The organism is Roseovarius sp. (assembly GCF_040219995.1).
GTDB lineage: Bacteria > Pseudomonadota > Alphaproteobacteria > Rhodobacterales > Rhodobacteraceae > Roseovarius.
The window spans coordinates 57,672-113,785 of the sequence record NZ_JAVJUC010000017.1 but is presented as its reverse complement, the minus strand read 5'-3'; the positions used below and the strand labels follow the sequence as shown (position 1 = coordinate 113,785).

Genomic DNA, 56,114 nt, shown 5'->3' with positions numbered 1-56,114 from the left:
CATGTTCAAGCCGGTGCAGCGAACTGTTCATCACCTGCAGCATGACCTTGGACATGCCGGGAATATCAAGCCCGAGCGTATGCCGCATCACCATGCCGATCACGCCCCCCGAGGTGACGATCAGGACACGCCCCGGATGATGGCAGATATCGTCGATCAGGCCGGTGATCCGGGTGGTGAAATGCTCGAACGTCTCTGGCACATCCGCGAGATCCCCGCGTGCCCAATGCTCGATCACCTGCGGCAGGTAGCGGGCGAATTCGGTGGCCTCAGTGGGCGCGGGGATGCCGTGCTGTGCCTCGATGGCCTGCGCGAGGGCGAAATAACTCAGCTCATCAAGCCGCGGATCCTGTTCGGTAATCTCGTATCCCATGGCCCGCGCGGTGCCGGTCTGCCGATGCAGGGTGCCGGTGATCACATGGTCGAAATGCGGATTGGTGCCGCGCAGATGCGCACCCAGCCATTCCGCCTGCTGCACACCCAAAGGCGAGAGCCGGTCATAGCCCGCCTCGTCTGTGGCATGGCTGTTCGCCTGCCCGTGCCGCACCAGAATGAGTTCCGCCAAATCGCCGCCTCCCCGCTTGCCGCGCGACGTTAGCGCCGCAAGACAGAGGGTTAAAGGTCCGGCACGGGAAATTATTCACCGGCCCCTATCCGCCGCGTCTGACGCCTATACGAAACATAGCGCCCCGCTGTGGCGTAAAAATGCGGTGAGGGGTCGGGATTGGTGGACTCGGAAATACCTGCGCATGGTCTAAGATCGCCACGGACAAGGAGGCGCGCGCATGTCTGAGACGATCAAGATCACACTCGATGGCCAGGAGATCGAGACCGAAACCGGTCTGACGATCTGGGAGGTCGCCAATGGTCGCGGCCTGAAGATCCCGCATCTGTGCCACAAGCCTGCCCCAGGCTATCGTCCCGATGGCAACTGCCGCGCCTGCATGGTCGAGGTCGAGGGCGAACGCACGCTCGTGGCCTCCTGTATCCGCGAGGCCCGGGAGGGCATGGTCGTCACCACAAATTCGAACCGCGCCGAAACCGCGCGCAAGATGGTGGTCGAGATGCTGCTCGCCGATCAGCCCGAGCGCGACACCTCGCACGATGCCTCTAGCCATCTGTGGGACATGGCCGACGCCAACGGCGTGACCCATAGCCGCTTTCCCAAACTGGAAAAGCCGCGCGTGCCACTTCTGGATGACAGCCACGTCGCCATGCGCGTCAATCTCGACGCCTGCATTCAGTGCAACCTGTGCGTCCGCGCCTGCCGTGATGTACAGGTCAATGACGTGATCGGGATGGCGGGACGCGGTCACGATGCCTATCCGGTCTTCGATTTTGACGATCCGATGGGCGAGAGCACCTGTGTCGCCTGTGGCGAATGCGTGCAGGCCTGCCCGACCGGCGCGCTGATGCCCGCATCGGTGATGGACGACGCACAGCAGGGCGACAGCGCCGATTACGACGAAGAGGTGCAGAGCGTCTGCCCGTTCTGCGGTGTCGGCTGCCAGGTCTCGCTCAAGGTCAAGGACGGCAAGGTCAAATATGTCGAGGGGATCAATGGCCCGGCAAACGAGGGGCGGCTCTGCGTCAAGGGGCGGTTCGGCTATGATTATATCCACCATCCGCACCGCCTGACCAAGCCGCTCATCCGGCGCGAGGATGCACCGCCCAAGGGCCTCAATGTCGATCCCGGCAACTGGCACGAATTCTTCCGCGAGGCGGAGTGGGACGAGGCGCTCGACCTGACAGCGGGTGAGTTGAAGCGGCTCAAGGACGCCCATGGCGGCGCGACCGTTGCGGGATTTGGCAGCGCCAAATGCACCAATGAAGAGGCGTATCTCTTTCAGAAATTCATCCGGCAGGGCTTTGGCCATAACAACGTGGATCACTGCACGCGGCTGTGCCATGCCTCCTCGGTGGCTGCATTGATTGAGAATGTCGGCTCGGGGGCTGTGACCGCCACGTTCAACGAGATCGAGAATGCCGATGTGGCGATCATCATCGGGGCCAACCCGATCGAGAATCACCCCGTGGCGGCGACCTATTTCAAGCAGTTCACCAAGCGCGGCGGCAAGCTCATCGTGATGGACCCGCGCGGCGTGGGCATGCGCCGGTTTGCGACGCATATGTTGCAGTTCAAGCCCGGCGCGGATGTCTCGATGCTCAACGCGATCTGCCATGTGATCGTCGAGGAAGGGCTTTACGACCAGCAATATATCGAGGCCTTCACCGAAAACTGGGAGGCCGAAAAGGCGCACCTGGCACAGTTCCCGCCCGAGAAGATGGAGGCAATCTGCGGTATCCCCGCCGAGACGCTGCGCGCCGTTGCTCGCGAGTTTGCCACGGCAAAATCGGGCATGATCTTCTGGGGCATGGGGATTTCGCAGCATATCCACGGCACCGACAATTCGCGCTGCCTGATCTCTCTGGCGCTGATGTGCGGCCATGTCGGCCGCCCCGGCACCGGGCTGCACCCGCTTCGCGGGCAGAACAACGTGCAGGGTGCGTCGGATGCGGGTCTCGTGCCGATGTTCCTGCCGGATTACCAGACGGTGACCGATGACGGCGTGCGCAATGCCTTTACCGAGGTCTGGAAATCGGGCGATTTCTCGAACCAGAAGGGCCTCACCGTGACCGAGATCATGGATGCGGTCCACGAGGACAAGATCAAGGGCATGTATATCCTGGGTGAAAACCCGGCCATGTCCGACCCGGATGTGGAGCACGCCCGCGATGCGCTCGCCAAGCTGGAGCATCTGGTGGTGCAGGACATCTTCATCACCGAGACGGCGAACTATGCCGATGTGATCCTGCCCGCCTCGGCTTTCTACGAGAAATCGGGCACCGTCACCAATACCAATCGGCAGGTGCAGATGGGCCGCCGCGCCGTCACCCCGCCGGGCGAGGCGCGCGAGGATTGGCAGATCACCACGCAGCTTGCGAACCGGATGGGCCTGCAATGGCAGTATGACACACCTGCGGACGTGTTTGCCGAAATGAAGGTCAACATGCGCTCGCTCGACAATATCTCGTGGGAGCGGCTTGAGCGTGAAAACGCCGTGACCTATCCCTGCAAGACACCCGATGGCCCGGGCGAGGCTGTGGTCTTTGGCGACGGCTTCCCGCGGCCCGAAGGCCGGGCGCGCTTTACCCCCGCCTCGATCATCCCGCCCGACGACGTGCCCGATGCCGACTATCCGATGGTGCTGACCACCGGGCGGCAGCTGGAGCATTGGCATACCGGTTCGATGACCCGCCGCTCCAGCGTTCTCGACGCGGTGGAGCCCGAGGCCAACTGCTCGCTGCACCCGTCTACCTTGCGCAAACTCGGCGTGGAGCCGGGCGAGATGGTGCGGCTAAGCACAAAACGCGGCTCGATCAGCATCATGGCCCGCGCCGACCGGGCGGTGTCTCCGGACATGGTGTTCCTGCCCTTCGCCTATGTCGAGGCCGCTGCCAATATCCTGACCAACCCGGCGGTGGACCCTTACGGCAAGATCCCCGAGTTCAAATACTCGGCGGTGCGCGTCGAAGCGGCAGAAATCGCGGCGGAATAAACGGCAAAGGGGCGGCCCGATGGACCGCCCCTGACCTTATCATATGCGGGTTGCGCCGTGCTTCAGCGGTTCGGCAGGATTACGATTTCCACCCGGCGATTCTGCGCCTTGCCTTCGGCGGTGAGGTTCGACGCCACCGGCTGATCCTCGCCTCGACCAAAGGCATTGATCCGCGAGAACGGCACGCCACCATTCATCAGCACATCCGCCACAGCATTCGCGCGGCGCTCCGAGAGGCCCTGATTGTAGCTGGCGTCGCCGTCGCTGTCGGTATGTCCGACGACCTGAACCGTGGTGTCGGGATATTTCTGAAGGCTGTCCGCCACCTTGAACAGATCCGACCGCAGATCAGGCCGGATGTTGAAACTGTCGACCGGGAACAGGATGTCCTGCGGCATGGTCAGGATCAGGCGATCCCCGGTATTGGTGATCTGCACGTCGCTGTCGAGTTGCTGGCGCAGTTCGGCCTCCTGACGGTCGAGCGCATTGCCGATGGCCGCGCCGCCGAGGGCGCCGATTGCGCCGCCAAGCAAAGCCCCCTTGCCCTTGCTGTCACTGACGGCAGCGCCGGTGGCGGCCCCGACAAGCCCACCGATCACCGCGCCGGACTTGGTTTTCCGACGCGGATCATCACCACCGACATAGGCGGGATCGGTGCAGGCCGCGACCAGCAGAAGCGATGCGCCGGAAAGAATAAGAATGGGATTACGTGCTCGGATCATGGAATGTTGCCTTCATTGATTTCACAGCCCGATGGATCGGGTTTGATGTGATGATATGCAATAACAGCGCCTCGCCCAAGGCAAATCCACGGGGAAATACAAGACAGCGCGCGCAAAATTCCGCCTATCCTTCGGCACGCGCGCTTTCCCATGCGAGGATCGCACGCTTGACCGGCAGGCCCCAGTGATAGCCGCCCAGCCCGCCCGATTTGCGCAGGGCGCGGTGGCAGGGAATGAGAAAGCTGACCGGATTGCGTCCCACGGCGGTACCCACGGCGCGCACCGCGCGCGGGTTGCCGATGGCCTGCGCGATCTCGGAATAGGTGGTGACATGGCCCGACGGGATGGCGAGCAGCGCCTCCCAGACCTTGATCTGAAACGGCGCGCCGATCATGTGGAGCGCCGTCTCGCCGCGACCCTCAAAGGCCGCCTCGACCCAGGGTGTGATCCTCTCCGGGGCCTCGACATATGTCGCCTCCGGCCAACGCGCACGCATGTCGGTCATGGTCACATCACGCCCGAATTCCCCGGCAAAGGCCAGACCGCACAGTCCCCGCTCTGTGCCCATGGCCAGCGCGTCGCCGAACGGGCTGTCAAACCAGCCGTAATGGATGGTCAGCCCCGCCCCCTTGCGCGCGAACTCACCGGGGCTCATCGCCTCCCACCGCAGGAAAAGGTCATGCAGCCGCCCCGACCCCGACAGCCCCGCCGCATCTGCCGCCTCCAGCGTGGTGTGACGCTGTGCCAGCAGGTCCTTGGCATGGCCGAGCGTCAGATATTGCTGGTAGCGCTTGGGCGACACACCCACCCATTGCGAGAAAAGCCGCTGAAAATGCGCCGCACTCATGCCCATCTCGGCGGCCAGCGTCTCCAGCGGGAGCGCCTCGCCGCCTGCGTCGATCAGGTCGATGGCGCGCCGCATGACGTTGTAATGATAACTTTGTTCCAGATCGGTCATCGGCATATCCTGACAGCTTTGCCACAAGATAGGCCGCGCGCGCCCGCCCCGCGACCCGAATGTTGCGCATCCGGCCAAATGCCTGCATTAAGCGGCCATGGCGCACCAACTCGATTATCACACGATCCGCGAGATCTTTACCCGGTTTGAGGCCGCAGAGCCCGAACCCAAGGGCGAGTTGGAACATGTCAACGCCTACACGCTGGTGGTGGCCGTCGCGCTTTCGGCTCAGGCCACCGATGTAGGCGTGAACAAGGCCACGCGGGAGCTCTTCAAGATCGCCGACACGCCGCAGAAGATGCTGGATCTGGGCGAAGAGGGGCTGATCGGGCATATCAAGACCATCGGCCTTTATCGCAACAAGGCCAAGAACGTGATGAAACTCAGCCGCATCCTTGTCGAGGACTATGGTGGCGAGGTGCCCAACAGCCGCGCCGCCCTGCAATCTCTGCCCGGCGTCGGGCGCAAGACCGCCAATGTGGTGCTCAACATGTGGTGGCACTACCCGGCGCAGGCGGTGGATACCCATATCTTCCGTGTCGGCAACCGCAGCGGCATCTGCCCGGGAAAAAATGTCGACTTCGTCGAACGCGCCATCGAGGACAATATCCCGGTGGATTTCCAGCGCCACGCGCATCACTGGCTCATCCTGCATGGCCGCTATACCTGCAAGGCGCGCAAACCCGCCTGCGGCACCTGCCTTATTCGTGATCTCTGCTTATTCGAGGACAAAACCCTATGACAAAATATCAGGCCGTCGGCATCGGCAATGCCGTGGTGGACGTGATCAGCCAATGCGACGATGCCTTTCTGGCCCGGATGGGCATCGACAAGGGTGTCATGCAGTTGATCGAGACCGAGCGCGCCGAATTTCTCTACGAGAACATGACCGGCCGCTGGCAGGCGCCCGGCGGTTCGGTCGCCAATACCATCGCGGGGCTTGGCGCACTCGGCCTCTCGACAGGCTTCATCGGCCGGGTGAGCGATGACGACTTGGGCCATTATTACGCAGCGGCCATGGCCGAGGTCGGCACCGATTTCGTCAACGCCCCGCGCAGCGATGGCGCACTGCCCACCTCGCGCTCGATGATCTTCGTCTCGCCGGATGGCGAGCGGTCGATGAACACCTATCTGGGGATCTCCACGGAACTCGACGAGGGCGACGTGCCCGAAGCAGTGGCCGGGCAGGCGGGACTCCTGTTTCTCGAGGGGTATCTTTTTGACAAGCCCAAGGGCAAGGCGGCGTTTCAAGCGGCCGCGCGCGCCGCGCGGGCGGGGGGCGGCAAGGCCGGGATCACGCTGTCCGACCCGTTCTGCGTCGAACGCCACCGCGCCGATTTTCGCGGCCTGCTGCGCGAACTCGACTACGTGATCGGCAACGAACATGAATGGTGCGCGCTCTACGAGACCGAGGATCTGGGCGCGGCATTGGAGCAGGCGGCGCAGGAAAGTGGGCTGATCGTCTGCACACGCTCGGGCCATGACGTGGTTCTGGTCGAGGGCGAGGAGACGGTGACCGTGCCTGTGCATGCGGTGACGCCCGTGGATACCACCGGCGCGGGCGATCAATTCGCCACAGGGCTGCTTTACGGCCTTGCCACCGGGCAACCGCTGGCCGTCGCCGGGCGCATGGGCTGCATTGCGGCCGCCGAGGTGATCGGCCATTACGGCGCGCGGCCCGAGGCGGACGTCAGGGCGCTCTTTGCGGCGGAAGGGTTGATCTGAGCCAGCGGCGCGCCCCCGGCGGAGGTCGGATGATGGGTATTTTCGCCAAGAAGAATCAGCGATGCGCGCCCGCCTCCGGCGTCGGTCGAACCGCTGTCGATGCAGACCGGGGACGGCTTCTCCTTGGGCGGTCATCGGCTCCCCAGCCTGTACCGCAGCCATATCTTGGCATGGCTTGGTTAACAAAACCTTGCCTTCTTCTTGGTTCCAACACTCCGGGGTGAATTGGCCGCAGGCCAAGAGGGGCAGCGCCCCTCCCGCCCCGGTCAGCCGAACTTGCCCTCGATAAAGCGGCGCGCCTCCGGGCTCTGGGCGGCGGTGAAGACCTGCTCCGTCGCCCCGATCTCGAGCAACCGGCCGAGATGGAAATAGGCCACCCGGTCCGCCAGGCGCCGCGCCTCCATCATCGAATGGGTGACCACGACGATCGAATGATCAGGCTTGAGCGACAGCATCAAATCCTCGATTGCCGCCGTCGCGATCGGGTCGATCGAGCCGGTCGGCTCGTCCATCAGAAGCACCTCCGGCTTGGTCGAGAGAGCGCGCTCGACGCTGAGTCGCTGTTGCTGGCCACCGCTGAGATCGGTGCCCTGCGCCTTGTGCAGCTTGTCCTTGACCTCGTCCCAAGGATGCGCGCGGCGCAGACAGTCCTCGACATGCGCCGCGAGATCGGCGCGGTCGCGGATCAGCCCGTGGATTTGTGCGCCATACGCCACATTGTGCCAGATGGTGGTTGGGAACGGGTTGGGCTTTTGCGCCACCCAGCCGAACTTGCGGCGGTGCAGGGGCGGATCGACCTCCGGCGATTGAATATCCTGCCCGTGCATCGTGACCCGACCGGTCATGTGCAGGTCGCGGGTTCCGTCATGCATCCGGTTGAGACATTTAAGCGCTGTCGTCTTGCCGCAGCCCGAGGGGCCGATGAAGGCGAGGATTTCATTCTCGTAGAGGTCGAAATCAACGTCGATTAGCGCCTGTTTCTCGCCATACCACAGGTTGAGATCGCGAATCTCCATCACCGGCGGGTGGTTGGAGCGGGCGGATGCAAGCGGCTGCTGGCTGTGATCAGTGTCAAACATTGCGGTCTCCTCTGTCCTGAGCGTCTGGCCAGAGCGTGCCGCAGGGCCGGGGATCAGAATTTGATCTGACCCCGGCCCCCGTTTGATTTCATGAAAAATTCATGCAGCCGTTACATGGGGCGTCACTTGTCGCGGAACTGCGCCTCGCGCTTTTCGGCGAAGGCGGCCATGCCCTCTTTCTGGTCCTCGGTCGCAAACAGCGAGTGGAACACGCGCCGCTCGAACAACAGCCCTTCGCGCAGCGTCGTCTCGTAGGAGCGGTTGACCGCCTCCTTGGCCGCCATCACCGAGATTTGCGATTTCTCGGCGATCTTCTGGGCGGCCGACATCGCCTCTTCCATGAGCTTCTTGGCTGGCACGACGCGGCTTACCAGACCCACGCGCTCGGCCTCTTCGGCATCCATGAAGCGGCCTGTCAGGTTCATGTCCATCGCCTTGGACTTGCCCACGAACCGCGTCAGGCGCTGCGTGCCGCCCAGCCCTGCGATGACGCCGAGATTGATCTCGGGCTGGCCGAATTTGGCGGTGTCCGAACAGATGATGAAATCGCACATCATCGCCAATTCACAGCCACCCCCAAGGGCATAGCCAGAGACAGCGGCAATGATCGGCTTGCGCACGCGGCAAATCGCGTCGCTGTCATCGGTGAAGAGATCCTCGAGGAAGACATCCACGAATCCCTTGCCGCTCATCATCTTGATATCGGCCCCCGCCGCAAACGCCTTTTCCGAACCGGTGAGCAGGATGCAGCGCACCTTGTCGTTCTTCTGCGCCTCGCCAAGCGCCTGCGCCAGCTCTGACATGAGCTGATCGTTGAGCGCGTTGAGAGCATCGGGGCGGTTGAGTTTGATGAGGGCGACGTGGTCTTCTATTTCGACGATGATCGTCTCATAGGCCATGAAATCAGCTTTCATTTGTTTCCATCAGACCGATTCATTACCATTGTTGGCCGCGCGTTCAACCTATCTTTGACAGCGCGGGCAATAGAAGCTGGACCGCCCGGACTGCACGATGCGCCCAATGGTGCCCTCACATCCCTCCGTCCGGCAGGGTTCGCCCTCGCGCCCGTAGACGTCGAAACTGTGCTGAAAATAGCCCAATTCGCCATCCGCCTGCCGGAAATCCCGCAGTGAGGAGCCGCCTGCGGTGATCGCATCCTGCAACACGTCGCGGATTATCGGCACCAGCCCGCCCGTGCGCCGACCCGAGATGTTCCCGGCACGCCTGCGCGGCGAGATGCGTGCGCGAAAGAGCGTCTCGCAAACATAGATATTCCCGAGGCCTGCCACGATCCGCTGATCGAGCAGTGCGGATTTGACCGGCGTGTTGCGGCCCTTGAGCATCGCGGCGAGATAGGGCGCGTTGAAGTCATTGCCGAAGGGCTCCGGCCCCAGCTTTGCCAGTAGCGGATGCGCCTCAGCCCGATCCGTCGGCATCAGGTCCATTGCGCCAAACCGGCGCGGGTCGTTGAAGGTGATCCGCGCGCCATTTTCCATATCGAGCACCACGTGATCGTGCTTTTCTGGCGCGGGGTGGTCATGCACGAAACGCCCCAGCGGATCGCCCGAGACCAGCATGCGCCCCGACATCCCGAGATGAATGAGCAGCGTCTCACCCGAGGCAAGATCGGCAAGGATGTATTTCGACCGCCGCCGCAGCATCAGCACCCGCTGCCCGATCAGCCGCGCGGCCATGTCGGGCGGAAACGGCCAGCGCAGATCAGGGCGGTTGACGGCGGCGCGAGCGATCACCTGACCCTCCATCACCGGCGCAAGGCCGCGGCGGACTGTCTCAACCTCTGGCAATTCGGGCAATTGGCACCTCGCTCAGCGCAAGGGGCGCATTGTAACCCCCCGCTTGCGCCCTATAAGAAGGGCAAGACACAAGAGCGGCAAGGCCCATGAACGAGAAAACCACCCATTTCGGATTTCAGGATGTGCCCGAGTCGGAGAAGGCCGGGCGCGTGCGCGGGGTCTTTGGCAGCGTGGCCAGCAAATACGACGTGATGAACGATGCGATGAGCATGGGGATTCACCGCATCTGGAAGGATGCGATGATGGATTGGCTGGCGCCGCGCGCCGGTCAGCGTCTGCTCGATGTGGCGGGCGGCACCGGCGATATCAGCTTTCGCTTTCTCAAGCGGGCCGGTCATGGCCATGCCACCGTGCTCGACCTGACCGAACCGATGCTGATCGAGGGGCGCAAGCGCGCCGAGGCGGAGCAGATGGCCGACAGCCTCGATTGGGTGGTGGGCGATGCGATGGCGCTGCCGTTCGAGGATGCGAGCTTTGACGTCTACACGATCAGCTTCGGCATCCGCAACGTGACCCGCCCGCAAGAGGCGCTGAACGAGGCATTTCGCGTGCTCAGGCCCGGCGGTCGGCTGATGGTGCTCGAATTCAGCCAGATCCCCAATGAGTTGATGCAGAAGGTCTATGACCTCTACAGTTTCAACATCATCCCGCGTCTGGGTCAGATGATCGCCAATGATCGCGACAGCTATCAGTATCTGGTCGAATCGATCCGCAAGTTCCCCGATCAGGAGACGTTTCTGGGGATGGTGCGGCAGGCCGGGTTCGGACAAGCAAAATACCGCAATCTGAGCATGGGCATCGCCTGTCTGCATTCCGGCTGGAAGATCTGATGCGCGGGCCGCACAATATCCTGCGCCTGATCCGCACCGGCGCGACGCTGGAACGCACCGGGGCCATGGGCCTGATCATGGATGCGTTCGAGGCACCGCCGCTGGTGCGCGGCACGATGCGGTTTCTGGCCTGGCCGTTTCAGTGGATGGGTTACAAGGGTGACGAGACAACCCCGCCCGCGCCCCGCGCGCTGACCGCATTGGGCCCGGCCTATATCAAGTTCGGCCAGATTCTCAGCACCCGCCCCGATCTGGTGGGAGAGGAACTGGCCGGGCAATTGCGCGTCTTGCAGGACAAGCTGCCGCCGTTTTCGGCGGATGTGGCCAAGGCGAGCATCACCCATGAACTGGGACATCTTGTCGAAGAGATGTTCGATGATTTCAGCCCGCCCGTCGCCGCCGCTTCGATCGCGCAGGTGCACAAGGCGCGGTTGCGTGACACCGGCGAGGCGGTGGCCATCAAGGTGCTGCGCCCCGGGATCGAGAAGGCGTTTCGCCGCGACATAGACGCGTTTTACTTTGCCGCGCGCATGGTGGAATTGCTGGCCCCCGGCGCGCGCCGCCTGCGCCCCACCGACGTGATCGCGCATTTCGAGGGCGTGGTGATGGGCGAACTCGACCTGCGGCTCGAAGCCTCCTCGGCCTCCGAATTTGCTGCAAACACATCCGAGGATGCCGGTTTTCAACTGCCCTCCGTGCAATGGCACCTGTCATCGCGCCGGGTGATGACGATGGGCTGGGCCGATGGTGTACCGCTTGGCGACAATGCGGCGCTGGATGCGGCGGGCCATGACCGCGCCGAACTGGGCGAGCGGGTGCTGCAACTCTTTCTCAACCACGCGCTGCGCGACGGGTATTTTCACGCCGACATGCATCAGGGCAATCTCAAGGTGGCCAGTAATGGCGATATCATCGCCTATGATTTCGGCATCATGGGCCATATCGACGAATATACCCGCCGGGTCTATGCCGAGATCCTCTACGGGTTCATCAAGCGCGATTACCGCCGCGTCGCCGAGGTGCATTTTGAGGCGGGCTATGTGCCCGCCGACCGCGATGTCGACGCTTTCGCCCGAGCCCTGCGCGCGGTGGGTGAGCCGATCTTCGGCATGGATGCCAGCCGTATTTCGATGGGCAGCCTGCTCAGCTATCTCTTTGAGGTGACCGAGCGGTTCGGGATGGAAACGCGCACCGAACTCATCCTGTTGCAGCGCACGATGGTAGTGGTCGAAGGCGTCGCCCGGAGCCTCAATCCGCAGATCAATATCTGGCAGGTCGCGCGCCCGGTGGTCGAGGATTACATCAAGAAGACCATCGGCCCGCGCGCCGCATTGCGCGATTTCGGGCGTACCGCCACCGTGCTGTCGCGCTACGGCCCGCGCCTTCCCAGTCTAGTCGAGGCCGCGCTGATTCGCCAATCGTCGCCACACACGCCCTTGCCGCCGTCGCCCTGGCCGATGCGCATCGCCTTTGCCGGGATCGGCGCAACCCTGGGCGCGGGCGGCGCGGCTCTGGCTCTGGCGCTTATGTAACATCTCACGCTCCGGTGTCTGGTGGGCGCAGACCAAGCACTGCGCTCGCGGCGACGGTTTGCCCGTTCTCCAGCACAAGCCTTGTTTCTCCCCCCTCCTGCCGGGCTTCGATGATGCGGCTGTGAACATGTGCGTCGTGGCGCGCGATCACCTCACCCCCGGAAAGGGACTGCACCGAAACCTCGTAAACTCCGCTTTGCAGCGGCAGACCGGCGGAATCCTGCCCCGCCCATGTGATACGGCCACTTTGCGGGGCGATATCCTGCCGTTGCACGATAATGCCCGCTGCATTTGTGACCACCAGTTGCGCGGCATCTGCCAGCGGATCAACCGTCGCTGTCAGCGGCACCGGTGTCCCTTCAAAAGCGACCGGCGTTTTCGCCTCTGTGTCAAGCCCGATCCAGCCCGACAACTGACCGAGACCAAGCGCGCCCATCTGCGCCCCTAGCCCTGTCAGCAGGTCATTGGTCAGCACCTGCTGCTCGACGGTCGAGAAGGTCGCCAACTGCACGGCAAAATCGGACGACTCCACCGGATTGAGCGGGTCCTGATTGCGCATCTGCGTGGTCAGCATCTTCAGAAAGGTTTCGAAATCCGAACTGAGCGCGCTGCCGCTACGGGGGGCCGCAGCCGCCGTCTGGGCGGGCGATTGGGCCGAAGAGAGAACGTCCATGGTCAAACCTTTCTAAAGACGGATGTCCAGGCGATCACCGAGGTGAAGCGTGGAAGCGAGATAAGCCGTGTCGCCCTCGGCCTCCGACAGGGGGCTGGGCGAGGATACCGGGGCACGTGAGTGCTGGTGCGCTCCTGGCTGTTCTTGGCCAAAGGAAAACTCCGCCGACTGATAGCCGATATCCAGAAGCTCACGCGCCAGAAGGTCAATGTTGCGCCGAAGAAGGTCGAGCGTTTCAGGCCGCTCCGCCAGCACCGAAACCGAAAGCCCGGCGTCGGATTGGCTCAGACTCAGGCGCACCGAGCCCAGTTCTTCGGGATTGAGCGTGAGTTCGATCACCCGACTTGCCCCGGATGCACCACGCCCTATCGCTGCGGCGACCTGCATGATCACATGCTGCGGCGGAGGGGGCAGGGCAGACGCGCCGACCAAAGTGAAACCTTGCGCGGAAACAGCAGGCGCGCGCGGCCCCGAGAAGGCCGGAACATCATCCTCCACGAGTTGCGGGACGCCACGCAGCGCCGCGCCTTCTTGTATAAATGGCATCATCGGCAGGGCAGGTGCGGTGGCCTTTATACCATCGACGGCACGCAGCCCGCCGGATGTCTCGGGCATAACCCGCGTCATGTCACCAGCGCGCGTGCGGTCACCCGTGGCGCGTTCGGTCACCCGCCCCGCCACTGGAATGTCCGGTGCAGGCGGGGCCGTTGTCACCAGCGGCAACGCTGCCAAAGCCGCGCCGGATTGCTCCGGTTGCCCTTTTGTCAGAACAGAGGACGGGGCCGGATTGCGCGCGCCTGGCAAAACAGGCGCAATCGCTGCCATTACGGCCGGACTGCCCTGACCAACTGTTGCCGTGGCAAGCTGCGGCGCTCCGGCGGCCGGGTTCTTGGAGATCAAGGATGTCTCGGCGCGACCGGGGAAGACGTCATCAGCAAAGGTTCCTTGCGACACAGCACGTTCAGGCCCCTGAACCACGTCAAACGCTGCGGCATCACCATCCAAACGCACAGGGTTAATACCCGGAAGGCTCTCATGCCGCCCCCCGCTCATGCTGAGACGCGCTTTTGGTACGGACGAACGCCCCACATAAGCCGAAAGCACAGCACCATCCGGCAAGCGCTCCTCGGGCACCTCTTGCGGATCGGTCAGGGCCATTTCCGCCGAGGGGTCACGCAACACCCCGCCTGTCTCTTGATCATCCACGCCACCCGATGTGGGCCCGACACCTGTCTCATCCACAGTATCCTTGACGGATGACACATCGTCATTCTCCTGCAAGACGGGCGGTTTCCCCTGGCTCGTACGGGCGCTCCCCACATCGTGCTCATCCAGATCGCCATCGCGAAGATGGCTCTCGAACAAGGGCCGCTCCCGGTCAGCCGCATCCACAGCAAGGCGGTCTCTCTCCGCCTGTCCCGCGACGGCGCGCCGGACAGGTGGCTGACCTTCTCCCAACCCGACAAGTGCATGCATATCGGTCCTCCATACGGCATCCTCGTTGCCAGAACCCTGACAGATTTCGGTTACCGGTTCTTTACCGCTTTGCTGTCTCATGCGGCTTAGTTCCATCAATTGGAGGTAATCCGGTGACAGACTCTTTACCCGTATCGACACACCTGACAGGACTACGCCCGACAACGCCGAAGCCAGATATCCGCGTCGCCGCCGAACGACTCGAGGCAAGCTTTCTGGCCGAAATGCTCAAATCCGCCGGCGTCGGAGAACAAGAGAACTCGATGAGCGGCAGTATCGGCGAATCGCAGTTCGCCTCGTTCCACCGAGAGGCGCTCGCCCGCGAGATGGTCGCCCGAGGCGGTATCGGACTCGCCGATAGGTTCGAGGCAAGCCTGAGGGGCATAACCAATGAGTAAAGAAACCGATACCCGGATGATCGCGCAGCTCGACGCCCTGCTCGAGACCGAACGCGCGGCCCTCTTGTGCGGAGATCTGCAGGCGATCGCGGATACCGTGGCGCAAAAGGAGCAATTGATCGACACGCTCAACACAAGCGCTGCCCGACAAGAAGATCTGTCCGGATTGCACCACAAGCTGCAGCGCAATCAGGCACTTCTCGATGGGGCCCTGCAGGGTATACGCGCCGTTGCGGCGCGCATGGCAGCCTATCGGCGGATCCGGAAATCTTTGGACACCTATGACCGTCAGGGCCGCAAGCTGACCATCCCGGGCGACATCAGCCGAAATGTCGAGAAACGGGCTTGAGGATTTGTATCAAATGCATCGGACATGACGGGACGGCCTTAGCACTCCCTTAGGAAATCCCGGGCCATGGTGTCCCTGCATCCGAGAACGGATGGCGCTGTCGGGCAATGATGCCACGGCGGCACCTGTCAGAACGACATCAGCATCGCCTGTCTCTTGGCAGCGCACCACGAACCCGGCGCAAAGCGCCGCCTTCAAAAGGAAAAACCTATGTCCAGCATTCTGACGAACAACAGCGCCATGGTCGCCCTGCAAACCCTGCAATCGGTCAATTCCAACCTGGCAAAGACGCAGGATATGATCTCGACCGGCAAGGCCGTGGCCACGGCCAAGGACAACTCGGCGATCTTCGCCATTTCCAAGGTCATGGAATCCGATGTCAGCGGGTTCAAAGCCGTGTCGGATGCCCTTTCCCTGGGCGAATCCACCGTTGCCGTGGCCTCTGCCGGGGCCGAACAGATCACAAATATCCTCAATGACATCAAGGAAAAGGTCGTCGCCGCAACGGGCGAGAACGTGGACAACGCCAAGATCCAGAACGATGTTGACGAACTGGTCAACCAGGTCACATCGATCATCGGGGCGTCGCAGTTCAACGGGGCGAACCTGCTCAATACCGCAGGTGGTGACATCACCGTGCTGTCTTCGCTCGACCGCGCGGCGGATGGGTCCGTGACGGCCACCAATATCACGGTCGCCTCGGTCGATTTCGAAGCGGGTCTTGATCTCAGTGATATCGACGTGAGCACCTCAGCCGCAGCCGATACCTCGCTCGCCGCGATCGAAACCCATATCCAGACTGCGGTCGACGGCGCCGCCGCGCTCGGTGCGTCCGCCAGGCGGATTGGCGATCAGAACGAGTTCGTCAGCAAGGTGACGGACGCCATGAAGTCCGGCATCGGTGCCCTGGTCGATGCCGATATGGAAGAGGCCTCGGCCCGATTGCAGGCACTTCAGGTGCAACAGCAGTTGGCGACGCAATCCCTCTCGATCGCCAATCAGGCACCTCAGGCGATCCTGTCGCTGTTCAGGAACTAAGACCCTGTCAGGGGTGCCGCGACGGCCCCCCTGACACTCCGCTTGCCAGATGAACAAGGATCCGTGGAAAGGACATGACGTGAACGCGACCCTACTTGCACAGACCGCCTATCGCGCCCAGGCCCGGACCATCCGAACCACGCGCGGTTTGGAGTACGACACGATGGCGCGCGTGACGCACGGGCTGAAATCCGCAATCAAGGATAAAACGGCAGGCAGCACACGACAACTCGCGACGGCGCTCCACGACAATCGCAGGCTTTGGACGATCCTCGCCGCCGACGCCGCCGACCGCGACAATCCCCTGCCTGCCGAGCTACGGGCAAGGATCGTGTATCTGGCCGAATTCACCCACCAGCACAGCAGCAAGGTTCTGCGCGACGGGGCCGATATCACCCCCCTGATCGATATCAATATCGCCGTCATGCGCGGCTTGAGCGGCACCGGACATCAATCATGAGCGGCCTGGTGCTCAAACTCGGCCCGAAAGAGCGCGTGCTGATCAATGGCGCGGTGATCGAGAATGGGGATCGACGCTCGCGTTTGTCGATCATGACCCCGGATGCCAACATCCTGCGACTGCGCGATGCCATTCATCCCGAAGAGGCGACAACACCTGTGCGCCGGGCCTGCTACGCCGCACAGCTTGTGCTGTCCGGCGATTGCGACCCCGATACCGCGCGCCATCAGCTTTTGCGGAGGATCGAGGAATTGAGCCAGGTCTTGCGCGACGTGGACAGCCGGGCGCAGCTCACCTGTGCAACCGCGGCGCTGCTTGACGATCAGCATTACCAGTGTCTCAAGGCGCTTCGCGCGTTGCTCCCCCGCGAGGCGCGATTGCTGGCACATGGCCGCGCGACATGAATTTCGAGCCGGTTCTTCCGTTGGGCGGCTTACCGGGCTGGGCCCTCCTCAATCGCACGCTAGCGCGGCAGACGGATCTTTTCAACAAATCACCGCAAATCATCAGAGATACCGACTATTTCGAACAGACCATCGGCAGCATTCGCACAGCCGAGGATCTGGTCGCCGACCGGCGCCTCATGCGGGTCGCACTCGGGGCCTTCGGATTACAGGACGACATCAACAGCCGCGCCTTCATTCGCACAATTCTGGAAGAAGGCACGGTGCGCGACGACGCGCTCGCCAACCGCTTGGCGGATGACCGCTATCGACAACTCGCCGACGCTTTCGCCTTTGCCGACCGGCCGGTTCCGCGCACGCAACTCTCCGATTTCGGCAGCCAGATCACGGCCCAGTTTCGACAGCGTGCCTTCGAAGTGGCCGTGGGGGATCAGGACGAGGCCTTGCGCCTTGCCCTGAACGTGCGGCGGGAACTGAGCGATGTGGCTGGCGATGATGCGGCCGAGGATACCCGCTGGCTGCGCATTCTCGGCAACGCACCGCTCCGGCGTGTGTTCGAGGTGGCACTTGGCTTGCCGGAGAGTTTTGCCCAACTCGACCTCGACCGACAACTCGATGAGGTCAAAAACCGGGCATCCAGGCAACTCGACATCTCAAACCTGTCCGACCTCACGGATGATGACGCCCAAGAGGCCCTGATCCGTCGTTTCCTGTTGCGCGACCAGGTGGCTGACTTCACCGCGCAATCGTCCCAGTCCATCGCCCTGACACTCCTGCAAGCCGCCCCACGCGCATTCTGAGGCGCGCCCCAGTCACGGCACGGCAAAAGCACATCATTCCCCCATCTGACACGTCGATTGCTCGAAATACCAGCGGCCCTCATTGATCGGGCGGCCACCCCTCCCCTCCCTGAGAGGCCACCGCCTTACCCCGTGTGCCACCACCGGCGCGACGCAAGATCACGGCCAGCCGGGAAAAACTGTTGCGCGCAGATCCACGCTCCGGCTCGGCCAGGAATGCGTCCAGTTCCGGCCAGATACGAATCGCCTGATCCAGGTCCGGATCACTGCCCTCGGTGTAGAGACCCGCCCGGATCATTGTTTCCGATCGCGCGTAGCTGCCCAAAAGCCGTCGCGCCTGCGACAAGAGCGCATTCTCCTCATCACTCGCCGCTGCGGGCAGGCTCCGCGACACCGAGCGAAGCAGATCTATCGCCGGATAGCGACCGCGTTCGGCAATGGCACGGTCGAGCACGACATGCCCGTCAAGCACACCGCGCAGGATATCCGCCACCGGCTCTTCCATGTCGGACCCTGCCACCAGCACCGTCAGCAGCGCCGTGATGTCCCCGGCCCCCGCCTCGCCGGGGCCCGCGCGTTCGCACAGCGACATGATGGTATGCGCGGTCGATGCGGGAAACCCGCGCAACGCGGGCATCTCGCCGGCCGCCGTGGCGATCTCTCGATGTGCCTCGGCAAAGCGGGTCACCGAATCGGCGAGGAAAAGCACATGTCGTCCCTGATCGCGAAAATGCTCGGCCACCGCCATCGCGGTCCAGGCGCAGCGGCGGCGCACAAGGGGCGACCGATCTGACGTTGCCGCCACGATCACGGCACGCGCCATCCCCTCAGACCCCAGAACCTGCCGGACGAAATCACCCAATTCGCGCCCCCGCTCACCGATCAAAGCGACCACGACAACATCGGCTTGCATGTCGCGCGCAAGATGCCCCAGCAGCATGGATTTCCCGACCCCCGATCCGGCGAACAACCCGATGCGTTGCCCCTGAACGATGGGCAAGAACGTGTTGAACACCGCCATCCCGGTTTCCAGCCGCGCCCCCAGCGCACGGCGACGGGCCGCCGGCGGCGGGGCCGCCCGAATCGTGCGACCCTGCACACCGCGCAATAGCGGTCGCCCGTCCAGCGGCTCCCCGTACGGGTCGATCACGCGCCCGATCCAATCCGCCGAGGGCGCAATGGTCGCGGCCCCCAGCAGAATCACCCGATCGCCAAGCGCCACGCCCTCCACAGTTTCCTCGGGCAGCACCAGGATGGACGACTCGTCCAGTTGCAGCACCTCGCCCGTCAGAGCCGACCCGCTGCGCGTTTGGATGCGCACACGGTCACCGAGTCGCGCCAGCGTCGACAACCCGGCAACGCGCAGCGCCCCACCCTGAACCGCCGAAACACGCCCCACTGTGTGCACCGCCCTGAGGGCCGATATTTCGGCCCGCAGGCCATCTAGCTGAGTTCGGGTCATCCGTGCGCTCCAATCATGTTCTGAAAACAATTTCTAAAGGAATCAGGGTTAAGCCTTGATTGAAGCCAATCGAGGGAGAAGCCCCGTTGTTTGAAAATCTCGACATATTTCGCATGTCGCACGCGATGGCGACCCATGCCGGGGCCAGGCAGGCGCTGGTGGCGCAGAACATGGCGAATGCTGACACGCCGGGATATGCGGCCCGTGATCTCTCACCCTTCCAACAGCTTTATCGGCACGACGGTTCCCCGCTTCTGCCGCACGCGACCCGGGCCAGCCATCTCTTTGGACAGGGCAATCCCGTCGCGTTCGAGCCGCACCTCGACACCGGGGCACAAAGCGATCCGAACGGCAATTCCATATCCATCGAAACCGAAATGCTGCGCGCCGTCGATGTGAAGCGCCAGCACGACCGCGCCATCGCGATCTATCGGTCATCACTGACGGTTCTGCGCACTGCGCTTGGACGTGGATAAGGGGAAACACCGTGAACGATTTTTCCAATGCGCTCTCGGTTTCGGCCAGCGGGCTACGGGCCCAGGCACAAAGGCTCAGCCATGTCTCAGAGAACATCGCCAATGCCGACACACCCGGATATCGGCGCAAGGTCGTGGCCTTCGAGACCGAACTCCGCGGCCCACGCGCGACCGGAGAGGTCGCAACCGGCCCGGTCCGCCTCGACCGCAGCGACCTGTCGCGCATCTACGAACCCGGCCACCCGCTCGCTGATGCGACGGGCCATTTCAATGGCTCCAATGTCGATCTGATGATCGAAATCGCCGACGCACGCGAGGCACAACGCAGCTACGAGGCCAATCTCAAGATGTTCGATCAGGCGCGACAGATGTCGTCACGGCTCATGGAACTGCTCCGCAGATAAACCGCTCAAAGGAGATCCAGAATGGATATCACAACGCTCAACGCCACCGAACGCTACGCAGCCTTCAAACCCGCGACCGAACCAAAAGGCACTGAGGGCGGCGCGTTTCAAACCCTTGCCCAGGATTTCGCCGCGACCCTGCGCGCCGGAGAAAAGACCGCAACGACGGCGATGACCGGCGGCGCCGACCCGCATGCTCTGGTCCAGGCGCTCGCCCAGACCGAACTCGCGGTCGAGGCCGCGGTGACGGTGCGCGACCGCGTGGTCGAGGCCTATCAGGAAATCCTTCGCATGCCGGTCTGAGGCAATGCTGGATGAGGTGCTCTTTTTCGACACCCTGCGCGAAGGGCTTTGGGTCTCGGTGATCATATCCTTCCCGATCCTCGCCGTGGCGCTGATCGCGGGGCTGATCGTCGGACTGTTCCAGGCACTCACCTCGATCCAGGAACTCACCCTCACCTTCGTGCCAAAACTCGGGGCCATCATCGTCGTCTTCTGGCTGACGATGGGCTTCATGACCCAAACGCTGGTGGCGTTCTTTCAGGACCGGCTCGTGCCGCTGATCACAGGAGGTTAGATATGGAAGTCGCAGGCTATACCACCCTGACCCGTCAATCGGGCCTGTTGCGCGAAATGCAACTGGTCGCCAACAACATCGCCAACGCCGCCACCACCGGTTATCGACAGGAAGGGCTGATCTTTTCCGAACATGTCAGCCGCACCGGCGATGGTGGCTCGGTATCGATGGCATATGGCAACGCGCGCAACATCTCCGGCCTGCAGGGGCCTCTCAACCAAACGGGCGGCACGCTCGACCTGGCGATCGAGGGCGACGGGTTCTTTCTCATCGAAACCCCGGCCGGCGAGCGGCTCACCCGTGCCGGGGCCTTCTCGCTCTCGGCCGCAGGCGACCTGGTCACGCCTGACGGCTTTCGCGTGCTCGACGCTGGTGGCGCGCCGGTTTTCATCCCGCCGGATGCAACAGATTTCGGACTGTCCCCCGATGGCACCCTCAGCAGCGGTGGCCGCCCACTGGCACAGATCGGGCTCGTGCAGCCCGCCGAAGGCACCACTCTGATGCGCGAGGACGGTGTGATGTTCCGGGCCGAAGGCGGATTTGTCCCGCAAGAGAACGCCCGCATTCTTCAAGGATTTCTCGAAGGCTCCAACGTCGACCCCATCGGCCAGATCGCCCGTATGATCGAGGTGCAGCGCGCCTACGAGATGGGTCAGAGCTTTCTCGAGGCCGAAAACGAGCGGGTGATGACCGCGCTCGACACATTCACCCGCTAGACCCGGAAAGGAGACCGACATGCGTGTTCTCAAGATCGCCGCGACCGGCATGGCCGCCCAGCAGATGCGGGTGGAGACGATTTCAAACAATCTCGCCAACATGTCGACCACCGGCTACAACGCGCGCCGCGCCGAATTCGCCGATCTGCATTATCAGCAACTCGCGCGCGCGGGCACGATCAACGCCGCCGATGGCACGGTGCTTCCGACCGGGGTGCAACTCGGGCTCGGCGTGCGGCCCTCGGCGATTTCGGTCAATCTCGCCCAGGGCTCGCTCAGCGCCACCAATGGCGATCTCGATCTGGCCATAGACGGCAGCGGCTATCTCGAGGTCACGCTGCCCTCGGGCCAGTCCGCCTATACCCGCGACGGGGCCCTCAAACGCTCTGCCGAGGGGCTGATCGTCAATTCCGAGGGCTTTCCCGTGGCCCCCGAAGTCACGATCCCCGAGGATGCACGCAGCATCTCGATCAATGCCGAGGGCGAGGTGTTCGCCTTCTTTCAGGACACCGCCGAGGCGCAATCCATCGGGCAACTCAACCTCGTCGGCTTCAGCAATGCCAAGGGGCTCGAGGCGATCGGCAGCAATCTCTTCGTCGAGACAGAGGCCTCGGGTGCACCCAATGTGACCACCGCCGGTCAGGACGGGCTCGGCACGCTGCGGCAAGGCTATCTGGAGGACAGCTCCGTCGACCCCGTGCGCGAGATCACCGAGCTTATCGAGGCACAGCGCGGCTATGAGCTTAACGCCAAGGTGATCACCGCCGCCGACCAGATGCTCAGCGCAACGACACAGGTACGGTGATGAAAACGCCCGTGCTCGCTCTCACGCTCCTCGCCGCGCCCGCTTTCGCCGATGTGATCGTGCCCACCCGCACGATCCGCGCGCAAGAGATCATCAGCCCCGGTGATCTTCTGCTCAAACCCGGCGACACTGGCGGATCGCCCAGGCTAAGCGACCTCATTGGCAAGGAAGCCCGGGTCGCACTCTACCCAGGTCGGGCCGTTCAGGCGCATCATGTCGGCCCGCCCACCCTGATCGAACGCAACCAGATCGTGCCACTCATCTATCTGCGTGGCGGCTTGCAGATCATGACAGAGGGCCGCGCGCTCGACCGGGCAGGCGCAGGCGATTACCTGCGCGTGATGAACCTCGCCTCACGCGCAACGATCACCGGACGCGTTGGCAAGGATGGCCGGATCGAGGTGTCGCAATGAAGGCGCAGGGGCTGACAATGGTCAAACTTGGCAAGATATCTCTCGTTGCGATCACCTGCGCCGCCGCGGCCTGCGGACGGATCGACCACATCGGTAAACCGCCCAGTTTCACGCCAACCATGAACTCGAACGAGCAAGTCGCGATGCTCGACCCCGGTCTGCCGCTGCAAGCCACCGACAGCACCCCTTTCGGACGCGCCTCACTCTGGAGCGGCGGGCGGCAATCGCTCTTGGGTGACCGCCGCGCCGCCAAACGCGGCGACATAATGACCGTGGTGATCGAGATCGACGAAGAGGCGGAGATCTCGAACTCCACCGCGCGGTCTCGCAACGGCTCCGAGACACTTGCGATACCTGACCTGTTTGGCCTGCCCCAACGTGTGAACCCGAACCTTCCCGAGGGGGCGAGCCTCGACCGGGCTGTCGGCATAAACTCCAGCGGTCAGTCGGGCGGTGACGGCTCGGTCAGCCGCAGCGAGGAACTGACCCTGCGGGTCGCGGCGACGGTGATGCAGGTGCTGCCCAACGGCGTGCTTGAAATCCAGGGCTCTCAGGAAGTGCGGGTGAACTTTGAGCTGCGCGAACTTCTCGTGACCGGCTTCGTGCGCCCCGAAGACATCTCGCGGCAGAATGAGATCACCTATGACAAGATCGCGGCGGCGCGCATTTCCTATGGTGGGCGCGGTCAGATCACCGACGTTCAGCAACCCCGGATCGGCCAGCAGGTGCTGGATGCGATCCTGCCATTCTGAGGCGACACTGATGGAGGCACGCATATGATCCGCAAACTGGTACCGGTGATCCTGGCCGTTCTGGGCACCGGCAGCGGCGTCGCGGCCGGGCTGATGCTCCGCCCGGCCGCGGTGGCGGATATGCCGACACCAGAGACCATAACAGCCGAAATGCCCTCCGAAGGTGCCCAGGACACCACGAAAGACACCGGAAATACCGAGTTCGTCAAGCTCAACAACCAGTTCGTGGTGCCAGTCGTCACCCGTGACCGGGTCAGTGCGATGGTGGTCATGTCGCTCAGCATCGAAATCGCACAGGGCAATTCAGAGATCGTCTACACCCGAGAGCCCAAGCTGCGCGACGGCTTTCTCCAGGTGCTATTCGATCATGCGAATCTCGGCGGCTTCGAGGGTGAATTCACCAATGCCAACAACATGGATGTCCTGCGCATGTCCCTGCGAGACGTGGCGACCCTCGTCCTTGGCGATGCCGCCCGGGGGGTCTTGATCACCGAGATTGCACGGCAGGATGTCTGACCCGCTCAGCGCCGTTGCAACCGATCCAGAAGCGCGATCTGCGCAAGCGCTGTCTCGGTCCGGGCCATGTGTTGCCGCCGCTGGTCCGCACGCTCTTGGGCCATGATCCGCGCGACCACCTGCGACTTGCCGAACGCGCGGCGCAACTTCCGGATCATCTGCCCCTTGGTGCCAAGCACCCGCGCCAGTTCCGACTGAAGCTCTGCCTTGTTGCGCCCCACCCAGGATCGCCAGAGAATGTCTCCCCCGATCTGGCGCAGACCACCGAGGTCCGCCCCCACCAACCCTAGATTGGCCTCGTGATGCGCCGCGAGCCGGGCAATGGCGGCACGAATTCGGTTCTCCTCGCGCAGAATGTCCTGCATGCGCGCAAGCTCGATTTGATAAAGCGCATCCGTGACCCTGCCGAGATCATCGAGCACGTCGTCCCTCATCCGAACCTCCCGGCCTTGCGCCGCATCGCATCGGCAAAACGGATCGCCGCCGCCACGGCACGATATTGCGCCGGGTCGATCTCGGCGCCGATATCGGTTCCCGCATGCAGGGCACGCGCCGTGGGCGGATCACTATGCACCGGCACGCCATGCCCATGGGCCAGTTCGCGGATCGCCCGTGCCATGTGATCGACACCCTTGGCAACACAGACAGGGGCCGAACCGGGTGCCCGGCTCCACGTCAGCGCGACCGCGTAATGCGTTGGGTTGACGATCACCACATCCGCCTTCGGCACCTCCGCCATCATCTGGCTGGCCGCGATCTCCATACCCTTCTGGCGGCGCTGCTGCTTCATGTGCGGATCGCCCTCATTTTTCTTGTGCTCGTCGCGCACCTCCTTGTGCGACATCATCTGCCGACGACGGTGATCGTACTGCTGCCAGAGGAAATCCACAGCCCCGATGGCGAGCGCGATCAGTAAAACAACGAACAGGAACTCCAGCGTCATCCGCGCCATGAGCGCGCCGATAATGCGCGGCTCACCATGCACAGACCCCGCCATTTCAGGCAGCCGCCACGTCAGATAGGCCCCGAGCAGAGCACAGTAGAGCAAGAGCTTGACCGCGCTCTTGGCGAATTCGAATAAACCGGTCGGCCCGTATTTGTTCTTTGCATTCTCGACCGGGTTGATGCGCGACAGCTTCGGCTCGAGCTTGGAGGGTGCCACCACAAGGCTCCGCTGTGCGAGCACGGCAAGAAGCGCCATTGCACCGGGCAGCAGGAACCAGACCATCAAGCCAAGCGCAAGCGCGCCCATCACCCCGCCAAGAGCCGCGCCCCCACCCCCGCCATCAACCGCGAAAACCTGTCTCGCGAAATCGGCAGGGTGGTCCAGGAACCCCATGAGCGCCGAGCTGACATCACGGATCGAGCCCGCCCCGGCCGCGAGCGCCGCCAACAGGAACCCGCCATAAGAGCCAGCGGTAGTGAGATCGGCCGAGCGCGCCAATTCACCCTTCTTGCGCGCCTCATCAAGCTTGTGCTGCGTCGGCTCGTGGGTCTTGTCCGCATCGTCGTCCTGCGCACCGGCCATCACTCGACCACCACAGGGTTAAGCAGATAGCCGTGCAGCGCCTCGACCCAGATGGTCAGCATGGTCGGCGCCAGCAGCATCAACAGCAACAGTCCCGCCCCGGTGATCGCCGGGGCCCCAACAAAGACCACCATGAGCTGCGGCATGGCGCGATTGATGATGCCAAGCGTCAGGTTATAGAGCATTGAGGCGATCACGAAGGGTGCCGCAAGCGTAAAGGCAAAGCCAAAGGCATGCGCTACGCGCGCAATCCCCCATTGCGCAACATCCGGTGCCGACAGCCCCTGCGCCAGCGGAAAGATCCGGTAACTCAGCACCGCCATTTCCGCCAATCGCACATGCAGATCCAGGATCATCGCCAGTGCAATCGCCCCGGTCACGAGGATGTGCCCCATGGCCGGCAGCGGGGTGATGCTGGCATTGCCAAGGATCTGTGCAAGCGACGTCGATTGCGCAGCGATCGAGCCCGCCGTCTGTAACGCCAGCATGAACAGCCGCAGGCCGATCCCCAGCAGCAGACCGACACCGGTCTCACTCAGAACCAGCCGCGCCAGCGGCAGGGGGCGCGCCGCCTGCACCGCGACATCCGGCGCGATGGCCGGGGCTACGATCACCGTGAACGCAATCGCGATACCCAGCTTGATCCGCATCGGCACCGCCTGCTCGCCAAAGCCCGGAAAGAGCGCGATGATCGGGGCCACGCGCAGAAACACTACGAAATGCAGCCAGAGCACGGTCTGCGCCGCGGCAAGAAGATCGAGCATCCCTGTCATGCCGCCACAACGCCGACAAGCGCCGGTTTCGCATCAAGGCCGATCTCCTCGAATGACAGGACCGGCGCCTGAATATGCCGCGCCGAAAGCGCCGTGCGCAAAAACCGCCGTCGCAGGGTCGATGTGACCACCGCAGGCGAGATACCCTGCTCTGCGGCCCGATTGACCTCTGCCGCAACCGCATCGGTGAGCGTGTTGAAAAGCTCGGGAGGCAAGGCCACGTCGCGCCGTCCCTTGTCACCGTCGATCTGGTAGCTTGCAAAGGTATCCTCCCATTCCGGCGCCAGCTGGATCAGCGGCAAAGACCCATCAGGCCGCTGCAATTCGGCCACCAGCTGAAAGCCGAGTCGTTGCCGGACATGTTCACAAATCGCCTCCGGCGTGGGCAGAGTCTGCCGCCCCTCCGCCGCAGCCTCGATGATCAGCGGCAGGTTCCGGATCGACACCTGTTCCGCTAGCAAGAGACGCAGCACTGCATGCAAAAGATCCGGCGTCACACGGTCCGGGATCATTTCCTCCAGCAGCTTGCGATTGGCCTCGGCCCGGGGGCGGTCGCTGAGATTGACCATCTCATCGAGCAGTCGGCGCATTGCCTTCATGGTCAGAAGCCGACTTAGATTGCGGCGGATCACCTCCAGCAGATGCGTCGCTAGCACCTCGGTCGGGGCGACGACCGTGACCCCGTCAAGCGCCGCCTCGTCCTGATGGCCGGCGGCGATCCAGCGGGCGGGCGCGCCGTACACCGGCTCGGTCACGGTGTCACCGGGCGGCAGCGCCGGATGATGATCGGGGTCGAGCGCAAGCACGTGGTCGTTGCGCAGGCGCGCGCGCGCGTGCTCGACACCCTGCACCCGGATCACATAGCTGCCGGGCGGCAGACCGGGCTCGTCCGTCAGCCGGATTTCGGGCAGGATCAGCCCGAAACTCGTCGCCGCGTAGCGCCGCATATTCGCAATCCGCGCGTCGATGCCTACCCCCGGATCGAGCACCATGTTGACCAGATCAGGGGCGAATTCGACGTGGATGTCATCCAGTTCCAGGATGTCGCCCATGGATTTCTCCGGTGGCGCGGTCTGCGTCTCGGCCTCGCTCACCGGCGCAGTCTCCTGCCGACGCAGGCTCATGACCGCAACAGCGCCCAGGCCAAGCCCCCCCAGCATGAACGGCAAGAACGGCAACCCCGGCACAAGCGCAAAGAGCGCCATCAAAAACGCCACGGTGCCAAGTGCCGCAGGGTGCCGCCCCAGTTGCACCGAAATCGCCATGTCGGTCGCGCCCAGATTGCCACCCCGGGCCAGCAAGAGCGCCGAGGCGATCGAGATGACGACCGCCGGGATTTGCGTGACAAGCCCATCCCCCACTGTAAGAATTGTATAGGTTTCAAAGGCCTGTCCAAGCGGCATGTCATGGACAACCGTGCCCATGATCAACCCCATGACCAGGTTGAGCAGGGTGATCAAAAGCCCTGCCACCGCATCACCCTTGACGAATTTCGACGCCCCGTCGAGCGACCCGAAAAACGTAGTTTCCTGCTGTTCCCGTTCCCGCCGTTCGCGCGCTTCTTCATGGGTGATCGCACCGGCGGACATGTCGCTGTCGATAGCCAGTTGCTTGCCCGGCATGCCATCGAGGGCAAAGCGCGCGCCCACCTCGGCCATGCGGGCCGCCCCCTTGGTGATCACCATGAAATTGACGATCAGCAGAACACCAAAGACCACGAGCCCGAGAAAAACACTGCCCCCCATGATGAAATTGGCAAACCCCTCGATCACCTCACCCGCCGCATCGGTGCCGGTATGGCCCTGCCCGATAATCAGTTTGGTCGAGGACACGTTGAGCGAAAGCCGGAGCACGAGAGAGGCAAGCAGGATCGTCGGGAACGCCGAGAAGTCGAGGGGCCGGTCAATGAAGAGCGTGATGGTGAAAATGAGAATCGCAAGCGCGAAAGAGGCCGCAAGCCCGACATCGAGAACCCAGGGGGGCATCGGCAGGATCATCATCACGATGATCGCCATGAGCGCCAGCGCAAGCAGCACCGTCGGCTGAAACACATGGCGTGCGGCAAGTCCTCCCTTCATCACCGGGAGCCGTCCATCGCGATGAGCGGCGATCGTGCGCCCTGAGAGAGCGGCACGAGAGATCCCGCGCTGCCGCGCGGTCCCGCGCCGTTCAGAAAGGGGTATGGGTTCGGACCTGAGGCATCCCGGCGCGGCACCGGATCGGTATAGGCACCTTTGGTCGACACGACAGGGCCATCGTCAAGGCGCGCGAGAACCCGGTCGAACCGGGCCCGGTATTTCCGCGCATAGCCGGGCGTCCGCGAATGATAGCTGCCTGCGGCGACCGACCAATCCCCGCTTTCCGCATGCAGGTCCCCAAGGAACCGCGCCGCGTAGCGGGCATTCTCGACAGGATCGAACATCTGGTCGATCGAGCGGAACGCCGCGCCGTGCCATTTATAGTTGATCTGGAAACAGCCGACGTCAAAGCTGCGCGCGCCGCGCCGGAATTCCTTGTAGACAAACGCCCGTGCCGCATCCGCTGTGTCGAACCAATAGCCCTTGCCTTCCATGTTGACGGTCCAGGGCCAGGGCTCCACCCGACCATTGCGGCTGCGCCCGGTTTCCGTCCGCGTGATGGCCCGCAAGACGGACAGCGGCACCTGCATCTCACGCGCGGCATGCTCTGCGGCCAGATCACAAACCGAGGCCGCGCGGGCATGGTCTGCGAACAAGCAGGCCATGAGCCCGAGACCGACAGCCTTGCCCCAGGCTCGAAAATCTCTGCTCGGGCACAGTCGCGCAAGACGCCCTCGTTTTTGCATGTCTGGCCCTTTCTGGGTCACGGCTTACAGGGTTCGACATCATCGTTACGGTCAGGGCGTTGAGATTCGGTAACCACGCTCGCGACGGTTTAGCCCTCGGGGACAGACGGGGCCGGACGGGTCTCCAGCAGGCGCTCCAGCGAGCGCCGCGCCGCACTCGCCTGATCGAGCAGAAAACGCGACCGTTCCAGGGTAACATCGTCAGCCACAGCCGGCTTGACCGTCGCTTGCCGCAGCACATCGCCGACATCGCGCAAGACCGGGTCAGCCACCATCGAGAGAGCAACAGGATCACTGGCAAAGAGAGCGGCCCGCGCCGCCGCGTCTTTTTTCCCGGCCTCGTCATAAAGACCGCGCGCGGTTGCGTGGTCGCCCGCAAGGCTACGCGCCCGCGCGCGCAATACATTGACGTCTTGCCCATCAAGTCCGAGAATTTCCACCTCTGCCTGACGCGGCCGCTCCTGCACAAGGGCGATCTCGGCGCGCAAGATGCGCGAGGCACGCTCGCCATGGCCCTCCAGCCCGGGCTCCACGTAGCGATAGGCGTGCCCGGCAAACCCGGCTTGCAGCAACCTGCGTGCGATCGCGCGTGAGAGAGATGGCGCGAACAGCTGCGCACGGCCAAACCGCTCGGATATCGCGTGACGCAGGAATGTCACATCATCGGCATTGCGCGTTATCTGACGCATGAGGATTTCGGCAATGTTTTCTGTGTGGCCGGGGTCAAGATCGATACCAAGCCGGTCGAACTCGGCAATCGCCTGGGCATGGGCGCCAGACGCCGCAAGCGCGGCCAGATAGGCCCGCGTCATCCGGTGACCAAGCGGCGTACTCCGATATTCATAGGCATAGGCCCCGGCCAGTTCCGCCATGTCAAAAGGAACGGGCGCATCCTTCGCCAGCAACTGTTCGATCAGCTGCACGACCGCCTCGGCAGAGGCCGTGGAATTGCCCGCGACCGCGATGTCAAGCTCGGAGCGGGCCGTCGCCTGATCCTGGTCCATCGTCGCAAGCTCTGCCCGCACCAAGGCCACGTCTGGCGTATCCACGCGCCCCGCACGCTCGATCATCCGCACGATCGCATCCGATGTATCGCTATGCCCCGCCTGCAACAAGCGACGCGCCAGAACCGGGCCAAGCGCGCGGCGCAGCCCTTCGGGAAGCGCAGCAAAGGCCCGCAACAAGGCCTTGTGGTCAAAGACCAGATCCTGCGGAAGCGTCACCATCGACAGCACCGCCCATAAAACCGCAGGCCCCTCGCACGCGACCGCCCGCAAGAGCAGCGGGTGCGGCCCATCACGGTCCTGATCCACGATATGTGCGATCTCTCGCAGAATGTCGCGCTGCGCGTCGGCAACGTCACCCAAGGCAAGTACCTGACGTGCCTCGGCCCCGAAACCGTGGTGCAGATAGAGCCGCGCCAACTGCAAGGCAACACCCTTGTCCGGGCGATCGAACTCCCCGATCAACTGCCGGTTAAGACGACCAAGCTCCTCGTGAAACGGGCCCTCGCCTGCCCAGGCCGACAGGTCGACCCAGTCTTCCGGCGGGCAATGCGCCTGGCCTGACGACACGGCAGATTGTGACCGCAGCGGGACAAGTTCACGGTCGATGCTGCTCTGGGCACGCATGTTGATATGACCGGCATGCTGCGGCAAGACAGCCTCCGGTTCCGGCGCTGATGGGGCGTTGGTCTCGCGCGCCTCGCGCGTATCCCCTGCGGGGTCTGGAGTGGCGGGGGTCGCCCGTTTCATGCGCGCAGGCGTCAACAGCCCCTGGCTCGCCGCACGGCCAAGTTGCTCCAGCAGCGCAGCACGAACGGCGGAAAGATCCGGCGCCCCCCGAGGCACTGTCGGAGTATCCACAATTTCGGCCACCTTATAACCTCCGAACGCGAGCGTCGCATCCGGCCGCCTTGCCAGAGGCATCCGCGCAAAAGATCGCGGCACGACCCCACCAGGCAAGACCAGCGGTCTGGGTTTCGGGCGTGCCATGGTCTCTGGCTTCGGTCCGGGCTTGGGGACAATGTCCAGAACCAGCATCCGCGCACCGTGCCAGAAGGCGCGCATTTCGCAGGCGCAGGCGAACTCCAGCTCCAGCCGTCCGTCGACAACAGAGGCCGCTCGCAGCCTGTCGCGTGAAATCCGCTCGAACACAGCATCGAGGTCAAGCGCGAGCGGCGGCCCGGCAAAGCTGATCGAGGCCCCCCCGTCATGCGGAACAAGCCGCCAGTCGATGCGGGCCGGCATGTCGAGCACAAGCCGCGTGAATCCCTCATGCGCCCCAGAGCGCACAACAACCGCCTGCGCCGTGGCGCAGACCGGCAGCAAGAGCATCAGAACGGCAAGAAGGATACGGATCATGCGGCATCCTGCTTCGCGCTCTTCAACGCGTCTTCGAGATCACCAAAGCTGGGACGATTATGTTGCGGCGTGTTCTGACGCCCGACCTCTATACAGATATTGGCGGCGTGATTGTGCAGGTTCGCCACCAGAACCTCGCGTATGAGCTTGTAGAAATGCGCATCTTCTTCCACCACATCGCGGACCTTGGCGGCGAATGGCCCGACAAGTCCGTAGGACAGAAACACCCCGAGAAACGTCCCGACAAGCGCGCCACCGATCATCTTGCCCAGAATCTCAGGCGGCTGGTCGATCGAGGCCATGGTCTTGATCACCCCCAGAACCGCCGCCACGATGCCAAGCGCCGGAAGCCCGTCTGCCATGGTCTGCAAGGCATGGCTCGAATGCAGGGCGTGATGCTGACTGGCCTCCATGCGCTTTTCAAGCACCTCTTCCACCTGGTGCGGGTCGTCGTAATTCATCGACGCCGAGCGCAGAGTGTCACCGATCAGCGCCACCGCTTCCTTGTCGGCCAGAATGCGCGGGTACTTGGCAAAGATCGCGGATTGCCCGGGATCCTCGATATGTTCCTCAATCGCCACGGGATTCTGCCGCGCGAGGCGGATCAGCGTGAAGAGCAGACAGAGCAGATCGCGATAATCATCAGACTTCCATTTCGGGCCCTTGAACACCTTACCGATATCCTTGAGCGTGTGCTTGATCGCTGCCGCGTCATTGCTGATCAGGAACGCCCCGATCGCCGCACCACCGATCATCATCATCTCGAACGGCAGCGCATGCAGGATGATGCCAATCTTTCCCCCGGCGGCCAGGTAACCGCCGAACACCATCACGAAAATCACCAAAATCCCAATGATACCGATCATCGACTTCTCCGCCAGTCAGCCTGCACGCAGTCTTGCATCACCGGGTTAAGAAATGCTGAGCGCGGCCCGGTCAGTCCTGCGGCACATCGGCATTGCGGCCCGCCAGAACCACACTGAACATATGTGCGGCTTCCGGGCTAAGCCCGGCCATGATCTCTGCCGCCGCCTCGGGCCGCATCCGTCCCAAAAAGCCAGCGGCAAATCGCGGATCCATCTGCTCGAACAGGGCGGCAGCCTGTTTCGGTTTCATCGTCTCGTAGACCTTGGTGAGCCGTCCGAGATCATCCTCGGCGGCGGTTTCCGCGATTTCGAGCGTGGCGCGCAATTGCGTCTCCGCCGCCTCTAGCGCCGCGAGTTTACCGGTAATCTCCTCGTCCGCGATGCGCAGCGCCTGCATGCGGTCCGACAGCGCCACCTCGCGCGCATCGAGCCGCGCCTCACGCTCTTGCAGCGCGGTCAGCATCACCTGCAAATCCGCAGGACGTTCACAGGTCTTATCGCCATCAGGCAAGGCTGTTGCGTGCGTCATCTCGTCCGAGACGCGCGCCACCGCCTGACCGGCCCCACCACCAAGGCGGATCAAGGCCGAAGTCACCAGCAGCGCCGCGATCAACACGAGCGCGCCGCGCGCCTGTCCGCGAAGGCGGCGGCGTCGCGCGCGCACCGTCATGACACCCGCCCCGCGTCATCCGACTGCGGATGCCTGTGAAACACCGGCCCGTCCCTCGGCGCAGGCGTCATCGTGGCGGCATTGCGCGATTGCTCTTCACCGGGCAGGTCATGCATCGAGGCAACCAATAGTTCCAGCCGCTTGGCCACGCTTTCCGCCCGCTCGGTCAATCCATCGAGAGACTGCGTGGAATCACTCGCCGTAGTCTGGGCCGCGTGCAGCGTCCGGGTCAGATCATCGACCTGCGCCGACAGCACCGCAACGGCCCCCCCTACCCCTGTTTCCAGGTCGTTGAACCGGCTCAGCCGCCGCGCGAGGATATAGCAGTAAAACCCGGCCCCAAGGGCACCGGCCACCAGCAGAATATCGGCAATCAGATCCATTCCTTCCCCCTTCAGTTCAACACGAATTCCATGATCAACAGATCGTTGATCCGCCCCTCTCCAGTCACGATCTGCACCCGGCGCAACATTTGCGCGCGCAGCCGCACCAAAGCGGTGCTTTCTTCCAGATCGGCGATACTGAGCGCGCGCAGGTAGGTATTGAGCACATCAACCACGCGCGGCATGATTTGCGTCACGCGGCCTTCATGCGCGCGCCCGACCTCAAGCTCGGCCCGAAACCGCAGATGCCGCGTCTGCCCGCCCTCGGCGAGCGAGATCACCAGCGGTTCCACGGGAACAAAGACGACTTCGCTGAAATCGGCGACAGGTGCCGAAGCCGCCTCGGCATGGGCGCCCGTCTGCGGCATGCCAAACGGCAACAGCCCGGCAAAGGCGGCATAGAATCCACCACCGCCGCCTGCCAGCCCCAGAACCAGCCCGAGGATCAAGGGCAGCTTCGACCGCTTGGGCGTTTCCTGTGCATTTTTTTCAATCTCTTCGGCATCCGCCATGCTGTCATCCTCGACTTGCGACAACGCCAATATGACCGACAGAAACTAACCGATTGTTAAGTCTGATCAGCGAAAGATGAGCACATCGAACGGCAGAACGCCGCAGATCAGGAGGCAAAGAATTGCAGCAGATCGTGACCCTCTGGCAATCACTGGACATGCGCCGCCGCGTGATCGTGGGCATGGCGACGCTGGCCATGTTCTGGGCCGTTCTGGCGCTTGGCCGGATGGCGTCGGAACCAAGCCTGTCCCTGCTCTATGCCGGGCTCGAAAACGGCGCGGCGGGCGAGGTGGTTGCAGCCCTCGAACAGCGCGGTGTCGCCCACGAGGTGCGCGGCACATCGATTTTCGTCGATTCGACACAGCGCGACGCGCTGCGCATGACCCTCGCGGGCGAGGGGCTGCCGACCTCCTCCTCCCGGGGATATGAAATTCTCGACGGGCTCTCGGGCTTCGGCACCACGTCGCAGATGTTCGATGCCGCCTATTGGCGCGCCAAGGAGGGCGAGCTTGCGCGCACCATTCTGGCGCATCCCGCCATCAGCAGTGCGCGCGTCCATCTCGCCTCGACCGGCTCGAACCCGTTTCAACGCGACATCCGTCAATCCGCATCGGTCTCTATCACGGCCCAATCGGGCGGAATTACCCCCAAACACGCCCGTGCGCTGCGCTTTCTCGTCGCCTCCGCCGTGGCCGGGCTCACCCCCGAGGACGTCTCGGTGATCGACGCCGCAGGCGGGTTGATCGGCGTGGAAGAAGCCCCGGCAAACGCGCCCGATGACCGTGCCACCGCCTTGCGCGACCGGGCCGAACGCCTGCTAGAGGCGCGGGTGGGGCGCGGCAATGCCGTGGTCGAGGTCGCGCTCGAGGCGGTAACCCGCAGCGAGGCGATTCGTGAGCGACGCTTCGATCCCGAGAGCCGTGTCGCGATCAGCACCGATAGCGAGGAGACGACCAACACCTCCTCGGATCAGGGCGGTGGCGTCACCGTGGCGTCCAACCTCCCCGATGGCGACGCGGCGACAGACAACACCTCTTCCAGTCAGAACAACGAAACCCGCGAGCTCGTGAACTACGAGGTCTCGACCACCGAGCGCGAGATCACCCAAGGCCCCGGAGCGATCAAGCGGCTCAGCGTCGCGGTTCTGGTGAACGGCATTTCCACGCCCGACGCCACCGACGGGCCGACCTTCACACCGCGCCCGCAAGATGAACTCGACGCCCTACGCGAGCTCGTGGCCTCGGCTGTCGGCCTCAATCCCGAGCGTGGTGATGTCCTGACCATCAAGACCATGCAATTCGAGCAGCAAGAGCCTTCGGGCACGCTCGCCGCACCCGGTCTTCTGGACCGGCTCGCGATCGACACCATGTCGCTGGTGCAGGCCGCAGTTCTCGCCGTGGTCGCGCTGATCCTCGGGCTGTTCGTGCTGCGCCCGATCCTCGCACGCCCACTGCCCCTGCCTGCCCCGCAAATCGATGCATCTGCTCGTGTCGAAAAGACACCCGATGCCACGGACCGCGCTCCACTGACCGGAGAAATCGACGACGGCGACTTCGACTCGAGCACGCTCTCATTGGTTTCCGGCGATGACAACGCCGCCGCGAACCGCGCCCAGGTGATCGGGCACACGGACGAAGACCCGGTCGGACGCCTGCGCAACATGATCGGGCACCGACAGGAAGAAACCGTGGAAATCCTGCGCAGTTGGCTCGAAGGCGAGGAGGAGAAAGCCTGATGTCCATCACCCACCTTCTGGAGGATTTCGGCGGCACGCTGCGCGGCACGCCGGTCTCGATCACCGATATCTCGCTCGAGGAAGAGCGTCTCGCCTCATTCGAGAAGGGCTATCAGGCGGGCTGGGACGATGCGGCGAAATCCCAGGCCGAAGATCAGCGCAATGTCACCGCCGATCTCGCCCAGAACCTGCAGGATCTGACCTTCACCTACGAAGAGGCCTATGCGGCCGTGCTGCAATCCCTGCACCCGCTTCTCGAACAGATGATCGCCGCCGTGCTGCCAACTCTCAGTCAGGAAACCCTTGCGCCACGATTGGCCGAGTTGCTGCGCGAGCGGGTCAAGGAGCATGGCCAACAGACGTTCGAGATCGTGACCGCACCTGACGACATGACGCGCATGGAGATCCTGACCGAGGCTCTGCCCGAGATGCAGATCGCCCTGCGCCAGGAAGACACCCTGGCGCAGGGCCAGCTTTACCTGCGCTTTGGCGACACCGAGGAAAAGATCGACCTGAAATCAGTGCTCGATGCGATTGAACAGGCGGTCTCGGGCTTCTTCGAAGAGAACAGAAAGGCAATCGCATGACCGACACAACAGCAGCACCACAACCTTCGGCGACGCCGGATCTGTCCAACCCGTTTTCTTCCGTCCCGATAGAGATCACGATCTCGGTCGGCAAGGCTCGCCCACTGATTCGCGACCTGCTCCGGCTGGGCAAGGATGCGGTCCTGCCGCTCGACCGGCGTGTCGATGACGCGGTCGAACTCTATATCGGCGAGCGTCTCATCGCGCGCGGCCAACTCGAAGAGATGGAGGGCGAACAGGCCGGTCAACTCGCCGTGCGCCTGACCGAGGTCGCCAATCTGCAAGACGGGCTCGCATGAAAGCGGCACTCGCGCTCGCGATCCCGCTGATCCTGCTGGCAGGCGGTACCGCAGCGCAGGACATTTCGATCTCACTCGGCGACGGCGGATCGATCACCACACGCACGATCCAGTTGATCACGCTCATCACGGTGCTCAGCCTTGCCCCGGGCATCGCCATCATGATCACCTGCTTTCCCTTCATCGTGACAGTCCTGTCCATCCTGCGCCAGGGCATCGGCCTGCAACAATCCCCGCCCAACATGCTGATCGTCAGCCTCGCGCTCTTTCTCACCTATTTCGTGATGGAGCCGGTCTTTACCGACGCCTGGACTAACGGTATCAGCCCCCTGATCCAAGAGACCCTGCCTCTCGATCAGGCCCTGAGCCGCGCGATCACGCCGTTCCGTGGCTTCATGTCCAACCGGCTCGATCCCGAGACCTTCGCCGCCATGGCCGCCCTGCGCCCCGACGCGGCACAAATCGCCACCGGGCCAGAGGCTCCGCTCTCGGTGCTGATCCCCAGCTTCATGCTCTCGGAAATCGCCCGCGCCTTCCAGATCGGGTTCCTGATCTTCCTGCCGTTCCTGATCATCGACCTCGTGATCGCTGCGATCCTGATGTCGATGGGCATGATGATGGTCCCGCCCGCCATCGTGTCATTGCCGTTCAAACTGGCCTTTTTCGTTATCGCCGATGGCTGGACCCTGATCGCCGACAGCCTTGTGCGCGGCTACATGTAGCAATACCGGCAAATTCGGGCCAAATTCACACGCTTCTGGGGATTTTTCCGCCACCTGTTTCGCAACCGGCCCCCAAACTGCCGCATAGATGGCATCATGAGACTGCGAATCGTTTAGGCGATGCGCTCTGGCCCACCCCGCAAAGACAGGTGCCCCATGCCTCGCACGACCCGCCTCATCCTCTGCCCCGTCAACCTCCGGCATCTCAAGGTCGATTACAACGCCTATGAAGAGGCCGTCGAAATGGCGCAGCGGCGCGGGGCCAAGCTCATCATCGCCACCGTCGCCCCTGAGATCGAGCGCAACATGAACATCTACAATTCCGATGTCTATTGGGGCGAGGAGCTCAGGAAGTTCGTGGCCGCTCACCCTGCCGAGGGGGTCGATATGGAACTGATCGTGCGCAAGGGCGCGGTCCATCGCCAGATCGTCAAGCTTGCCGATGAGCGCAATGTCGACCTGATCGTGATGGAATCCGCCAATCCCAAGGTACAGGATTACCTGCTCGGCACCACCGCGAGCCACGTGGTGACCCATGCCGAATGTTCGGTCTACGTGGTGCGCAGCTAGGCGGGCAGCGTTCCGTCCAACACGTAGCGCAGGATATCCACCACCTGCCCCGGCTCGCGCGCCACGGCGAGGGCGGCGGCATCCACCTCCTTGAGCGCGTGGTCGTGCTCGGGCGGCTGCAGGATGATCAGCGACTTGCCCAAGGCAGACGCGAAGCCCGCATCGAATGCCGCGTTCCACTGCTTGTACTTGTCACCAAAGCGAACCACCACGATATCGGCATCGGCAATCCCCTTGCGCGTACGGATCGCATTGACCATCGCGCCCTTGTGGTCGTGCCAATACTTGTCGGTCTCCTCGCCCAGGATCGTAACACCGCAATCGTCGCTCGCCGCGTGATCCGTCACAGGGGCCGAGTAGGACACCTCGAGCCCCTCCGCCCCCGCAATGATCTGCTCCCGCCAATCGGTGTGTATCTCGCCTGACAGATAGACATTCAGCATCGTTTGCTCCTTTTGCACAGTTGGGATTTGAGCACGTCACAGTCTTCGCGCAGCATCCTGCTGCTTATTCGATGTCCTTGCAGTCTCTGGCGAGCAGATGCAATCCGGTCTCGTTGAGCAGCAGCCCCGTTTGCGTTCCGGGAATGTCGGAAAGATACCTGTTCGTCCGCATTGAACCCACTACCGGAATCTTTGTGACGTTCTCTCCCACAATGTGCCACAGGCCTCGGTCTCTGCCATGCAGGAACGTCCCGCCGAAAATCGCACTTTCGACAGGGTCGTCAATCATATACCTGGGAAGGTCATCAAAGACGATTAGCCGGGTCGTCGTCAAGTCGGCCTCGAGGCGATAGAAGCCCTGTTCTGTCACCGCAAACACCCGGTTACCCAGCAGATACCAATCGGCCGACATGTCCATGAGCGCCGACCGCGTCTCATGCGGGACCTCATAGAATGTGCGACCGTCAAAATAGTAGATGCCCGTTCCGCTGCGCACAAGCGGAGGCAATTTGCCTTTGGCACGCGCGGAGGCCGGACCTAGCTCAAGAGGGATGCCGCTCTCCGGTAAGGGCACTGCCTGTGATGCGGGATCAACCCTAACCAGCCCGTCCCGCGTAAGATAACTCCAGCGTTCCGGACCGCGAAAAAGCAGCATCCGACCATAAGACGGCACAATCAGAAGTCCCTGAGAAGGAATTTCATAGAGGAGTTCAAGTTTGGTTTTTCGTGACCTGTCGTAAACGTAGCGATTCTTGTTATGGGAGAACACAACTAGCTGCGTATCCTTCGTGGCGCGGAAATCCGATGCTTGCACGTCCCATACGTCGCGCGACGCGCGATTCCAACCAAGGTCCAGCTTATTCCAGCGATAGGGCGGCGATCCAGATATGATGTATAGTGTCCGATCACGTCCCGCGATGTAGATGTCGAGATGCGGAATATAGCGCGGCAAGCGATCATTAAGACCAAGCGGCTCTCCCGCGAGTGATGATGGCAAAAGCCTCTCGCCATCCCATTCCAGAAGCCCGCGATCTTCATACAGCAAGAGTAATTTCTCGCGTTTCGGATCATATTCGTGGGTCAGAAACCCGCTAATATCCGTCGTAGTAAAATCAGACTCGCCCGACTTCAGAATGTGAACAGTATTGCCTCCTCCGACGCCCCATACAGTCCCGTCATTGCGACGATAGTGATCTCGATAGGACCAAAGCCATGCAGATGGATAATCAGCGACCAATGGTTCAAAGCGGTCTGCTTTTATCGTGTGGAGGCGTTGTCTGTTTGCAGGCTTGATGATCAACTGCGGATAACTTGGGATGGTCAGAACCTCCTTGGCCATCCTCCAGAATTGTTCGACCTCGACACCCTTAGGACTGCCGTCTTGAACGGGCTGAGTGCACCATGCAGTCGCCTGCACTGCCGAGACAAGAATGCTGATAACGACGGACAGGAAAATTCTAAGCATAGTCACCTCTCTCGCCGTCGTTGGTCTGGTCACGGCTTGGCCGCTATCCGCGCAGCGTGCCGCCCGTGGCCTTGGTGACCTTCTCGATGATCTTGCCCGAAACCGCCTCGATATCGGCCTCTTTCAGGGTCGTGTCACGCGGCTGCAACCGCACGGTCATCGCCAGCGATTTCTTGCCCTCGCCCAGACTGCCGCCGATGAACTCGTCGAAAATGCGCACATCCTCGATCAACGCCTTGTCGGCCCCCGCCGCCGCATTGACCAGCGTCAGCGCCTCGACCTCCTGATCGACGACGAAGGCGAAATCGCGCTCCACCGCCTGCAGATCGCTGATCGCCATCGCCCCGCGCGTGGCCGAGGATTTGCGCGGCAGCGGGATCTCGGCAGGCCAAAGGGTAAAGGCCACCGCCGGCCCCTTCACATCCATCGCGCGCAGCACCTTGGGGTGCAATTCACCAAAGACGGCCATCACCTTCTTGGGGCCAAGGCAGACCATGCCATGCCGCCCCGGATGCCACCACTCCGGCGCGCCGCGCAGGATCTGCGCCTTGGCTGGCGCACCGATCGCCGCCAGCACCGCCTCGGCATCCGCCTTGGCGTCGTAGAGATCGACGGCGCGCGAGGTGCCATGCACATCCTTGGGCCCGCTCCGTCCGATCAGCACGCCGCAGACCTGCAAGTGCTGCTCGCCCGGCTCGCCGCCCTGGAACGCATGACCGACCTCGAAGAGCGCCAGATCCATGATCCCGCGCGCCTGATTGCGCGCCGCGGCCTGCAAGAGGCCCGGCAACAGGTCGGGCCGCATATGGCTCATCTCCGAACTGATCGGATTGGCCAGCATCGTGGCCTCATCGCCGCCGCCAAAGAGCGTGGCCGAGCCATGGTCGATAAAGCTGTAGGTGACGCATTCGTTATAACCGAGCGCCGCCATGCTGCGCCGCGCGATCTGTTCGCGCTTCTGCATCGGGCTCAGGATCGGCTTGGGCACACCGGCATCGACTCGCGCCATAGGCCGCCCCTTGAGCTTGGTCAGCGAGGCAATCCGCGCCACTTCCTCGACCAGATCGGCCTCACCCAGGATATCGGGCCGCCAGCTTGGCACATGCGCCATGTTCCCCTCGAGCTTGAAGCCGAGCGCCGTCAGCGTCTGACGCTGCTCGCTTTCGGGGATATCCATACCGACCAGCGATTGCACCCGCGCCGGATCAAGCTTGTAGGCACGGCTCACATCCGGCACCTTGCCCGCCATGACACGGTTCGACGGCATACCGCCACACAGATCGAGGATCATCTGCGTCGCAAGATCCAGCGCCTCCATGTTGAACGCCGGGTCGATCCCGCGCTCGTTGCGATAGCGCGCGTCGGAATTGATCTTGAGCGCGCGGCCCGTCGTTGCGATCTGGATATGGTCCCAGACCGCCGCCTCGAGAAACACGTTCACCGTCTCCTCGGTGCAGCCCGTCGCAAGGCCGCCCATGATCCCGCCGATGCTCTCGATACCGGTCTCGCCGGAAATCACCACTTGCCCGGGGCCGAAGGTGTAGTCCTTCTCATCCAGCCCGGTCAGCATCTCGCCGCCCTTGGTGCGATGCACCCGCAGATCGCCCGTCACCTTGTCGGCGTCGAACACATGCAGCGGACGATTGCGGTCATAGGTGAAGAAATTGGTGATATCGACCAGGGCCGAGATCGGGCGCAGCCCGATGGCACGCAGCCGGTCCTGCAGCCACGCGGGCGACGGCCCGTTCTGCACGTCGCGAATAAGACGCCCGCCAAAAACTTCGCAGCCCCCCGTCGCCGTATCCTCGTCGATCGTCACCTTGATCGGGCAGGCGAACTGCCCCTCGATATCCGCCGTCGGTGCGGGCTTCATCGTGCCCAGCCCCCGCGCCGCCAGGTCAAGCGCGATGCCCCGCACCCCAAGCGCATCGGGGCGGTTCGGCGTGATCGCGATCTCGATCACCGGATCGACCTTGGCCGGGTCATGCCCCGCCAGCCAATCGACAAACCGCTCACCCACCTCACCCGAGGGCAGTTCGATGATGCCGTCGTGCTCCTCCGACAGCTCCATCTCGCGCTCCGAGCACATCATGCCGTGGCTCTCGATCCCGCGGATCTTGCCCACGCCGATGGTCGTGTCGATGCCCGGCACGTAGACACCCGGCTTGGCGATCACCACGGTGATCCCCTCGCGCGCATTGGGCGCACCGCAGATGATCTGCGTCTCGCCCGCATCGGTCGCCACCTGACACACCCGCAACTTGTCGGCATCGGGGTGCTTTTCGGCACTGATCACCTTGCCGATGGTGAAATCCCCCAGCCGCGCGGCGGGGTCGGAAATGCTTTCCACCTCCAGCCCCAGATCGGTCAGGGTCTCCGCGATCTCCGCCACCGAGGCCGTGGTCTCGAGGTGGTCTTTCAGCCAGGACAATGTGAATTTCATGCGTGCTCTTCCGACTGCGAAACTTGGGTCAGCCTGCGCTTTACCGGATATGTCGGACATGGAAAACCCCGCATCGCTGCGGGGCTTTGCCGTTGGTCAGTGCGTGATGCCGCTCAACTCGTCCAGCGGGACGCGAAATCAAAGGCGCTGTCATAGCCAAAGAGCGCCACCGACCCGCCGGTATGCAGGAACACGACCCGCTCGCCCTTCTTGAAATGGCCCTTGCGGATAAGATCGACAAAGCCCGCCGCCCCCTTGGCCGAATAGACCGGATCCAGCAGGATCGCCTCCAGTTCCGCGAACATCTGAATCGCCTCGATGCCGCTCTCGGTCGGGATGCCATAGCCTTCACCCACGTAATCGGTATTGGCGACCACGTCCTCGCGCGCCACGACACCGGCACAGCCCAGCTTTTCCGCCGTCGCGCAAGCGAGGTTATAGACGTTTTCCTCCTGCTTCGGCTTGGGCGCGCGCACCCCGATCCCCAACAGCGGAATTTGCGCGTTCATCGCCTTGAGCCCGGTGATCAGCCCCGCCTGCGTGCCAGCACTGCCGGTCGCATGCACGATATGGTCGATCTTGAGCGCGCGATCATTGAACTGCGCCAGCATCTCGAAGGCACAATTGACATAGCCAAGCGCACCCGTGGGGTTCGATCCGCCGCCGGGGATGGTATAAACATTGCGCCCCTCGGCACGGAACTTGTCGGCGACCTTTTCCATCTCTGCATTCATGTCACCGCCGCCGGGCCGTTTCTCGGTCGTGGCGCCGTGCATGTGGTCCAGCAGAACGTTGCCGTTATTGTTGTAATTGGCATTGTTCGAGCCGGTCCGGTCCTCCAGCAGGATATGGCAATCCAGCCCCAGCTTGGCCGCAAAGGCCGCCGTCTGACGGGCGTGGTTGGATTGCGTGGCGCCTTGGGTCATCACCATGTCTGCGCCCTGCAATTCCGCCTCGGCCATCAGGAATTCCAGCTTGCGGGTCTTGTTGCCGCCCGTCGAAAGACCGGTGCAATCATCCCGCTTGATCCAGATTTCGGGGCCGTTCAATTCCTTGGTCAGCCGGTCCAGCCGCTCCAGCGGGGTCGGCAGATGCGCGATAAAACGGCGGGGGTAGCGGGCGAGATGCATTTGAGGTCCTCCATCAAACATGCGTTTCGCGCAGGGTAGGACGCGACAATCATGCCGTCCAATGCTAATATCGCCAAAGATAATGCAAGGTATGCAACATGCGGCTCGATTGGCTCGACGATCTTCTGGCGGTGGCCGACACTGGGTCACTCGCCCGCGCGGCCGAGATGCGCCATGTCAGCCAATCCGCCTTCACCCGCCGCCTGCGCGCCATCGAAGAGGCGCTCGGCACGCCGCTCCTCGACCGCAGCCGCAAACCCGTCACTCTGCTGCCCGAGGTCGCGGCACAAATCCCCGAGATGCGCAGCCTCGCCACGCAACTGCGCACCCTGCGCGAAACGCTGGCGCACACCTCGGACGCGCGCGGCCTGACACTGGCCTGTCAGCACGCGATCACCACCACCCACTCCCCGGCCATCGTCAGCATTCTGACCGCGCAGGGTGGCCGCCCGGTGCGCGTACGCTCGGACAATCGCGAGGAATGTCTGCTCCGCCTTCTCTCGGGCGAGGCCGATCTCGCGGTGGTCTATGCCGCGCCCGAGGTCGCCCCCCTCACCCTTGGCCGCGCCTTCGACCGGGTCTCGCTCGGGGTCGAACGCCTGTTGCCGGTGGCGACCCCGCGGCTGATGCAGGGCCCCGACCTGCCCTATATCGCCTATCCCGGCGACGTATTTCTCGGCCAGGTCATGGCACGCGCGATCCTGCCGCGCATCCCTGCGCCCCGCGTGCTGCGCCGCCGCGCGGAAACCGCGCTCACCCTCGCCGCGCATGAATATGCGCGGCGCGGCATCGGCGTGGCCTGGCTCCCCGAAGGTATGGCGCGCGACGATCTGGCAAGCGGGCGGCTGATCGGCCTCAGTGACACGCTGCCCGCGCTCGACATGGCGCTCTGGATGATCCGGCTGACCGAAAGCGGCACCGCCCCCTGGGCGCGCGACTGGTCCCGGCTCGTGACCGCCCTCGGGCAACCTGGCTGAGCGTTCCGCCTTGCACAGTCCTCCCCCCTTTGCTTTAACCTCCGCGATACCCCTGTCGGAGGCCGCATCATGGTCGACATCGCAACCCGCGTCTACAATCACCGCTGGAAGATGGACCCCATCGTTCGGTCCCTGATCGACACCGATTTCTACAAGCTGCTGATGTGCCAGTCGGTGTTTCGCAACCGGCCCGAGACGGATGTCACCTTCTCGCTTATCAACCGCACCACATCGGTCCGGCTTGCCGAACTGGTGGACGAGGGCGAGTTGCGCGAGCAACTCGATCACATCCGCTCACTGTCGCTGTCGCGCGGCGAGAGCACCTGGCTGCGCGGCAACACGTTCTACGGCAAGCGTCAGATGTTCACCCCCGAATTCATGGAGTGGTTCGAAGGGCTGACCCTGCCGCCCTACCACCTCGAGGTGCGCGACGGCCAATATGAGCTGACCTTCGAGGGCAAATGGCCCGAGGTCATGCTCTGGGAAATTCCCGCGCTCGCCGTGCTGATGGAACTGCGCGCCCGCGCCGTGCTGGGTCACATGAAGAAATTCGAGCTTCAGGTACTCTATGCCCGCGCGATGACCAAGCTCTGGGAAAAGGTCGAACGGCTGCGCCCCATCGACGGGCTGCGAATCGCCGATTTCGGCACGCGGCGGCGGCATTCATTCCTGTGGCAGGACTGGTGCGTTCAGGCCATGCGCGAAGGGCTGGGCGAACGCTTCGTCGGCACCTCCAATTGCCTGATCGCCAAGAACCGCGATCTCGAGGCGATCGGCACCAACGCCCATGAACTGCCGATGGTCTACGCGGCCCTCGCGCCCGACGATACGGCCCTCGCGCAGGCCCCTTATGACGTGCTCTCGGACTGGCACGAGGAACATGACGGCAACCTGCGCATCATCCTGCCCGACACCTACGGCACCAAGGGGTTTCTCGAAAACGCCCCCGATTGGCTGGCGGGCTGGACCGGTATCCGCGTCGATTCCGGCGCGCCCGAGGCCGGGGCCGAAACCGCGATCCGCTGGTGGCAGGACCGTGGCGAAGACCCGCGCCAGAAGATGGTGATCTTCTCCGACGGGCTCGACGTCGACAAGATCATCGAGTTGCAGGCGCAGTTCGCCGGCCGCGTGCGCACCTCCTTCGGCTGGGGCACGTTGCTCACCAACGATTTTCGAGGGTTGACCGACGGTGATGTGCTCGCACCGTTCTCTCTTGTCTGCAAGGCGGTGTCGGCCAATGGCCGACCCACCGTAAAACTGTCCGACAACCCGCGCAAGGCGATGGGCCCGGCGGATGAGATCGCGCGCTATCGCCGCGTGTTCGGCGTCGGCAAGCAAGAGGCGCTCGACGTGATCGTGTGACGCCGCACAGTCAGGGGTACCACGAACTAGCGCACCACGAATTCGGCATGCAGTGCGCCTGCCGCCTTGATGCTCTTGAGAATGTCGATCATGTCGCGCGGCGCGACGCCAAGCGCATTCAGGCCCGCGATCACCTCCGACAGCGACGTTCCCGGCGGCACCTCCGCCAGCCCGATACCCGGCTCCTCCTCGATATCCGCCTGCGTGCGGGGCACGACCACGGTTTCGCCGCGCGCAAACGGGTTGGGCTGCACCGCCAGCGGGGTTTCCTGAATGCGCAGGGTCAGGTTGCCCTGTGACACGGCCACCCGTGAGATCCGCACATCCTGCCCCATCACGATCGTGCCCGAGCGTTGATCGACCACCACCCGGGCCCTGCGCTCCGGCTCGACCATCAGGTTTTCGATACGGCCCAGTGCATGCGCAGGCGAACGCGCGTCCATCCGCCCGATATCGAGCCGCACGGTGCCCGAATCGAGCATCACCGCCACGCTGCGTCCCACGGCCCCGTTGATCACCCGCTCGATGCGCGCGGCGGTTGTGAAATCCGGCTCGCGCAGGGCAAGGCGTATGTTGTCCAGCGCCGCAAAATCGAAATCGATCTCGCGCTCGACACGTGCACCCGCCGGAATGGTGCCCGCCGTCGGCACGCCCTGGACGACACCGCCCGCCTCGCCCTCGGCAGCGACACCCCCGGCAATGATTGTGCCCTGTGCCACAGCATAGATCTGCCCATCCGCCGCATTCAACGGCGTCATGATCAATGTCCCGCCCAGCAGGCTCTTGGCATCCCCGATGGCCGACACCGTCACGTCGATCTGCCCTCCAGCGCGCGCAAAGGACGGAAGCTCGGCAGTGACGAAAACGGCCGCCACGTTCTTGGGCCGAAACTGCTCTCCCGAGACGTTGATGCCCAGTCGCTCCAGGATGTTCGACATGATTTCCTCTGTGAACGGCGCATTCCGCAGACCGTCCCCAGTGCCGTTCAGCCCCACGACAAGGCCATAACCCACCAGGTCATTGCCCCGCACCCCGTCGAATTCCACCAGATCCTTGATCCGGATCGGGCTTGCAGCCCCGGGCAGGGCCAGCAGACACATCACAACCGCGAGACAGGCAGCGACAAGGAGACGGCACCCGATCATGAGAGGAAATTCACGAGGTTCAGCCGCGCCGCCCGCGCCGTGAGCGTATACAGCGTCTCAAGCTGGAACTGAACCTGCTCCAGCTCACCTGCGGTTTCGAACACGTCCACCGACACAAGATCGTTCCGCGCGATCTGCAGGGCGGTCGTCTCGGCGGCAATCCGGCTCTCCGCCTGCCCGATACGCGCCTCGGCCGAGCCAAGATCAGCGCGCAGCCGCGTCACGCCGTTCTGACCGTTCAAGAGCCTCTCTCCCACATCCCGCGCCATGTCGCGTCGCGTCTCCTGCGTAAGGCTCAGCGCCGGATCATCCAGTAAGGCCGCCAGCGCCACCTGCCTGATCTGGCTGCGCAGCCTCGGGTCATTCGCCTTGATATCAAGCGCGACCGACTCGCCCGACCCAAGATCATTGGGCTGCAATCCGGTGTCCCCCCCGCGATAGATCGTGGTGGCGAACCCACCCGCCGGATCATCAAAGAACCCGTCGAGCCGCTGTGTCATCTCGGTGACACTCGTCGCCCCCGCCACCGCAGCACGCAGGCCCGACAGAAGGCTCTCGGCAGATGCAAGCGGTGCCCTGTCCGTGCGCGTGCCGGAAAACAGCGCGCGACCGGCCGCTTCGCCATTCAGCGCGCCGATGATCGCCCCAAGCGCATCGCGCGCCTGCACGGCCAGCGTGGCGACCGGCGCCTGTCCCTCGGTCGCCCCCACCGTCAGTGCGGTTGTGGCGATGACGGCGCTTTCGTCCTGAACCCGGCTCAGCGCGGTCTGCATCAGCCGTGCATCGGTCGATGCAAGCCGCGCCGTGTCGCGGTGGGTGCCCAGCAAGGCAAGCTCGCGGTCGATGTCGGAAATCTGGAACAGGTTCCCCGACAGGTGCCGCGACATGTCCGCCGCCTCGCCACTCGACAGCTCCAGCGTCAGGCGGTCCATCTGTCGGGTCAGTTCCACGCTCTGACGGCGCAGGGCAAAGCTCTGGGCGAGATCGCCAATGGTCTGCAGGCTCATGGTCAGATCCTCAACAAGGTTTGCATCATGTCGTCGACGGTCTGAATCATCCGCGCATTGGCGGCGAAGGACTGCTCGACAAGCAAGAGGCGTTGCAACTCGGCGTCGCTGTCGACCCCGGACTCGAGTTCTAGCGCACGCAGTTCCGACGCCTGCCCAGTCGCGAAACTCGCGGTTTCCTCGGCGGCAAGCCGCACCTGCGCCACCTGTCCCGCAAAGGCGGCGACATGCCCCGCGATCGTGCGCGCGACCGGGTCGGATGCGCTGCCGGTCGGGGTATCCAGCGCAGTGCTCAGACGCTGCAGTAATCCGGCCTGCCCCGGCGGCCCGGCGGTCACTGCACCAAGACCATCGCGCAAACGCGACAGCGCACCACCCGCCTCTGGATCGACGGCCGCATTCACTGCAATACGCCCCGACAGACCGACCGTCTGCGCCGGGTCAAACGCCGCCCCGGCATCCGTGAACAGGCCCGGCGCACCCGGCGCCAGCGTCGGGTCCAGACCGGGCTGCGCAACACTCTCCACGATCATCCGCGCGATGCCGTCCAAGGCCGCCTGTGCCTCCGGCCCCGCGCGGTCACGATTATCGAACAGAGCCGAAAGTCGGCCACCGCCAAGCGGCCCTTCCGCATCAGTCGCCAGCCGTTGACCCGCCACCGACAGGCCCGATAACAGCCCATTATCCTGCGTCATATGGGCCGCCACGACAGGCACGGCGTCGAATTCAACCGTGACCGCGCGCCCGTCGAGCAAAAGCGCACCACCGGTGGTCATCAGCGCCACAGCGCCATGCGCCCGGGGCAATTGCCGCAGCGGGACGATCTCGGCCAGCCCGTCAATGATGCGCTGTCGCTCGTCCTGAAGCGCCTCCGTGCCGCGCCCGCTGGCCCCTGCGGCAGTGATCCGTGAATTAAGCGTGACGACCTGCTGCAACCCGACATCAAGCTCGCTCACAGTCCGCGCGATCGCGCCATCCGCCTCGCTGCGCAGCGCTTCGATCCCGCCAGCGATATCATTGATCCGGTCGGTCAAACCCGTGGCTGCATCGACCACCGCCTGCAATCTTGACGGCTCCTCGGGACGTGCGGCCGCGGTGACCAGGCTCGCCTCCAAGGCGGTGAGCCGGGCTGCGAGCGATCCGACGTCATCGACCGCACCGGCGGCACGTTCGAGCGAGGCCGCGAAGGCCACCCGCGTTTCGGCCCCGGCAAGGGCGCTGTCGGCCAATCGGCGATCCCCGAGCAGCACGGCATCGACATGGCGGATCACCCCGGCCACCGCAACACCGCGCCCGTCCCGCTGCGACTGAAGGCTGATCTCGCGCGGCGCATAGCCCTCGTTAAGAACATTGGCGATATTGGTCGATATGATATCGGCCATGCGCGAGCTTGCATTCAGCCCGCTCAGAGCGTTCGACAGGGCCCCGGAAATGGTCATGACATGCGCCTTTCAACTAGGATGCGATCCGGATCAGCGGATGATATTGGTGGTTTCCTGCAGCATTTCGTCGACCGTCTGAATCACCTTGGCATTCGAGGAATAGGCCCGCTGAGTCTGGATCATGTCGGTCAACTCACCCGCCACATCGGTGGCCGATTCCTGACGGGCAAAGGAAACCATGTCCCCGGTCGGTCCGTCCCCGGCGTTCCAGAGAAAGAACGATCCGCTATCGGGCGAGGGGCGATAGGTCTGCTGATCCAGCGAGATCATGCCGTTCGGATTGGGCAGATCGACCAGCGGCACCTGATAGATGACACGGCTCGCCCCGGTGTCGAAGGTCGCGCGGACAAACCCGTTCTCATCCACCGAGGCCGAGGTCATGTTGCCCACCGGCGAACCATCCTTGGAAATCGACAGCGGCGCGAAACTGTCCGACAGTTGGGTCAGCCCCTCGGATGTGCCCGGCCGTCCGATATTGACCTCGACAGGGCCGCCATCCACATCGACGATCAACCGTCCGCTGGTCGGGTCATAGGGCCCGCCGGACAGCGTCACCACATCGAGCAGCGTACCGCCCGAGGCGCGGGCATCATCGAAGCTCAACGCATATTCCCCAATGATCGCGCCATCCTGCGCCGAGTCGGCGAGCGTCATTGTCCATTGGTTGGATGCGCCGTCAGCGGGCACCGTTGGCGCGAATGCAATCTGGATATTCTCGGACCGCCCCAGATTGTCGAAATATTCGACCGAAAGCTGCTGTGGCGTGCCATCTGCCGTTGATTCAGTCTCTGTCGCAGGCAGATTGATGCCAAGATTGACCGCCGTTGTCGGTTCTCCGGTCAATTGGTTCACGTTGATCTGAACCGGCTCCAGCCCATCGCTCGTATCGCGGGGAAAGGTCGGGATGCTGCCATCGGGCCCGGCCGGCCAGCCCAGCAGCACAAGACCCGATTCCGTCACCAGACGCCCCTCGGAATCGGTGCGGAACGACCCGGTGGAGGTCAGCAGCATCTGCGGCGTGCCATTGCCGACCGCCACGTCGCTCGACAGGGCGACCGGCAGGAAGCCGCGGCCGCGCACCGCCAGATCGGTCGGGTTCGACGTGGTGACAAGCGATCCGCCCTGATCGATCAACCTCTGCGTCGTGGCGCGCACACCCCCCGCAGCATAGTTGCCACCATTGCCCGAAATGACCAGCGATTCAAAACTGGCCTCGACCCGGCGATAGCCAAGGGTCGAGGAGTTCGCGATATTGTCGGAAATCGCCCCCAGACGCGAGGCATTCGCCGTCAGGCCCGCCACACCGGCATTAAGGGAAGAGGAAATCGTCATGGACACGCCTTTCTGATGTATCGACCAATCTTGGCCCTCAGTCATAGGCGCGGATATTTAACAGCCGGATAATATCTAAAATCTTCTCCGTTCGGCGTGCCCTGACCGCAAAAGGATCACCTCTATGCGGTTGTTGCGCACTTCCATCGGGTCCGGGGTGGCCGGCTTGCGATCCGCATGGCCCGTCACGCGCGTCATCCGCGACGGATCGACCGCCGCCGCTTCCAGCAGGGCACGCATGCGATTCGCCCGCGCCGCTGAGACATCCCAGACCGGATTGTCGAGCAGCGTCACCGGTCGCGCACGGACATGCGCCGCCAGCGCCAGATCGTTATCCACAAGACCTGAGACATTGGCGATGAGCGCCGCCAGATGCCCCAACATGTCGGTCGCCACATCCGATCCGGTGAACAGCGGCACACCCTCCAGATCGAACAGTTCGATCACCAGCCCCTCATCGGTCACGCGCGTCAGGATGTGCCGCAACGCCTCCTCTGAGACAAAGCTTTCGCCGCTGCGCGCGGTCAGCATGTCGGCCACCCGGGCAAAGGCGGCATCCTCGGCCTGCCGCTCCTGCGCATTGGCCCCGTCCGCCATAAGCCCCTGTTCGCCGCGCGCCTGTCGGCTTTCGGTCGTGTGCTTGCTCGACGCCCCGGTCCCGTTCTGCGCAAGGCTGTCCTCGGAAAACACGCTGTCGCCGCCAAACGCCCCGTCACCCCCGCCCGAAATCCGGTTGACCGGCAGGGTCGGGCTGAAATAATCCGCGATCCCCTTGCGTTGCTGTTCCGTCGTCGCGTTCAACAGCCACATCAGCAGGAAAAAGGCCATCATCGCGGTCACGAAATCGGCATAGGCCACTTTCCAGGCACCGCCATGATGCCCGCCGCCAGCAATGATCTTTTTCCGTTTGATGATGACCGGCGCCACGTTGCTGCGCACGTCCATACTCACCACCTTTGTCTCACCCGATCCAAGGGGTAGCACAGCGTGGATTACCGGTCTGTTAACACGTCCAGTTTTACGGACTTCGCTAGGCCAGACCCGGCAGCCACAGGACGATCGCCGGGAATGACACCAGCAGACCAATGGTCACCGCATCGGCGATAAAGAACGGCATCACCCCCTTGAACACGTCCTGCACGCTCAGGTCAGGGCGCACGCCCGCCACCACGAAACAGTTGAGGCCGATAGGTGGCGTGATCAGACAGAACTCGGCCATCTTGACCACCAGTATCCCGAACCAGATCGCACACATCTGACCATTCATGCCAAAGGCACTGTCCGCCGCACTGACATTGATCCCCCCATTGAGCGCCATCACCGCCGGATAGACCACCGGCAGCGTCAAGAGCAGCATGCCGATCGCATCCATGAACATGCCCAGCACCGCATAGGCCAGCAGGATGCAGATCAGGATCAGCATCGGCGACAGCGTCAGCGAGGTAATCCAGTCGGCAAAGGCCGACGGCAGATCCGCAAAGCCAAGAAATCGCACATAGATCAGCACCCCCCAGATGATCGTAAAGATCATCACACTGAGCTTCGCCGTTTCCAGCAGGGCGTCCTTCAACTCGGGCCAGCGCATGCCACGATAAAGCGCCATCAGGAACACCACAAAGGCCCCGATCGCGCCGCCCTCGGTCGGTGTGCCCCAGGCATCGCCGCCGAATGGGTTGTAGACGAAAAAGATGATCGTCACGACAACGAACACAATGGGCAGCGCGGGCGGCAGCGACACGAAACGCTCACGCCAGGTAAAGCCACCCACCGGCGGGCCAAACCCTTTGATGGTCAGCGCCAGACCGATGATCAAAAGCGCATAGACAAAGGCCGAAAACACGCCGGGGATGAACCCGGCAAGCAACAGCTTGCCCACGTCCTGCTCCACGATGATCGCGTAGATCACCAGCAATGCTGAGGGCGGAATGAGGCTCGCCAATGTGCCGCCAGCCGCCACCACGCCCGCCGCAAAGCGCTTGTCATAGCCGATCTTGAGCATCTCGGGGATGGCGATGCGCGCAAACACCGCCGCCGTCGCCACGCTCGCCCCCGACACGGCAGCAAAACCTGCCGTGGCAAACACGGTGGAGACGGCAAGCCCCCCTGGCACCCAGGCAATCCAGCGTTTCGCCGCCTCGAAGAGCGCCTTGGTCAGCCCCGCGTAATAGGCGAGATAGCCGATCATGATGAAGGTGGGAATCAGGCTCAGCGCTTGCGAGCTGACCTTGGAATGCGGCACCTGACCGGCGGTCTTGACCGCCACGGTCAGCGCCCAGACAAATTCGTCGCCCGCATAGCCCTTCTTGGACCAGAAAATCCAGATCAGCCCGACCGTGCCTGCAAGAGCGGCGGCAAAGGCCACGCGCATGCCCAGAACGACGACGACCAGCATCAAACCGGTCACGACAAGCCCGATATCTATCGGCTCCATCAGGTGAAATCCTTATTCATCACGGCCGCTGACATGCGCGGCCTCGCGTGCGGCCTGTGCTGCGGCATCCTCGATCAGCGGCACCGCAACCGGTCGCTCTGCCCCGGTGATCAGCGCCCGCCCGAACCCCCAGACCTGCAACATCAGCCGCAGCGACAGCACGCCAAAGGCAATCGGTGCCAGGATCTTCGCAGGCCAGATTGGCAGGGCGATGTCGATGGTGCTGTCGCGGCTCCAAAGCGGCGCGTTCCAGTCGAAACTACGCTCGAAATGCGCCCAGCTGCCCCAGACCAGCAGCAGCATCAGCGCCAGCACCGCCAGCGTCGTGATCAACTCGATTAGCCACAGCGCGCGGCCTTGAAACATCCCGACGAAGATATCCATGCGGATATGCCCGCCATCGCGCTGCGTATAGGCCACGCCCATGAAGGCAATCAGCGGCATGATCTGCTCGATCCAGTCGACATATCCGGGCAGCGGCTGATTGAAGAAATTGCGCCCGCCGACGGAAAACACCGCCAGAACCATGAGCGAGAAAACCGCCAGCCCGCTCAAGAGCGCAAGTTGCCGCTCGATTCGGTAAAGGCCGCGATCAAGCCTGCTCAGGCTGCTGTTGTCAGACAGGACAGAGGCCGCTCCCGCCATGGCTCGTCTCCCGGATTATGCGCGAGGAAATCGGCCCGCCACGGATACCCGCGGCAGGCCGGAAAGGTCAGGCTCAGGAGCCGCCCTTGAGCTCCGCAAGCGTGCTCGTGGCGAAGTCATAGAGCTCTTCCGCGGGAATACCACGACTGCCCATCTCCTCGATCCAGGTCGCAGCGGCAGGACCAGCCACCGCCTCTTCGAACTTTTCGAGAGACGCCTCATCAAAACTGATCACCTCGATCCCGCGCTCTTCGAGAGCCGGGCCCCAGGCCTCCAGCGTGTTGTTCTGATAGTTGTCGATGTAGTAATCGAGCGACTCGTCGATCGACCCCAACAGCGCCTCGCGATGCTCATCCGACAACCCGTCGAGCGCGTCGGTATTCGCCACCACCGGGCAATTCACCGTGCCGGGGTTCAGGTTCGAGGTCCACCATTTCGCATTCTCGATGGTGCCGAAGGACATATGCGCATGCGGCGCAAAGGCCACGGCCTTGACCACGCCGCTATCCATCGCCTGTCGCACCTCGGTCGCCGACATCGAGGTCGGCACCGCGCCCACGGCCTCCATGGCAGAACCGATGCCACCGGTGGCGCGCACGCTCAGCCCTTTGAAATCATCCAGGCTGCGAGGTGCATCGCCCAGACCCACGAGGTTGTATTGCGGCATCGGCGACGGCATCAGTAGCGTCGCGTTCCAGCGCGCCAGATCGGCCTTGACCGAAGGCTGATCATAGAGCGCCATCGACAGTTCGCGCTCCTGCTCCAGCGTCTCGACCCCGAGGAACGGCAGTTCCAGCACGGTGATCGTCGGATTCTTGTCGCGGTGATAGCCCGCGCAGAACTGCGCCATCTCGAAGGCCCCGATGGAAATCCCGTCAAGGTTCTCTCGGTTGTTCGACAGGCCGCCGTAGCTGATGTTCAGGGTGAAATCGCCATTCGTCTTCTCGCTCACCAGTTCGGCCAGCTTCTCGACATGCTCGGTAAACGCCCGGCGCTTGCCCCAAAGCGAGACGTTCCATTCGGTCGCCATCGCCTCACCGGCAAAGGCAAGGCTGATCGCGGCCACAGCGGTATAACTCAGAAATTTCGGCATGGTTTCTCCTCCCAGATGTCATGCTTTATGATGGGCGCTACCTTGGGTCATCCCCGGCACAATGGCTATGAAGAAAACCGCGCATGCCCCGGCAGCCGCCCTGCGGATATCCGCAAGGTGACTACAGCAGCGCCTCCTTGTCCAGCCCCAGCTTGACGATCTTCTCGTTGAGCGTGCGCCGCCCGATGCCCAGCGCCTCGGCCACCGCCTCCATCTTTCCCTCATGCGCGGTAATCGCCTTTGCGATCAGTTCCCGCTCGAACGCCGCCACGGCGGCGCGCAGCGTGTCGGGCACATCATCGGCCAGCGCATCGCGGCGCAGCGCCTGCGCCATTGACCCAGCCCCGCGCCGCGCGCTCAGCACCCGGCGCTCGCACACGCTGCGCAACTCGCGCACATTGCCGGGCCAGTCATGCGCCAGAAGGGCGGCACTGTCCTCCGGCGTGAGGTCCGGCACGCGGGTCTCGTAGACCCGCGCAAACTCGTCCAGAAACCGCGCCGCCAGCAGCATCACGTCATCGCGCCGCTGTTGCAGGGTGGGCAGGGCGATCACCGTAGTATTGAGCCGATACAGCAGATCGGCCCGCAGCCGCCCCTCACGCACCGCTTGCTCGGGGTCTTCGTTGGTCGCCGAAATCACCCGGAACGCCAGCGGTACCGGGGCCTCGGCCCCCAGCGGCAATACCTGCTTGTCCTCGATCACCCGCAAAAGCTTGGCCTGCACCGGCATCGGGCAAGAACAGATTTCATCAAGGAACAGCGTGCCGCCATCCGCCCCCTGCAACCGCCCCTTGGCACCGCCCTCGGCCCCGAACATCTCGGCCTCGAACCCCTCGACCGAGAGCGCGGCACAGTTCAGCGCCAGAAACGGCCCGGCGGCGTCCGCACCCAGATCATGCAGCGCCCGCGCCACCAGTTCCTTGCCGGTGCCGGTCTCGCCCTGCAGCATCACCGCCGCGCCGCTCTGCGACAGATCAAGCACCTCCTCGCGCAGGGCCGCCGTTTCCCGCGTCTGCCCCAACAGCACCCGATCCAACCCCGACAACTGCATCAGCCGCGATTTCAACCGCTCGGTCGTGCGCCGCATCGCGTGCTGATCGGCGGCATGGCGCAGGATGTTCAGCAAGCGGCGCGGCTCATAGGGCTTCTCGACAAAGCTGTAAGCCCCGCGCTGCATCGCATCCACCGCCATGGCGATATCGCCATGCGCCGAAATCAGCACCAGCGGCGGTGACAGATCGCGGTCGAGACTGTCCAGCAACTCCAGACCCGACATGCCCGGCATCCGCACATCCGACAGGATCACATCCGGCTGAAACGCCTCCAGCCGGTCCGCCAGCCGCTCGGCGCGCGGCAGCGCCTCGACGCACCACTCGGACGCCTCCAGCAGATCGATCAGCGACAGGCGCATGGCGCGATCGTCCTCG

60 protein-coding genes (2 of these 60 cut by a window edge) are annotated in these 56,114 nt (G+C 63.4%); 28 read left to right on the top strand and 32 right to left on the bottom strand.

Annotated elements, in window-relative coordinates:
- Positions 1-565: the 5' portion of a histidine phosphatase family protein gene (locus tag RID11_RS10385; protein ID WP_350138604.1), read on the bottom strand. 86 nt of this gene lie to the left of the window's left edge; the window shows 565 of its 651 coding nt (coding positions 1-565); it begins with the start codon at positions 563-565; the stop codon falls past the left edge of the window.
- A 220-nt stretch (positions 566-785) separates the two neighbouring features.
- Between RID11_RS10385 and fdhF the strand changes: the two genes are divergently transcribed.
- Positions 786-3,560, top strand: a complete 2,775-nt coding sequence (gene fdhF / locus RID11_RS10380; protein WP_350138601.1) for a formate dehydrogenase subunit alpha — start codon at positions 786-788, stop codon at positions 3,558-3,560.
- Between the two features lie 62 nt (positions 3,561-3,622).
- Here fdhF and RID11_RS10375 read toward each other — a convergent pair whose 3' ends face one another.
- Positions 3,623-4,282, bottom strand: coding sequence for a YiaD family glycine zipper/OmpA-like lipoprotein (locus RID11_RS10375; protein ID WP_350138599.1), 660 nt, complete (start codon positions 4,280-4,282; stop codon positions 3,623-3,625).
- 124 nt (positions 4,283-4,406) lie between these two features.
- Positions 4,407-5,240, bottom strand: coding sequence for a methylated-DNA--[protein]-cysteine S-methyltransferase (locus RID11_RS10370; protein WP_350138597.1), 834 nt, complete (start codon positions 5,238-5,240; stop codon positions 4,407-4,409).
- Positions 5,241-5,337: 97 nt separating this feature from the next.
- Between RID11_RS10370 and nth the strand changes: the two genes are divergently transcribed.
- Positions 5,338-5,982, top strand: a complete 645-nt coding sequence (gene nth / locus RID11_RS10365; protein WP_350138595.1) for an endonuclease III — start codon at positions 5,338-5,340, stop codon at positions 5,980-5,982.
- Positions 5,979-6,965: an adenosine kinase gene (locus RID11_RS10360; protein WP_350138593.1), complete on the top strand. Its 987-nt coding sequence runs from the start codon at positions 5,979-5,981 to the stop codon at positions 6,963-6,965. Before nth ends, RID11_RS10360 begins: the two co-directional genes overlap by 4 nt.
- A 266-nt stretch (positions 6,966-7,231) precedes the next feature.
- On the opposite strand, the gene RID11_RS10355 is transcribed toward RID11_RS10360, so the two are convergent.
- From RID11_RS10355 to mutM, 3 genes are all read right to left on the bottom strand, one after another.
- The gene (locus tag RID11_RS10355) at positions 7,232-7,981 is read right to left on the bottom strand and encodes a phosphate ABC transporter ATP-binding protein (RefSeq protein ID WP_350138726.1); all 750 of its coding nucleotides are present in this window, start codon (positions 7,979-7,981) and stop codon (positions 7,232-7,234) included.
- Positions 7,982-8,166: 185 nt separating this feature from the next.
- Positions 8,167-8,943 (bottom strand): acryloyl-CoA hydratase, encoded by a 777-nt coding sequence (acuK, locus tag RID11_RS10350; protein WP_350138723.1) that lies wholly within the window; start codon positions 8,941-8,943, stop codon positions 8,167-8,169.
- A gap of 63 nt (positions 8,944-9,006) precedes the next feature.
- Positions 9,007-9,858: a bifunctional DNA-formamidopyrimidine glycosylase/DNA-(apurinic or apyrimidinic site) lyase gene (gene mutM / locus RID11_RS10345; RefSeq protein WP_350138591.1), complete on the bottom strand. Its 852-nt coding sequence runs from the start codon at positions 9,856-9,858 to the stop codon at positions 9,007-9,009.
- 86 nt (positions 9,859-9,944) lie between these two features.
- Between mutM and ubiE the strand changes: the two genes are divergently transcribed.
- Both ubiE and ubiB read left to right on the top strand, forming a co-directional pair.
- A complete protein-coding gene (gene ubiE / locus RID11_RS10340) occupies positions 9,945-10,688 on the top strand; it encodes a bifunctional demethylmenaquinone methyltransferase/2-methoxy-6-polyprenyl-1,4-benzoquinol methylase UbiE (RefSeq protein ID WP_350138588.1) in 744 nt (247 codons plus the stop codon).
- Positions 10,688-12,220 carry a 2-polyprenylphenol 6-hydroxylase gene (gene ubiB / locus RID11_RS10335; protein WP_350138585.1) on the top strand — a complete coding sequence of 511 codons (1,533 nt, stop codon included), beginning with the start codon at positions 10,688-10,690 and terminating at the stop codon, positions 12,218-12,220. The genes ubiE and ubiB overlap by 1 nt, the downstream gene beginning before the upstream one ends.
- A gap of 4 nt (positions 12,221-12,224) precedes the next feature.
- Here the strand turns inward: ubiB and RID11_RS10330 are convergent, their stop codons facing one another.
- Positions 12,225-12,893, bottom strand: a complete 669-nt coding sequence (locus tag RID11_RS10330; protein ID WP_350138583.1) for a flagellar hook capping FlgD N-terminal domain-containing protein — start codon at positions 12,891-12,893, stop codon at positions 12,225-12,227.
- Between the two features lie 12 nt (positions 12,894-12,905).
- Positions 12,906-14,156, bottom strand: coding sequence for a flagellar hook-length control protein FliK (locus RID11_RS10325; protein ID WP_350138579.1), 1,251 nt, complete (start codon positions 14,154-14,156; stop codon positions 12,906-12,908).
- 60 nt (positions 14,157-14,216) lie between these two features.
- On the opposite strand from RID11_RS10325, the gene RID11_RS10320 reads away from it, so the two are divergent.
- From RID11_RS10320 to RID11_RS10290, 7 genes are all read left to right on the top strand, one after another.
- Positions 14,217-14,459, top strand: a complete 243-nt coding sequence (locus RID11_RS10320) for a hypothetical protein (protein ID WP_350138576.1) — start codon at positions 14,217-14,219, stop codon at positions 14,457-14,459.
- A gap of 23 nt (positions 14,460-14,482) precedes the next feature.
- Positions 14,483-14,767, top strand: coding sequence for a rod-binding protein (locus RID11_RS10315; protein ID WP_350138574.1), 285 nt, complete (start codon positions 14,483-14,485; stop codon positions 14,765-14,767).
- A 16-nt stretch (positions 14,768-14,783) separates the two neighbouring features.
- The gene (locus RID11_RS10310) at positions 14,784-15,116 is read left to right on the top strand and encodes a flagellar protein FlgN (protein ID WP_350138571.1); all 333 of its coding nucleotides are present in this window, start codon (positions 14,784-14,786) and stop codon (positions 15,114-15,116) included.
- 210 nt (positions 15,117-15,326) lie between these two features.
- Positions 15,327-16,154, top strand: coding sequence for a flagellin N-terminal helical domain-containing protein (locus tag RID11_RS10305; RefSeq protein WP_350138568.1), 828 nt, complete (start codon positions 15,327-15,329; stop codon positions 16,152-16,154).
- Between the two features lie 49 nt (positions 16,155-16,203).
- Positions 16,204-16,614, top strand: a complete 411-nt coding sequence (flaF, locus tag RID11_RS10300) for a flagellar biosynthesis regulator FlaF (RefSeq protein ID WP_350138565.1) — start codon at positions 16,204-16,206, stop codon at positions 16,612-16,614.
- The gene (gene flbT / locus RID11_RS10295; protein ID WP_350138563.1) at positions 16,611-17,018 is read left to right on the top strand and encodes a flagellar biosynthesis repressor FlbT; all 408 of its coding nucleotides are present in this window, start codon (positions 16,611-16,613) and stop codon (positions 17,016-17,018) included. The genes flaF and flbT overlap by 4 nt, the downstream gene beginning before the upstream one ends.
- Positions 17,015-17,818 carry a DUF1217 domain-containing protein gene (locus RID11_RS10290; protein WP_350138561.1) on the top strand — a complete coding sequence of 268 codons (804 nt, stop codon included), beginning with the start codon at positions 17,015-17,017 and terminating at the stop codon, positions 17,816-17,818. Before flbT ends, RID11_RS10290 begins: the two co-directional genes overlap by 4 nt.
- Positions 17,819-17,897: 79 nt before the next feature.
- Here the strand turns inward: RID11_RS10290 and RID11_RS10285 are convergent, their stop codons facing one another.
- The gene (locus RID11_RS10285) at positions 17,898-19,280 is read right to left on the bottom strand and encodes a FliI/YscN family ATPase (RefSeq protein ID WP_350138559.1); all 1,383 of its coding nucleotides are present in this window, start codon (positions 19,278-19,280) and stop codon (positions 17,898-17,900) included.
- A gap of 59 nt (positions 19,281-19,339) precedes the next feature.
- Here RID11_RS10285 and RID11_RS10280 point away from each other — a divergent pair, with 59 nt between their 5' ends.
- Genes RID11_RS10280 through RID11_RS10240 form a run of 9 tightly spaced genes read left to right on the top strand, consistent with a single transcriptional unit; the run spans position 19,340 to position 23,939 of the window.
- On the top strand, positions 19,340-19,756 hold the full coding sequence (locus RID11_RS10280; RefSeq protein ID WP_350138556.1) for a FlgB family protein: 417 nt from the start codon (positions 19,340-19,342) through the stop codon (positions 19,754-19,756).
- 11 nt (positions 19,757-19,767) lie between these two features.
- Positions 19,768-20,160, top strand: coding sequence for a flagellar basal body rod protein FlgC (flgC, locus tag RID11_RS10275; RefSeq protein WP_350138554.1), 393 nt, complete (start codon positions 19,768-19,770; stop codon positions 20,158-20,160).
- 21 nt (positions 20,161-20,181) lie between these two features.
- Positions 20,182-20,463, top strand: a complete 282-nt coding sequence (gene fliE, locus RID11_RS10270) for a flagellar hook-basal body complex protein FliE (protein ID WP_350138551.1) — start codon at positions 20,182-20,184, stop codon at positions 20,461-20,463.
- Positions 20,464-20,467: 4 nt separating this feature from the next.
- Positions 20,468-20,737 carry a flagellar biosynthetic protein FliQ gene (locus RID11_RS10265; protein WP_350138549.1) on the top strand — a complete coding sequence of 90 codons (270 nt, stop codon included), beginning with the start codon at positions 20,468-20,470 and terminating at the stop codon, positions 20,735-20,737.
- Positions 20,738-20,739: 2 nt separating this feature from the next.
- Positions 20,740-21,453, top strand: a complete 714-nt coding sequence (locus RID11_RS10260) for a flagellar hook-basal body complex protein (RefSeq protein WP_350138547.1) — start codon at positions 20,740-20,742, stop codon at positions 21,451-21,453.
- A gap of 19 nt (positions 21,454-21,472) precedes the next feature.
- Positions 21,473-22,258 (top strand): flagellar basal-body rod protein FlgG, encoded by a 786-nt coding sequence (gene flgG / locus RID11_RS10255; protein ID WP_350138545.1) that lies wholly within the window; start codon positions 21,473-21,475, stop codon positions 22,256-22,258.
- Positions 22,258-22,671 (top strand): flagellar basal body P-ring formation chaperone FlgA, encoded by a 414-nt coding sequence (flgA, locus tag RID11_RS10250; protein ID WP_350138542.1) that lies wholly within the window; start codon positions 22,258-22,260, stop codon positions 22,669-22,671. The genes flgG and flgA overlap by 1 nt, the downstream gene beginning before the upstream one ends.
- Before the next feature lie 17 nt (positions 22,672-22,688).
- Positions 22,689-23,423 carry a flagellar basal body L-ring protein FlgH gene (gene flgH / locus RID11_RS10245; protein ID WP_350138540.1) on the top strand — a complete coding sequence of 245 codons (735 nt, stop codon included), beginning with the start codon at positions 22,689-22,691 and terminating at the stop codon, positions 23,421-23,423.
- A gap of 24 nt (positions 23,424-23,447) precedes the next feature.
- A complete protein-coding gene (locus tag RID11_RS10240; RefSeq protein ID WP_350138537.1) occupies positions 23,448-23,939 on the top strand; it encodes a flagellar basal body-associated FliL family protein in 492 nt (163 codons plus the stop codon).
- A 5-nt stretch (positions 23,940-23,944) separates the two neighbouring features.
- On the opposite strand, the gene RID11_RS10235 is transcribed toward RID11_RS10240, so the two are convergent.
- The 10 genes from RID11_RS10235 to RID11_RS10190 all read right to left on the bottom strand — a co-directional run bounded on the left by RID11_RS10235 (position 23,945) and on the right by RID11_RS10190 (position 33,858).
- On the bottom strand, positions 23,945-24,373 hold the full coding sequence (locus tag RID11_RS10235) for a hypothetical protein (RefSeq protein WP_350138535.1): 429 nt from the start codon (positions 24,371-24,373) through the stop codon (positions 23,945-23,947).
- Positions 24,370-25,467, bottom strand: coding sequence for an EscU/YscU/HrcU family type III secretion system export apparatus switch protein (locus RID11_RS10230; RefSeq protein ID WP_350138533.1), 1,098 nt, complete (start codon positions 25,465-25,467; stop codon positions 24,370-24,372). The genes RID11_RS10235 and RID11_RS10230 overlap by 4 nt, the downstream gene beginning before the upstream one ends.
- Complete coding sequence (locus RID11_RS10225) at positions 25,467-26,240, bottom strand: flagellar biosynthetic protein FliR (protein ID WP_350138531.1); 774 nt, start codon at positions 26,238-26,240, stop codon at positions 25,467-25,469. The genes RID11_RS10230 and RID11_RS10225 overlap by 1 nt, the downstream gene beginning before the upstream one ends.
- The gene (gene flhA / locus RID11_RS10220; protein WP_350138529.1) at positions 26,237-28,318 is read right to left on the bottom strand and encodes a flagellar biosynthesis protein FlhA; all 2,082 of its coding nucleotides are present in this window, start codon (positions 28,316-28,318) and stop codon (positions 26,237-26,239) included. The genes RID11_RS10225 and flhA overlap by 4 nt, the downstream gene beginning before the upstream one ends.
- A complete protein-coding gene (locus RID11_RS10215) occupies positions 28,318-28,983 on the bottom strand; it encodes a transglycosylase SLT domain-containing protein (protein ID WP_350138526.1) in 666 nt (221 codons plus the stop codon). The genes flhA and RID11_RS10215 overlap by 1 nt, the downstream gene beginning before the upstream one ends.
- Before the next feature lie 170 nt (positions 28,984-29,153).
- Positions 29,154-31,427 carry a hypothetical protein gene (locus tag RID11_RS10210; RefSeq protein WP_350138524.1) on the bottom strand — a complete coding sequence of 758 codons (2,274 nt, stop codon included), beginning with the start codon at positions 31,425-31,427 and terminating at the stop codon, positions 29,154-29,156.
- The gene (gene motA, locus RID11_RS10205) at positions 31,424-32,293 is read right to left on the bottom strand and encodes a flagellar motor stator protein MotA (protein ID WP_350138521.1); all 870 of its coding nucleotides are present in this window, start codon (positions 32,291-32,293) and stop codon (positions 31,424-31,426) included. Before motA ends, RID11_RS10210 begins: the two co-directional genes overlap by 4 nt.
- A 70-nt stretch (positions 32,294-32,363) precedes the next feature.
- Positions 32,364-32,963: a MotE family protein gene (locus tag RID11_RS10200; protein WP_350138519.1), complete on the bottom strand. Its 600-nt coding sequence runs from the start codon at positions 32,961-32,963 to the stop codon at positions 32,364-32,366.
- Complete coding sequence (locus RID11_RS10195; RefSeq protein WP_350138517.1) at positions 32,960-33,346, bottom strand: hypothetical protein; 387 nt, start codon at positions 33,344-33,346, stop codon at positions 32,960-32,962. The genes RID11_RS10200 and RID11_RS10195 overlap by 4 nt, the downstream gene beginning before the upstream one ends.
- 11 nt (positions 33,347-33,357) lie before the next feature.
- Positions 33,358-33,858: a flagellar basal body-associated FliL family protein gene (locus RID11_RS10190; protein WP_350138513.1), complete on the bottom strand. Its 501-nt coding sequence runs from the start codon at positions 33,856-33,858 to the stop codon at positions 33,358-33,360.
- A 122-nt stretch (positions 33,859-33,980) separates the two neighbouring features.
- Between RID11_RS10190 and fliF the strand changes: the two genes are divergently transcribed.
- The 5 genes from fliF to RID11_RS10165 all read left to right on the top strand — a co-directional run bounded on the left by fliF (position 33,981) and on the right by RID11_RS10165 (position 37,772).
- On the top strand, positions 33,981-35,594 hold the full coding sequence (gene fliF / locus RID11_RS10185; RefSeq protein WP_350138510.1) for a flagellar basal-body MS-ring/collar protein FliF: 1,614 nt from the start codon (positions 33,981-33,983) through the stop codon (positions 35,592-35,594).
- Positions 35,594-36,181, top strand: a complete 588-nt coding sequence (locus RID11_RS10180) for a FliH/SctL family protein (protein ID WP_350138507.1) — start codon at positions 35,594-35,596, stop codon at positions 36,179-36,181. The genes fliF and RID11_RS10180 overlap by 1 nt, the downstream gene beginning before the upstream one ends.
- Positions 36,178-36,480 carry a FliM/FliN family flagellar motor switch protein gene (locus RID11_RS10175; RefSeq protein WP_350138504.1) on the top strand — a complete coding sequence of 101 codons (303 nt, stop codon included), beginning with the start codon at positions 36,178-36,180 and terminating at the stop codon, positions 36,478-36,480. Before RID11_RS10180 ends, RID11_RS10175 begins: the two co-directional genes overlap by 4 nt.
- Positions 36,477-37,202, top strand: a complete 726-nt coding sequence (fliP, locus tag RID11_RS10170) for a flagellar type III secretion system pore protein FliP (RefSeq protein ID WP_350138501.1) — start codon at positions 36,477-36,479, stop codon at positions 37,200-37,202. The genes RID11_RS10175 and fliP overlap by 4 nt, the downstream gene beginning before the upstream one ends.
- A 156-nt stretch (positions 37,203-37,358) precedes the next feature.
- On the top strand, positions 37,359-37,772 hold the full coding sequence (locus RID11_RS10165) for a universal stress protein (protein WP_350138499.1): 414 nt from the start codon (positions 37,359-37,361) through the stop codon (positions 37,770-37,772).
- Here the strand turns inward: RID11_RS10165 and RID11_RS10160 are convergent.
- The 4 genes from RID11_RS10160 to cuyA form a co-directional block, all read right to left on the bottom strand.
- Positions 37,769-38,215 carry a YtoQ family protein gene (locus RID11_RS10160; RefSeq protein ID WP_350138496.1) on the bottom strand — a complete coding sequence of 149 codons (447 nt, stop codon included), beginning with the start codon at positions 38,213-38,215 and terminating at the stop codon, positions 37,769-37,771. The two genes, RID11_RS10165 and RID11_RS10160, sit on opposite strands and share 4 nt — an antisense overlap.
- A 64-nt stretch (positions 38,216-38,279) precedes the next feature.
- Entirely contained in the window at positions 38,280-39,680 is a 1,401-nt protein-coding gene (locus RID11_RS10155; RefSeq protein WP_350138493.1) for a hypothetical protein, read from the bottom strand.
- Positions 39,681-39,723: 43 nt separating this feature from the next.
- Positions 39,724-42,123: a phenylalanine--tRNA ligase subunit beta gene (gene pheT, locus RID11_RS10150; protein ID WP_350138490.1), complete on the bottom strand. Its 2,400-nt coding sequence runs from the start codon at positions 42,121-42,123 to the stop codon at positions 39,724-39,726.
- 113 nt (positions 42,124-42,236) lie between these two features.
- Positions 42,237-43,253 (bottom strand): D-cysteate sulfo-lyase, encoded by a 1,017-nt coding sequence (gene cuyA / locus RID11_RS10145; RefSeq protein ID WP_297769438.1) that lies wholly within the window; start codon positions 43,251-43,253, stop codon positions 42,237-42,239.
- 98 nt (positions 43,254-43,351) lie between these two features.
- Here cuyA and RID11_RS10140 point away from each other — a divergent pair, with 98 nt between their 5' ends.
- Together RID11_RS10140 and pncB are read left to right on the top strand one after the other, a co-directional pair.
- Complete coding sequence (locus tag RID11_RS10140) at positions 43,352-44,230, top strand: LysR family transcriptional regulator (RefSeq protein ID WP_350138487.1); 879 nt, start codon at positions 43,352-43,354, stop codon at positions 44,228-44,230.
- A 69-nt stretch (positions 44,231-44,299) separates the two neighbouring features.
- Entirely contained in the window at positions 44,300-45,592 is a 1,293-nt protein-coding gene (gene pncB, locus RID11_RS10135) for a nicotinate phosphoribosyltransferase (protein WP_350138485.1), read from the top strand.
- A gap of 26 nt (positions 45,593-45,618) precedes the next feature.
- Here the strand turns inward: pncB and RID11_RS10130 are convergent, their stop codons facing one another.
- The 9 genes from RID11_RS10130 to RID11_RS10090 all read right to left on the bottom strand — a co-directional run.
- Complete coding sequence (locus RID11_RS10130; protein WP_350138482.1) at positions 45,619-46,692, bottom strand: flagellar basal body P-ring protein FlgI; 1,074 nt, start codon at positions 46,690-46,692, stop codon at positions 45,619-45,621.
- Between the two features lie 41 nt (positions 46,693-46,733).
- The gene (locus RID11_RS10125; protein ID WP_350138480.1) at positions 46,734-47,744 is read right to left on the bottom strand and encodes a flagellin; all 1,011 of its coding nucleotides are present in this window, start codon (positions 47,742-47,744) and stop codon (positions 46,734-46,736) included.
- Positions 47,745-47,746: 2 nt separating this feature from the next.
- The gene (flgK, locus tag RID11_RS10120) at positions 47,747-49,183 is read right to left on the bottom strand and encodes a flagellar hook-associated protein FlgK (protein ID WP_350138476.1); all 1,437 of its coding nucleotides are present in this window, start codon (positions 49,181-49,183) and stop codon (positions 47,747-47,749) included.
- Between the two features lie 33 nt (positions 49,184-49,216).
- Positions 49,217-50,518: a flagellar hook protein FlgE gene (locus tag RID11_RS10115; RefSeq protein ID WP_350138473.1), complete on the bottom strand. Its 1,302-nt coding sequence runs from the start codon at positions 50,516-50,518 to the stop codon at positions 49,217-49,219.
- Between the two features lie 75 nt (positions 50,519-50,593).
- Positions 50,594-51,463, bottom strand: coding sequence for a flagellar motor protein MotB (locus RID11_RS10110; RefSeq protein WP_350138470.1), 870 nt, complete (start codon positions 51,461-51,463; stop codon positions 50,594-50,596).
- Positions 51,464-51,548: 85 nt separating this feature from the next.
- A complete protein-coding gene (locus tag RID11_RS10105) occupies positions 51,549-52,949 on the bottom strand; it encodes a TRAP transporter large permease (protein ID WP_350138468.1) in 1,401 nt (466 codons plus the stop codon).
- 12 nt (positions 52,950-52,961) lie between these two features.
- Positions 52,962-53,594, bottom strand: a complete 633-nt coding sequence (locus RID11_RS10100) for a TRAP transporter small permease subunit (protein ID WP_350138465.1) — start codon at positions 53,592-53,594, stop codon at positions 52,962-52,964.
- Positions 53,595-53,667: 73 nt separating this feature from the next.
- Positions 53,668-54,687, bottom strand: coding sequence for a C4-dicarboxylate TRAP transporter substrate-binding protein (locus RID11_RS10095; RefSeq protein ID WP_350138463.1), 1,020 nt, complete (start codon positions 54,685-54,687; stop codon positions 53,668-53,670).
- 121 nt (positions 54,688-54,808) lie between these two features.
- Positions 54,809-56,114 carry the 3' portion of a sigma-54-dependent transcriptional regulator gene (locus RID11_RS10090; protein WP_350138460.1) on the bottom strand. It continues 29 nt past the right edge of the window, so only the last 1,306 of its 1,335 coding nucleotides appear in the window; its start codon lies off the right edge, out of view; its stop codon occupies positions 54,809-54,811.

Coding starts and splice junctions, on each gene's coding strand:
- fdhF (WP_350138601.1), top strand. CDS start 786: ATGTCTGAGACGATCAAGATCACACTCGATGGCCAGGAGATCGAGACC.
- RID11_RS10375 (WP_350138599.1), bottom strand. CDS start 4,282: ATGATCCGAGCACGTAATCCCATTCTTATTCTTTCCGGCGCATCGCTT.
- RID11_RS10370 (WP_350138597.1), bottom strand. CDS start 5,240: ATGACCGATCTGGAACAAAGTTATCATTACAACGTCATGCGGCGCGCC.
- nth (WP_350138595.1), top strand. CDS start 5,338: ATGGCGCACCAACTCGATTATCACACGATCCGCGAGATCTTTACCCGG.
- RID11_RS10360 (WP_350138593.1), top strand. CDS start 5,979: ATGACAAAATATCAGGCCGTCGGCATCGGCAATGCCGTGGTGGACGTG.
- RID11_RS10355 (WP_350138726.1), bottom strand. CDS start 7,981: ATGGAGATTCGCGATCTCAACCTGTGGTATGGCGAGAAACAGGCGCTA.
- acuK (WP_350138723.1), bottom strand. CDS start 8,943: ATGGCCTATGAGACGATCATCGTCGAAATAGAAGACCACGTCGCCCTC.
- ubiE (WP_350138588.1), top strand. CDS start 9,945: ATGAACGAGAAAACCACCCATTTCGGATTTCAGGATGTGCCCGAGTCG.
- ubiB (WP_350138585.1), top strand. CDS start 10,688: ATGCGCGGGCCGCACAATATCCTGCGCCTGATCCGCACCGGCGCGACG.
- RID11_RS10330 (WP_350138583.1), bottom strand. CDS start 12,893: ATGGACGTTCTCTCTTCGGCCCAATCGCCCGCCCAGACGGCGGCTGCG.
- RID11_RS10310 (WP_350138571.1), top strand. CDS start 14,784: ATGATCGCGCAGCTCGACGCCCTGCTCGAGACCGAACGCGCGGCCCTC.
- RID11_RS10305 (WP_350138568.1), top strand. CDS start 15,327: ATGTCCAGCATTCTGACGAACAACAGCGCCATGGTCGCCCTGCAAACC.
- flaF (WP_350138565.1), top strand. CDS start 16,204: ATGAACAAGGATCCGTGGAAAGGACATGACGTGAACGCGACCCTACTT.
- flbT (WP_350138563.1), top strand. CDS start 16,611: ATGAGCGGCCTGGTGCTCAAACTCGGCCCGAAAGAGCGCGTGCTGATC.
- RID11_RS10290 (WP_350138561.1), top strand. CDS start 17,015: ATGAATTTCGAGCCGGTTCTTCCGTTGGGCGGCTTACCGGGCTGGGCC.
- RID11_RS10285 (WP_350138559.1), bottom strand. CDS start 19,280: ATGACCCGAACTCAGCTAGATGGCCTGCGGGCCGAAATATCGGCCCTC.
- fliE (WP_350138551.1), top strand. CDS start 20,182: ATGGATATCACAACGCTCAACGCCACCGAACGCTACGCAGCCTTCAAA.
- RID11_RS10265 (WP_350138549.1), top strand. CDS start 20,468: ATGCTGGATGAGGTGCTCTTTTTCGACACCCTGCGCGAAGGGCTTTGG.
- RID11_RS10260 (WP_350138547.1), top strand. CDS start 20,740: ATGGAAGTCGCAGGCTATACCACCCTGACCCGTCAATCGGGCCTGTTG.
- flgG (WP_350138545.1), top strand. CDS start 21,473: ATGCGTGTTCTCAAGATCGCCGCGACCGGCATGGCCGCCCAGCAGATG.
- flgA (WP_350138542.1), top strand. CDS start 22,258: ATGAAAACGCCCGTGCTCGCTCTCACGCTCCTCGCCGCGCCCGCTTTC.
- flgH (WP_350138540.1), top strand. CDS start 22,689: ATGGTCAAACTTGGCAAGATATCTCTCGTTGCGATCACCTGCGCCGCC.
- RID11_RS10240 (WP_350138537.1), top strand. CDS start 23,448: ATGATCCGCAAACTGGTACCGGTGATCCTGGCCGTTCTGGGCACCGGC.
- RID11_RS10235 (WP_350138535.1), bottom strand. CDS start 24,373: ATGAGGGACGACGTGCTCGATGATCTCGGCAGGGTCACGGATGCGCTT.
- RID11_RS10230 (WP_350138533.1), bottom strand. CDS start 25,467: ATGGCCGGTGCGCAGGACGACGATGCGGACAAGACCCACGAGCCGACG.
- RID11_RS10225 (WP_350138531.1), bottom strand. CDS start 26,240: ATGACAGGGATGCTCGATCTTCTTGCCGCGGCGCAGACCGTGCTCTGG.
- flhA (WP_350138529.1), bottom strand. CDS start 28,318: ATGAAGGGAGGACTTGCCGCACGCCATGTGTTTCAGCCGACGGTGCTG.
- RID11_RS10215 (WP_350138526.1), bottom strand. CDS start 28,983: ATGGCCTGCTTGTTCGCAGACCATGCCCGCGCGGCCTCGGTTTGTGAT.
- RID11_RS10210 (WP_350138524.1), bottom strand. CDS start 31,427: ATGATCCGTATCCTTCTTGCCGTTCTGATGCTCTTGCTGCCGGTCTGC.
- motA (WP_350138521.1), bottom strand. CDS start 32,293: ATGATCGGTATCATTGGGATTTTGGTGATTTTCGTGATGGTGTTCGGC.
- RID11_RS10200 (WP_350138519.1), bottom strand. CDS start 32,963: ATGACGGTGCGCGCGCGACGCCGCCGCCTTCGCGGACAGGCGCGCGGC.
- RID11_RS10195 (WP_350138517.1), bottom strand. CDS start 33,346: ATGGATCTGATTGCCGATATTCTGCTGGTGGCCGGTGCCCTTGGGGCC.
- RID11_RS10190 (WP_350138513.1), bottom strand. CDS start 33,858: ATGGCGGATGCCGAAGAGATTGAAAAAAATGCACAGGAAACGCCCAAG.
- RID11_RS10180 (WP_350138507.1), top strand. CDS start 35,594: ATGTCCATCACCCACCTTCTGGAGGATTTCGGCGGCACGCTGCGCGGC.
- RID11_RS10175 (WP_350138504.1), top strand. CDS start 36,178: ATGACCGACACAACAGCAGCACCACAACCTTCGGCGACGCCGGATCTG.
- fliP (WP_350138501.1), top strand. CDS start 36,477: ATGAAAGCGGCACTCGCGCTCGCGATCCCGCTGATCCTGCTGGCAGGC.
- RID11_RS10165 (WP_350138499.1), top strand. CDS start 37,359: ATGCCTCGCACGACCCGCCTCATCCTCTGCCCCGTCAACCTCCGGCAT.
- RID11_RS10160 (WP_350138496.1), bottom strand. CDS start 38,215: ATGCTGAATGTCTATCTGTCAGGCGAGATACACACCGATTGGCGGGAG.
- RID11_RS10155 (WP_350138493.1), bottom strand. CDS start 39,680: ATGCTTAGAATTTTCCTGTCCGTCGTTATCAGCATTCTTGTCTCGGCA.
- pheT (WP_350138490.1), bottom strand. CDS start 42,123: ATGAAATTCACATTGTCCTGGCTGAAAGACCACCTCGAGACCACGGCC.
- cuyA (WP_297769438.1), bottom strand. CDS start 43,253: ATGCATCTCGCCCGCTACCCCCGCCGTTTTATCGCGCATCTGCCGACC.
- RID11_RS10140 (WP_350138487.1), top strand. CDS start 43,352: ATGCGGCTCGATTGGCTCGACGATCTTCTGGCGGTGGCCGACACTGGG.
- pncB (WP_350138485.1), top strand. CDS start 44,300: ATGGTCGACATCGCAACCCGCGTCTACAATCACCGCTGGAAGATGGAC.
- RID11_RS10130 (WP_350138482.1), bottom strand. CDS start 46,692: ATGTGTCTGCTGGCCCTGCCCGGGGCTGCAAGCCCGATCCGGATCAAG.
- RID11_RS10125 (WP_350138480.1), bottom strand. CDS start 47,744: ATGAGCCTGCAGACCATTGGCGATCTCGCCCAGAGCTTTGCCCTGCGC.
- flgK (WP_350138476.1), bottom strand. CDS start 49,183: ATGACCATTTCCGGGGCCCTGTCGAACGCTCTGAGCGGGCTGAATGCA.
- RID11_RS10115 (WP_350138473.1), bottom strand. CDS start 50,518: ATGACGATTTCCTCTTCCCTTAATGCCGGTGTGGCGGGCCTGACGGCG.
- RID11_RS10110 (WP_350138470.1), bottom strand. CDS start 51,463: ATGGACGTGCGCAGCAACGTGGCGCCGGTCATCATCAAACGGAAAAAG.
- RID11_RS10105 (WP_350138468.1), bottom strand. CDS start 52,949: ATGGAGCCGATAGATATCGGGCTTGTCGTGACCGGTTTGATGCTGGTC.
- RID11_RS10100 (WP_350138465.1), bottom strand. CDS start 53,594: ATGGCGGGAGCGGCCTCTGTCCTGTCTGACAACAGCAGCCTGAGCAGG.
- RID11_RS10095 (WP_350138463.1), bottom strand. CDS start 54,687: ATGCCGAAATTTCTGAGTTATACCGCTGTGGCCGCGATCAGCCTTGCC.